This window comes from Streptomyces sp. NPDC093568 (genome assembly GCF_044764945.1).
Classification (GTDB): domain Bacteria; phylum Actinomycetota; class Actinomycetes; order Streptomycetales; family Streptomycetaceae; genus Streptomyces.
The window spans coordinates 57672-113636 of the sequence record NZ_JBIWJD010000015.1 but is presented as its reverse complement, the minus strand read 5'-3'; the positions used below and the strand labels follow the sequence as shown (position 1 = coordinate 113636).

Annotated in this window: 53 protein-coding genes, 1 pseudogene and 1 riboswitch (2 of these 55 running past the window's edge); of the genes and pseudogenes, 39 read left to right on the top strand and 15 right to left on the bottom strand. The window is 71.3% G+C overall.

Features of this window, described 5'->3' with window-relative positions; genetic code table 11:
• Window positions 1-155, bottom strand: the 5' portion of a protein-coding gene (locus tag ACIRD7_RS38340; protein WP_403460597.1) for a hypothetical protein. It extends 388 nt beyond the left edge of the window; 155 of the gene's 543 nt are visible here — the first part of the coding sequence; the start codon lies at window positions 153-155; its stop codon lies off the left edge, out of view.
• A 286-nt stretch (window positions 156-441) separates the two neighbouring features.
• Between ACIRD7_RS38340 and fmt the strand changes: the two genes are divergently transcribed.
• The 3 genes and pseudogenes from fmt to ACIRD7_RS38325 all read left to right on the top strand — a co-directional run.
• Window positions 442-1374 carry a methionyl-tRNA formyltransferase gene (fmt, locus tag ACIRD7_RS38335; RefSeq protein WP_403460596.1) on the top strand — a complete coding sequence of 311 codons (933 nt, stop codon included), beginning with the start codon at window positions 442-444 and terminating at the stop codon, window positions 1372-1374.
• A 74-nt stretch (window positions 1375-1448) separates the two neighbouring features.
• Entirely contained in the window at window positions 1449-2867 is a 1419-nt protein-coding gene (locus ACIRD7_RS38330; RefSeq protein WP_403460595.1) for an RsmB/NOP family class I SAM-dependent RNA methyltransferase, read from the top strand.
• Window positions 2851-3047: pseudogene (locus ACIRD7_RS38325) on the top strand (hypothetical protein); the annotation flags it as partial. The gene ACIRD7_RS38330 and the pseudogene ACIRD7_RS38325, both read left to right, overlap by 17 nt.
• On the opposite strand, the gene ACIRD7_RS38320 reads toward ACIRD7_RS38325, so the two are convergent.
• A complete protein-coding gene (locus ACIRD7_RS38320; RefSeq protein WP_403460593.1) occupies window positions 3029-5185 on the bottom strand; it encodes an MMPL family transporter in 2157 nt (718 codons plus the stop codon). The pseudogene ACIRD7_RS38325 and the gene ACIRD7_RS38320 overlap by 19 nt on opposite strands.
• Before the next feature lie 134 nt (window positions 5186-5319).
• On the opposite strand from ACIRD7_RS38320, the gene rpe reads away from it, so the two are divergent.
• The 7 genes from rpe (at window position 5320) to ACIRD7_RS38285 (ending at window position 11871) form a co-directional block, all read left to right on the top strand.
• The gene (gene rpe / locus ACIRD7_RS38315; protein ID WP_403460592.1) at window positions 5320-6006 is read left to right on the top strand and encodes a ribulose-phosphate 3-epimerase; all 687 of its coding nucleotides are present in this window, start codon (window positions 5320-5322) and stop codon (window positions 6004-6006) included.
• A gap of 78 nt (window positions 6007-6084) precedes the next feature.
• A complete protein-coding gene (locus ACIRD7_RS38310; protein WP_403460590.1) occupies window positions 6085-7128 on the top strand; it encodes a sugar-binding transcriptional regulator in 1044 nt (347 codons plus the stop codon).
• A gap of 77 nt (window positions 7129-7205) precedes the next feature.
• On the top strand, window positions 7206-7544 hold the full coding sequence (locus ACIRD7_RS38305) for a barstar family protein (protein WP_403460588.1): 339 nt from the start codon (window positions 7206-7208) through the stop codon (window positions 7542-7544).
• A gap of 98 nt (window positions 7545-7642) precedes the next feature.
• Window positions 7643-9094, top strand: coding sequence for a GuaB1 family IMP dehydrogenase-related protein (locus tag ACIRD7_RS38300; RefSeq protein WP_403460586.1), 1452 nt, complete (start codon window positions 7643-7645; stop codon window positions 9092-9094).
• Window positions 9095-9188: 94 nt separating this feature from the next.
• Complete coding sequence (locus ACIRD7_RS38295; protein ID WP_403460585.1) at window positions 9189-9686, top strand: GNAT family N-acetyltransferase; 498 nt, start codon at window positions 9189-9191, stop codon at window positions 9684-9686.
• A 231-nt stretch (window positions 9687-9917) separates the two neighbouring features.
• Window positions 9918-11408 carry an amino acid permease gene (locus ACIRD7_RS38290; RefSeq protein WP_403460584.1) on the top strand — a complete coding sequence of 497 codons (1491 nt, stop codon included), beginning with the start codon at window positions 9918-9920 and terminating at the stop codon, window positions 11406-11408.
• Window positions 11409-11418: 10 nt separating this feature from the next.
• On the top strand, window positions 11419-11871 hold the full coding sequence (locus ACIRD7_RS38285; RefSeq protein ID WP_062713983.1) for an Lrp/AsnC family transcriptional regulator: 453 nt from the start codon (window positions 11419-11421) through the stop codon (window positions 11869-11871).
• A 74-nt stretch (window positions 11872-11945) separates the two neighbouring features.
• Here the strand turns inward: ACIRD7_RS38285 and ACIRD7_RS38280 are convergent, their stop codons facing one another.
• Together ACIRD7_RS38280 and ACIRD7_RS38275 are read right to left on the bottom strand one after the other, a co-directional pair.
• Window positions 11946-12308, bottom strand: a complete 363-nt coding sequence (locus tag ACIRD7_RS38280) for a hypothetical protein (protein WP_403460583.1) — start codon at window positions 12306-12308, stop codon at window positions 11946-11948.
• A gap of 76 nt (window positions 12309-12384) precedes the next feature.
• Window positions 12385-13125, bottom strand: a complete 741-nt coding sequence (locus ACIRD7_RS38275; protein WP_403460582.1) for a GntR family transcriptional regulator — start codon at window positions 13123-13125, stop codon at window positions 12385-12387.
• 226 nt (window positions 13126-13351) lie between these two features.
• Here ACIRD7_RS38275 and ACIRD7_RS38270 point away from each other — a divergent pair, with 226 nt between their 5' ends.
• The 6 genes from ACIRD7_RS38270 to ACIRD7_RS38245 all read left to right on the top strand — a co-directional run bounded on the left by ACIRD7_RS38270 (window position 13352) and on the right by ACIRD7_RS38245 (window position 20130).
• Window positions 13352-14524 carry an ABC transporter substrate-binding protein gene (locus tag ACIRD7_RS38270; protein ID WP_403460581.1) on the top strand — a complete coding sequence of 391 codons (1173 nt, stop codon included), beginning with the start codon at window positions 13352-13354 and terminating at the stop codon, window positions 14522-14524.
• Complete coding sequence (locus tag ACIRD7_RS38265) at window positions 14521-15420, top strand: ABC transporter permease (RefSeq protein WP_403460579.1); 900 nt, start codon at window positions 14521-14523, stop codon at window positions 15418-15420. The genes ACIRD7_RS38270 and ACIRD7_RS38265 overlap by 4 nt, the downstream gene beginning before the upstream one ends.
• Entirely contained in the window at window positions 15408-16220 is an 813-nt protein-coding gene (locus ACIRD7_RS38260) for an ABC transporter permease (RefSeq protein WP_403460578.1), read from the top strand. Before ACIRD7_RS38265 ends, ACIRD7_RS38260 begins: the two co-directional genes overlap by 13 nt.
• A gap of 2 nt (window positions 16221-16222) precedes the next feature.
• Window positions 16223-17302, top strand: coding sequence for an ABC transporter ATP-binding protein (locus ACIRD7_RS38255; protein ID WP_403460577.1), 1080 nt, complete (start codon window positions 16223-16225; stop codon window positions 17300-17302).
• Window positions 17303-17349: 47 nt separating this feature from the next.
• Window positions 17350-18813 carry an HAD-IA family hydrolase gene (locus tag ACIRD7_RS38250; RefSeq protein WP_403460576.1) on the top strand — a complete coding sequence of 488 codons (1464 nt, stop codon included), beginning with the start codon at window positions 17350-17352 and terminating at the stop codon, window positions 18811-18813.
• Window positions 18814-18933: 120 nt separating this feature from the next.
• Window positions 18934-20130, top strand: coding sequence for an MFS transporter (locus tag ACIRD7_RS38245; protein ID WP_403460575.1), 1197 nt, complete (start codon window positions 18934-18936; stop codon window positions 20128-20130).
• Here ACIRD7_RS38245 and ACIRD7_RS38240 read toward each other — a convergent pair.
• Window positions 20099-20638 (bottom strand): Repetin, encoded by a 540-nt coding sequence (locus tag ACIRD7_RS38240; protein ID WP_403460574.1) that lies wholly within the window; start codon window positions 20636-20638, stop codon window positions 20099-20101. The genes ACIRD7_RS38245 and ACIRD7_RS38240 overlap by 32 nt on opposite strands.
• A 298-nt stretch (window positions 20639-20936) precedes the next feature.
• On the opposite strand from ACIRD7_RS38240, the gene ACIRD7_RS38235 reads away from it, so the two are divergent.
• Complete coding sequence (locus tag ACIRD7_RS38235; protein WP_403460572.1) at window positions 20937-21725, top strand: carbon-nitrogen hydrolase family protein; 789 nt, start codon at window positions 20937-20939, stop codon at window positions 21723-21725.
• A 46-nt stretch (window positions 21726-21771) separates the two neighbouring features.
• A complete protein-coding gene (locus ACIRD7_RS38230; RefSeq protein WP_403460571.1) occupies window positions 21772-23490 on the top strand; it encodes a flavin monoamine oxidase family protein in 1719 nt (572 codons plus the stop codon).
• Here ACIRD7_RS38230 and ACIRD7_RS38225 read toward each other — a convergent pair.
• Together ACIRD7_RS38225 and ACIRD7_RS38220 are read right to left on the bottom strand one after the other, a co-directional pair.
• The gene (locus tag ACIRD7_RS38225) at window positions 23487-24416 is read right to left on the bottom strand and encodes an LLM class F420-dependent oxidoreductase (RefSeq protein ID WP_403460570.1); all 930 of its coding nucleotides are present in this window, start codon (window positions 24414-24416) and stop codon (window positions 23487-23489) included. The genes ACIRD7_RS38230 and ACIRD7_RS38225 overlap by 4 nt on opposite strands.
• Before the next feature lie 81 nt (window positions 24417-24497).
• Window positions 24498-25181 (bottom strand): DUF5995 family protein, encoded by a 684-nt coding sequence (locus ACIRD7_RS38220; protein ID WP_403460568.1) that lies wholly within the window; start codon window positions 25179-25181, stop codon window positions 24498-24500.
• A 173-nt stretch (window positions 25182-25354) separates the two neighbouring features.
• Here ACIRD7_RS38220 and ACIRD7_RS38215 point away from each other — a divergent pair, with 173 nt between their 5' ends.
• Entirely contained in the window at window positions 25355-26494 is a 1140-nt protein-coding gene (locus ACIRD7_RS38215) for a glycoside hydrolase family 6 protein (protein ID WP_403460618.1), read from the top strand.
• On the opposite strand, the gene ACIRD7_RS38210 is transcribed toward ACIRD7_RS38215, so the two are convergent.
• On the bottom strand, window positions 26476-27867 hold the full coding sequence (locus ACIRD7_RS38210; protein WP_403460567.1) for a uracil-xanthine permease family protein: 1392 nt from the start codon (window positions 27865-27867) through the stop codon (window positions 26476-26478). The genes ACIRD7_RS38215 and ACIRD7_RS38210 overlap by 19 nt on opposite strands.
• A gap of 144 nt (window positions 27868-28011) precedes the next feature.
• Between ACIRD7_RS38210 and ACIRD7_RS38205 the strand changes: the two genes are divergently transcribed.
• Window positions 28012-28470, top strand: coding sequence for an acyl-CoA thioesterase (locus tag ACIRD7_RS38205; RefSeq protein WP_403460565.1), 459 nt, complete (start codon window positions 28012-28014; stop codon window positions 28468-28470).
• Here the strand turns inward: ACIRD7_RS38205 and ACIRD7_RS38200 are convergent.
• Entirely contained in the window at window positions 28430-29641 is a 1212-nt protein-coding gene (locus ACIRD7_RS38200) for an MFS transporter (RefSeq protein WP_403460564.1), read from the bottom strand. The genes ACIRD7_RS38205 and ACIRD7_RS38200 overlap by 41 nt on opposite strands.
• Before the next feature lie 138 nt (window positions 29642-29779).
• On the opposite strand from ACIRD7_RS38200, the gene ACIRD7_RS38195 reads away from it, so the two are divergent.
• On the top strand, window positions 29780-31018 hold the full coding sequence (locus ACIRD7_RS38195) for an ROK family transcriptional regulator (protein ID WP_403460563.1): 1239 nt from the start codon (window positions 29780-29782) through the stop codon (window positions 31016-31018).
• Window positions 31019-31311: 293 nt separating this feature from the next.
• Here ACIRD7_RS38195 and ACIRD7_RS38190 read toward each other — a convergent pair whose 3' ends face one another.
• Together ACIRD7_RS38190 and ACIRD7_RS38185 are read right to left on the bottom strand one after the other, a co-directional pair.
• The gene (locus tag ACIRD7_RS38190) at window positions 31312-32049 is read right to left on the bottom strand and encodes an SDR family oxidoreductase (protein WP_403460561.1); all 738 of its coding nucleotides are present in this window, start codon (window positions 32047-32049) and stop codon (window positions 31312-31314) included.
• Window positions 32050-32140: 91 nt separating this feature from the next.
• Window positions 32141-33028: an RNA polymerase sigma-70 factor gene (locus tag ACIRD7_RS38185; protein WP_403460560.1), complete on the bottom strand. Its 888-nt coding sequence runs from the start codon at window positions 33026-33028 to the stop codon at window positions 32141-32143.
• A 342-nt stretch (window positions 33029-33370) separates the two neighbouring features.
• A riboswitch (FMN riboswitch) is annotated at window positions 33371-33501 on the top strand.
• A gap of 147 nt (window positions 33502-33648) precedes the next feature.
• Here ACIRD7_RS38185 and ACIRD7_RS38180 point away from each other — a divergent pair.
• The 9 genes from ACIRD7_RS38180 to ACIRD7_RS38140 all read left to right on the top strand — a co-directional run bounded on the left by ACIRD7_RS38180 (window position 33649) and on the right by ACIRD7_RS38140 (window position 41069).
• On the top strand, window positions 33649-34266 hold the full coding sequence (locus ACIRD7_RS38180; protein ID WP_393515590.1) for a riboflavin synthase: 618 nt from the start codon (window positions 33649-33651) through the stop codon (window positions 34264-34266).
• On the top strand, window positions 34263-34904 hold the full coding sequence (locus ACIRD7_RS38175; RefSeq protein ID WP_403460558.1) for a nicotinamide riboside transporter PnuC: 642 nt from the start codon (window positions 34263-34265) through the stop codon (window positions 34902-34904). Before ACIRD7_RS38180 ends, ACIRD7_RS38175 begins: the two co-directional genes overlap by 4 nt.
• Window positions 34901-36268, top strand: coding sequence for a bifunctional 3,4-dihydroxy-2-butanone-4-phosphate synthase/GTP cyclohydrolase II (locus ACIRD7_RS38170; RefSeq protein WP_403460557.1), 1368 nt, complete (start codon window positions 34901-34903; stop codon window positions 36266-36268). Before ACIRD7_RS38175 ends, ACIRD7_RS38170 begins: the two co-directional genes overlap by 4 nt.
• A gap of 25 nt (window positions 36269-36293) precedes the next feature.
• On the top strand, window positions 36294-36779 hold the full coding sequence (ribH, locus tag ACIRD7_RS38165; RefSeq protein WP_003988915.1) for a 6,7-dimethyl-8-ribityllumazine synthase: 486 nt from the start codon (window positions 36294-36296) through the stop codon (window positions 36777-36779).
• Window positions 36780-36813: 34 nt separating this feature from the next.
• On the top strand, window positions 36814-37086 hold the full coding sequence (locus ACIRD7_RS38160; protein ID WP_004990764.1) for a phosphoribosyl-ATP diphosphatase: 273 nt from the start codon (window positions 36814-36816) through the stop codon (window positions 37084-37086).
• Between the two features lie 50 nt (window positions 37087-37136).
• The gene (gene hisG, locus ACIRD7_RS38155) at window positions 37137-37988 is read left to right on the top strand and encodes an ATP phosphoribosyltransferase (protein ID WP_403460556.1); all 852 of its coding nucleotides are present in this window, start codon (window positions 37137-37139) and stop codon (window positions 37986-37988) included.
• 11 nt (window positions 37989-37999) lie between these two features.
• Window positions 38000-38455, top strand: coding sequence for a PH domain-containing protein (locus tag ACIRD7_RS38150; RefSeq protein WP_403460555.1), 456 nt, complete (start codon window positions 38000-38002; stop codon window positions 38453-38455).
• Between the two features lie 203 nt (window positions 38456-38658).
• Window positions 38659-39984, top strand: coding sequence for a hemolysin family protein (locus ACIRD7_RS38145; RefSeq protein ID WP_403460554.1), 1326 nt, complete (start codon window positions 38659-38661; stop codon window positions 39982-39984).
• Window positions 39981-41069, top strand: coding sequence for a hemolysin family protein (locus ACIRD7_RS38140; RefSeq protein WP_403460553.1), 1089 nt, complete (start codon window positions 39981-39983; stop codon window positions 41067-41069). The genes ACIRD7_RS38145 and ACIRD7_RS38140 overlap by 4 nt, the downstream gene beginning before the upstream one ends.
• A 25-nt stretch (window positions 41070-41094) precedes the next feature.
• Here ACIRD7_RS38140 and ACIRD7_RS38135 read toward each other — a convergent pair whose 3' ends face one another.
• Both ACIRD7_RS38135 and ACIRD7_RS38130 read right to left on the bottom strand, forming a co-directional pair.
• A complete protein-coding gene (locus ACIRD7_RS38135; RefSeq protein WP_403460616.1) occupies window positions 41095-42960 on the bottom strand; it encodes an AAA family ATPase in 1866 nt (621 codons plus the stop codon).
• A gap of 438 nt (window positions 42961-43398) precedes the next feature.
• The gene (locus ACIRD7_RS38130) at window positions 43399-44019 is read right to left on the bottom strand and encodes a uridine kinase (RefSeq protein WP_403460615.1); all 621 of its coding nucleotides are present in this window, start codon (window positions 44017-44019) and stop codon (window positions 43399-43401) included.
• Window positions 44020-44283: 264 nt separating this feature from the next.
• On the opposite strand from ACIRD7_RS38130, the gene ACIRD7_RS38125 reads away from it, so the two are divergent.
• The 5 genes from ACIRD7_RS38125 (at window position 44284) to ACIRD7_RS38105 (ending at window position 49625) form a co-directional block, all read left to right on the top strand.
• Window positions 44284-45237, top strand: a complete 954-nt coding sequence (locus ACIRD7_RS38125; RefSeq protein WP_403460552.1) for a hypothetical protein — start codon at window positions 44284-44286, stop codon at window positions 45235-45237.
• 124 nt (window positions 45238-45361) lie between these two features.
• On the top strand, window positions 45362-46816 hold the full coding sequence (locus tag ACIRD7_RS38120) for an amino acid permease (RefSeq protein ID WP_403460551.1): 1455 nt from the start codon (window positions 45362-45364) through the stop codon (window positions 46814-46816).
• A 440-nt stretch (window positions 46817-47256) separates the two neighbouring features.
• The gene (locus tag ACIRD7_RS38115; protein WP_403460550.1) at window positions 47257-48618 is read left to right on the top strand and encodes a peptidase C39 family protein; all 1362 of its coding nucleotides are present in this window, start codon (window positions 47257-47259) and stop codon (window positions 48616-48618) included.
• A 60-nt stretch (window positions 48619-48678) separates the two neighbouring features.
• On the top strand, window positions 48679-48819 hold the full coding sequence (locus ACIRD7_RS38110) for an SCO1431 family membrane protein (RefSeq protein WP_403460549.1): 141 nt from the start codon (window positions 48679-48681) through the stop codon (window positions 48817-48819).
• Window positions 48820-48965: 146 nt separating this feature from the next.
• A complete protein-coding gene (locus tag ACIRD7_RS38105; RefSeq protein ID WP_403460548.1) occupies window positions 48966-49625 on the top strand; it encodes a TetR/AcrR family transcriptional regulator in 660 nt (219 codons plus the stop codon).
• 65 nt (window positions 49626-49690) lie between these two features.
• Here the strand turns inward: ACIRD7_RS38105 and ACIRD7_RS38100 are convergent, their stop codons facing one another.
• Window positions 49691-50929 carry a glycoside hydrolase family 18 protein gene (locus ACIRD7_RS38100; protein WP_403460547.1) on the bottom strand — a complete coding sequence of 413 codons (1239 nt, stop codon included), beginning with the start codon at window positions 50927-50929 and terminating at the stop codon, window positions 49691-49693.
• 335 nt (window positions 50930-51264) lie between these two features.
• Here ACIRD7_RS38100 and ACIRD7_RS38095 point away from each other — a divergent pair, with 335 nt between their 5' ends.
• The 3 genes from ACIRD7_RS38095 (at window position 51265) to ACIRD7_RS38085 (ending at window position 55004) form a co-directional block, all read left to right on the top strand.
• Window positions 51265-52437 carry an acyl-CoA dehydrogenase family protein gene (locus ACIRD7_RS38095; RefSeq protein WP_403460546.1) on the top strand — a complete coding sequence of 391 codons (1173 nt, stop codon included), beginning with the start codon at window positions 51265-51267 and terminating at the stop codon, window positions 52435-52437.
• 416 nt (window positions 52438-52853) lie between these two features.
• Window positions 52854-53894, top strand: coding sequence for a hypothetical protein (locus ACIRD7_RS38090; RefSeq protein WP_403460614.1), 1041 nt, complete (start codon window positions 52854-52856; stop codon window positions 53892-53894).
• A 12-nt stretch (window positions 53895-53906) separates the two neighbouring features.
• Window positions 53907-55004 carry a phosphotransferase family protein gene (locus ACIRD7_RS38085; protein ID WP_403460545.1) on the top strand — a complete coding sequence of 366 codons (1098 nt, stop codon included), beginning with the start codon at window positions 53907-53909 and terminating at the stop codon, window positions 55002-55004.
• 10 nt (window positions 55005-55014) lie between these two features.
• Here ACIRD7_RS38085 and ACIRD7_RS38080 read toward each other — a convergent pair whose 3' ends face one another.
• Complete coding sequence (locus tag ACIRD7_RS38080) at window positions 55015-55455, bottom strand: hypothetical protein (RefSeq protein WP_403460544.1); 441 nt, start codon at window positions 55453-55455, stop codon at window positions 55015-55017.
• A 268-nt stretch (window positions 55456-55723) separates the two neighbouring features.
• Here ACIRD7_RS38080 and ACIRD7_RS38075 point away from each other — a divergent pair, with 268 nt between their 5' ends.
• Window positions 55724-55965 carry the 5' portion of an Lrp/AsnC family transcriptional regulator gene (locus ACIRD7_RS38075; RefSeq protein ID WP_403460543.1) on the top strand. 199 nt of this gene lie beyond the right edge of the window, so the window shows 242 of its 441 coding nt (coding positions 1-242); the start codon lies at window positions 55724-55726; its stop codon lies beyond the right edge, outside the window.

Below are 55965 nucleotides of genomic sequence, written 5' to 3'. Positions count from 1 at the left end.
GTGGAGGGACCGGAGCGGCGCGGGCGGTAGACGTTGCCCAGTTGCGCGGTGAGCGTGCGCAGTGCGTCCACCTGCCGGCGGACCCGCTCGATGTCCCGCACCAGCAAGTGCAGGCTGGCCCGAGCCTGGGCGTCGTGGGTTGCGTGGTCGGCCATGAACAAGCCTCTCGAACCGGCGTTGAAGGAGTGGACCGCGGATACGGATGCGGCGTATGCGGCCCTTGGTGGTCAACTCTTTCTTGACCAACGCGGGAGTGCTCCGCGGGTCACGCAGTGGGGGCGTGTGGGCATATGCCTACGCCCCCGATGGGTGTCCAAACTTCGGCCGCGGGCCGGGCAGGAGCGCGCGAGTTTGTTCTGGTGCCCGCGTGAGCGCCCCGGGCGTGCACCCATAGACTTGTGCGTTGCCCAGTCAAACCGCCCGAGAGGCCCGTGCCCACCCATGAAGCTTGTCTTCGCCGGTACCCCCGAGGTCGCCGTTCCCGCTCTGGACGCCCTGATCGCCTCCGGGCGGCACGACGTGGCCGCCGTCGTCACGCGGCCGGACGCGCCGGCCGGGCGCGGGCGCAGGCTGGTGGCGAGCCCGGTGGCCGAGCGGGCCGAGGAGGCCGGGATCGAGGTGCTGAAGCCCGTCAAGCCGCGCGACCCGGAGTTCCTGGAGCGGCTCAGGGAGATCGCGCCGGACTGCTGCCCCGTCGTCGCCTACGGCGCCCTGCTGCCGCGCGTCGCCCTCGACGTGCCGGCGCACGGCTGGGTGAACCTGCACTTCTCGCTGCTGCCCGCCTGGCGCGGTGCCGCGCCCGTGCAGCACTCCATCATGGCGGGCGACGAGATCACCGGGGCCTCCACCTTCCTCATCGAGGAAGGGCTCGACTCCGGGCCGGTCTACGGCACGGTGACGGAGGAGATCCGGCCCACCGACACCAGCGGTGACCTGCTGACCCGGCTCGCCTTCGCGGGCGCCGGGCTGCTCGCCGCGACCATGGACGGGATCGCGGACGGCACGCTGAAGGCCGTACCGCAGCCGGCCGACGGGATCACCCTCGCCCCCAAGGTCAACGTCGAGGACGCCCACATCGACTGGCACGCCCCCTCCCTGCGCGTCGACCGGGTCGTGCGCGGGTGCACCCCCGCGCCGGGTGCCTGGACGACGTTCCGCGGTGAGCGGCTCAAGCTGATCCAGGTGCAACCGGTGCCCGGGCGGGACGATCTCGCGCCCGGTGAGCTGTCCGTCGGCAAGAACAACGTGTACGTCGGCACCGGGTCGTACGCCGTCGAGTTGCTGTGGGTGCAGGCGCAGGGCAAGAAGCCGATGCGGGCCGCTGACTGGGCGCGGGGTGTGCGGATCGGCGACGGGGAGAGCGTCGGGGCGTAACCGGCCGTACGCCGGGCCGGCCGTGCGACGTACGCTGGTCGTACATCTCATCCAGTAATCCGGAGCACCTTTTCGTGAGCGACACCTCCCGTCGGCCCCGCAGAACCGGCAAGCCCTACCGGCGGCCCCAGAAGGACCCCGTCCGCATCCTCGCCTTCGACGCGTTGCGCGCCGTGGACGAGCGGGACGCCTACGCCAATCTCGTGCTGCCGCCGTTGCTGCGGAAGGCGCGGGAGAAGGGCGACTTCGACGGGCGGGACGCCGCGCTCGCCACGGAGCTCGTGTACGGGACGCTGCGGCGGCAGGGGACGTACGACGCGATCATCTCCGCGTGTGTGGACCGGCCGCTGCGTGAGGTGGACCCGCCGGTGCTCGATGTGCTGAGTCTGGGTGTGCACCAGCTGCTCGGGACGCGGATTCCCACGCATGCCGCGGTGTCGGCGTCCGTCGAGCTCGCCCGGGTCGTGCTGGGGGACGGGCGGGCCAAGTTCGTCAACGCCGTGCTGCGGAAGGTCGCCCAGGACGATCTCGACGGCTGGCTCCAGCGGGTCGCGCCGCCGTACGAGGAGGACGCGGAGGACCATCTGGCCGTCGTGCACTCGCATCCGCGGTGGGTCGTCTCCGCGCTGTGGGACTCGCTCGGAGGCGGGCGCGCCGGGATCGAGGCGTTGCTGGAGGCCGACAACGAGCGGCCCGAGGTGACCCTGGTCGCGCGGCCGGGGCGGGCCACGACCGAGGAGCTGCTCGGTGAGGAGGCCGCGGTGGCGGGGCGTTGGTCGCCGTACGCCGTGCGGCTTGCCGAAGGCGGGGAGCCGGGGGCGATCGAGGCCGTGCGGGAAGGGCGGGCGGGGGTGCAGGACGAGGGGAGTCAGCTGGTTGCCCTCGCGCTGGCCAACGCTCCCGTCGACGGGCCCGATGCGCGGTGGCTCGACGGGTGTGCGGGGCCTGGGGGGAAGGCGGCGCTGCTCGGTGCGCTGGCCGCCGAGCGGGGGGCTGTGTTGCTCGCCTCCGAGAAGCAGCCGCATCGGGCGGGGCTGGTGGCGAAGGCGTTGGCCGGCAATCCCGGGCCGTATCAGGTCATCGCCGCGGACGGGACTCGTCCGCCTTGGCGGGCCGGGATTTTTGACCGGGTGCTGATGGACGTGCCTTGTACTGGGCTTGGGGCGTTGCGGCGGCGGCCTGAGGCGCGGTGGCGGCGGCGGCCGGAGGACCTGGACGGGTTCGCTCCGCTCCAGCGGGGGTTGTTGCGCAGTGCGATCGACTCCGTGCGGGTGGGGGGCGTCGTCGGGTACGCCACGTGTTCGCCGCATCTTGCCGAGACGCGGGCGGTCGTGGACGACGTGTTGAAGCAGCGGCCGGATGTCGAGCTGATCGATGCGCGTCCGATGCTGCCGGGGGTGCCGGAGTTGGGGGAGGGGCCTGATGTGCAGTTGTGGCCTCATGTGCATGGGACGGATGCGATGTATTTGGCGTTGATGCGGCGGGTGGGCTAACGGGGTAGTGAGGGTGCGGGGGGTGGGTGTTTCGCCCCCGCCGCCCCTACCCGTCCCATCCCCAGGGGCGCTGCCCCTTCGACCCCGCCGGGGACGCTGCCCCTGGACCCCGCTGGGGCTGCCGCCCCAGGCCCCGCTACGGCCCTGAACGGGCCTCGTCCTCAAACGCCGGACGGGCTGGTGTGCGGCGCACCCCCGTCCTCCCGCGCCAGCCGATGCGGCCACCACACCTTCGGGCCCACGTCCAGGAACAGGGACGTCACCAGGACCGAGCGGACGATGAACGTGTCCAGCAGGACCCCCAGTGCCACCGCGAAGCCGATTTCGGCGAAGGCGACCATGGGGAGGGTGCCGAGGGCGGCGAAGGTGCCGGCCAGGACCAGGCCCGCAGAGGTGATGACCGCTCCCGTCGCGGCGAGGCCGGTGATGACGCCGGGGCGGGTGCCCTGGTGGGTGGCCTCCTCGCGGATGCGGGTGGTGAGGAAGATGTTGTAGTCGATGCCCAGGGCGACCAGGAAGACGAAGACGAACAGCGGGAAGTCGGTCGACTCGCCCGCGTAGTCGAAGACGTGGCGGAAGGCGAGCGCGCTGATGCCGAGTGCCGCCGTGAAGGACAGGATCACCGTTCCGATCAGCAGCAGTGGCGCCACCAGGGCCCGCAGAAGGATCGCGAGGATCAGCAGCACCACGACCAGGACCAGCGGGATGATCAGGATGTTGTCGTGCGTGGTTGCCTTGTCCATGTCCAACAGAGCAGCCGTACCGCCGCCCACCTGGGCGTCCGCGTTCGGCACCGCGTGCACGGCGTCCCGTACCCGCTCCACCGTCTGTTTCGCCGCCTCGCTGTCCGCCGGAGCGGTCATCGTCGCCTCGAACAGCACCTTGCCGTCGTAGAAGGGCTTCGTGCCCGGCGGCAGGCCCAGGGATTCCGGCACGACGCCCCTGGTCTCGGCGACCGCGCGGCCCACGTCCCGCGCCTGGGCCTGGTTGCTGACGATGACCAGGGGATCGCCGCTGCCCGCCGGGAAGTACCGCTCGGAGATCTCCTGGCCGGTGATGGAGTCCGGCTTGTCGGTGAAGGCGTCGGCGTTGCTCAGCCCCTCGGCGCGCAGTTGGATCAGGCCCAGGGAGCAGATCGCGAGGACCGCGGCCGTGATGGCCCAGGTCATGCGGGGGCGGTGGGCGATGTTGCGGCCCATGCGTGCCCAGACGCCTCGCTCGTGCGGGTTCTCCGCGCCGACGTGCGGGATCACCGGCCAGAAGATCCAGCGGCCGAAGATGACGAGGAGCGCGGGGAACAGGGTCACCATCGCCAGCAGGCCGACCGCCACGCCGATCGCGGCCACCGGGCCGAGGCCCCTGGTCGAGTTCATCTCCGCCGCCAGCAGGACGAGCATGCTCAGCACGACCGTCGCACCGGAGGCGAGCACCGCCGGGCCCGCGCGGTGCAGGGCCAGGGCCATCGCCTCGTGGCGGTCCTCGTGATGGCGCAGTTCTTCCCGGTAGCGGGCGACCAGGAGCAGGGCGTAGTCCGTTCCCGCGCCGAAGACCAGCACGGTGAGGATGCCCGCGCTCTGGCCGTTCACGGTGAGGCCCGCGTGTTCCGCCAGGAGGTAGATGAGGGCCTGCGCGGTGAACAGGGCGACGATCACGGCGACCAGCGGGATCAGGAGCAGGGTCGGACTGCGGTAGGTGATCAGCAGCATGACGACGACGACCGCCATCGCCGAGAGCAGGAGGGTGGAGTCGATGCCCTCGAAGGCCTCGGCGAAGTCCGCCGAGGTGCCGCCCGGGCCCGTGATGTACACGGTCATCCCGCCGTCGCCCTCGCCCACGATGTCCCGGATCGAGTCGACCGCGGGTGCGATGCGGTCCCAGCCCTGCTCGTCCATCGTGATCGGGACCTGGACCTGGGCGGCGCGCGGGTCCACCTCGCGGTCGAAGACCGGACCCCGCGTCTCGGCGCCGCGGATGCCGTGGTCGGTCAGCTGCTTGAGCCGGTCCACGTCCTCGGTGATCGCGGCCCGGTCCTGTGCCGTGAGACCGTCGTCGCGGGCGTAGACGACGACCGCGGGGATCTGCTCCGGCCTGAAGTTCTCGGAGATTTCCAGGACTTGGGTGGATTCGGCGGACCCGGGCAGCCAGGAGGCCGCGTCGTTGTCCTGCGCGTCGCTCAGCTTCTGCGCGAGCGGCGCCGTCACGAACAGCACCACCAGCCACAGGGCGAGCACCACCCACTTGGCGCGCCGCCCGCAGACCAGATGGGCGATGCCCCGCTGTTCCGACTCCGACGGCCGCCTCTCCCGGACCTCCGTCATGGCCACCCCCGTAGCCGCGCAATGTCCCTTTCGGCCGCCCAGCATGGCATGCGAGACCCGGACACAACATCCGATGAACGGCTTAGGTCTGGACCGGCGCGAACATTCGTGCCCGGACATGGCAGGCTTGGGTCATGGCCGCGCAGATCAACCCCAGCATCCTGTCCGCCGACTTCGCCCGCCTCGCGGACGAGGCGAAGGCGGTCGAGGGAGCCGACTGGCTCCATGTCGACGTGATGGACAACCATTTCGTCCCGAACCTCACGCTCGGCGTGCCGGTCGTAGAGTCTCTGGCCCGTGCGACGGACACTCCGCTGGACTGCCATCTGATGATCGAGGCCCCCGATCGGTGGGCGCCCCAGTACGTGGAAGCGGGGGCCTCCTCCGTCACCTTCCATGTCGAGGCGGCCGCCGCCCCGGTGCGGCTGGCCCGGGAGATCAGGGCCAAGGGCGCTCGTGCCTCCATGGCGCTCAAGCCCGCGACGCCCATCGAGCCGTACGAGGATCTGCTGCCCGAGCTCGACATGCTGCTGATCATGACGGTCGAGCCGGGCTTCGGTGGTCAGGCGTTTCTCGACATCATGCTTCCGAAGATTCGCCGCACCCGCGAGTTGATCAGCAAGCACGGCCTCGACCTGTGGCTCCAGGTCGACGGCGGTGTCTCGGCCTCGACGATCGAGCGGTGCGCGGAGGCGGGCGCGGACGTCTTCGTCGCCGGTTCTGCGGTGTACGGGGCCGACGACCCGGCCGAGGCGGTCCGCGCGCTGCGTGCTCAGGCGGACGGCGTGACGAAGTCGGCGGCCTGGGCATGCGACCACTGAGCCAAGGGAACGTGAACGCCGCCCATCAGGGCGGATCAAGAGCGCCGGATCTGCAAGGATGAACGGCGAATCCAGAGTGTGAACAGCAGTGAGGAGATCGCCGTGTCGGGTATGTCGGCGGGCCGGTCAGCCATGCGGATGGGACCCGCTGAGCTGGTGCAGGCGGCGGCCATGGCCCGCCGCTTCTACCTCGAGGGCAAATCCAAGATCCAGATCGCGGAGGAGTTCGGCGTCAGCCGCTTCAAGGTCGCCCGGGTCCTGGAGACCGCTCTCGAACGGGATCTGGTGCGCATCGAGATCCGTGTGCCGGCCGAGCTGGACGCCGAGCGCTCCGACGCGCTGCGCGCCCGCTACGGCCTCAGGCACGCCGTCGTGGTCGAGGCTCCGGCCGAGGCCGATGAGTCGCCCGACCCGGAGAACCTGGGAGAAGTGGCCGCCGACCTGCTCGGCGAGCTGGTGAACGAAGGGGATGTGCTGGGTCTGGCGTGGGGCCGGTCCACCATCAACATGGCGGCCGCCCTGGACCGGCTGCCGCCCTGCACCGTGGTGCAGCTGACGGGCGTGTACGACGCCGGGACCGCCGAGCGCGGCTCCGTCGAGGCCGTCCGCCGGGCCGCGCAGGTCTCCGGCGGCGACGCGCACCCCATCTACGCGCCGATGCTGCTGCCGGACGCGGCCACCGCGGCGGCACTGCGCCACCAGACCGGAATCGCGCGGGCCTTCGAGTACTTCGACAAGGTCACCGTCGCCTGTGTCTCCATCGGCTCCTGGGAGCCGGGCATCTCCACGGTGCACGACATGCTCAGCGACGAGGAGCGGGCCCACTACGCCTCGCTCGGCGTCGCCGCCGAGATGTCCGCGCACCTCTTCGACGCCGAGGGACGCCGGGTCGGCCGGGATCTGCAGGAGCGGTGCATCACGGTCAAGGCCGACCAGCTCCGCCGTATCCCCGAGGTCGTCGCCATCGCCGGCGGACAGCGCAAGGCGGCCGCGATCGACGCGGTGCTGCGGTCCGGGCTGGTCACCTCGCTGGTGACGGACACCTCGGCGGCCGACTATCTGATGACGGCCGGCCCGACGCCGAAGAACACCCTCAACAGGGCCGATCCGGACGGCAACTGACGAGATATCAGGAGGGGACGGTCACGCGGCCGTCCCCTCGTTCGCGGACGATCACTACCACCGGGGCGGTACCTGGGATGACGGAGCTCGTGGTCACGCTGGACCTCGACGGGGTCACGGACAAGGCGGGCCTGATGGACCGCTGCGCCCGCGACCTGCGGCTGCCAGACTGGTTCGGGCGCAACTGGGACGCGCTGGCCGACTCCCTCACCGACCACACCGTCTGGCCGGCCGCCGCCGTGGAGCGGGGGATGCGGATCGTCGTACGGAACTGGCGGCCGTACGCGAAGGCGCGGCCCGGCGAGTGGGAGACCGCTCAGGACGTGTTCGCCGAGGCGGTCGAGCGCACGCCGTCACTCTCCGTGCTGCTTGCTCTCGGAGGATCCTCCAAGGGGGCCTCTGACCTGCTTGGATGATGTGACCGTGCATCGCATTCCGGTCAGCGTGGGACAATGAAGTACGTGCTCTTCCCCCTGGCTGACCTGTCCGGGGGCCACCTCTGATCGACTGGGATGTGCAGCACGTGCGTTTCCTCAACGACATTCAGCCCCCGTACGACCTGACGTACGACGACGTCTTCATGGTCCCGAGCCGCAGCTCCGTCGGCTCGCGGCAGGGCGTGGACCTCAGCTCCCCGGACGGCACGGGCACCACGATCCCGCTGGTCGTCGCCAACATGACCGCCATCGCCGGCCGCCGGATGGCCGAGACGATGGCCCGGCGCGGCGGCCTCGTCGTCATCCCGCAGGACATCCCGATCGATGTCGTCACCGAGGTCGTCTCCTGGGTGAAGAGCCGCCACCACGTCCTCGACACGCCGATCGTGCTGGCCCCGCACCAGACCGTCGCCGACGCGCTGGCCCTGCTGCCCAAGCGCGCGCACAACGCCGGCGTCGTCGTCGACGAGGACGGCAAGCCCATCGGCGTGGTCACGGACTCCGACCTGTCCGGCGTGGACCGCTTCACCCAGCTCGAAGTGGTCATGTCGCGCGACCTGCTGCTTCTCGACGCCGACATCGACCCGATCGAGGCCTTCAACACCCTCGACCACCACAACCGGCGTTACGCCCCCGCCGTGGACGCCGACGGCCGTCTCGCGGGCATCCTGACCCGCAAGGGCGCCCTGCGCGCCACGCTGTACACGCCGGCCGTCGACGCGAACGGCAGGCTGCGCATAGCGGCCGCCGTCGGCATCAACGGCGACGTGGCCGGCAAGGCCAAGCAGTTGCTCGACGCGGGCGTCGACACCCTCGTCATCGACACCGCGCACGGCCACCAGGAGTCGATGATCTCCGCGATCCGGACCGTGCGTGCGCTCGACCCGCAGGTGCCGATCGTCGCGGGCAACATCGTCGCCGCCGAGGGGGTCCGCGACCTCGTCGAGGCCGGTGCCGACATCATCAAGGTCGGTGTCGGACCGGGCGCGATGTGCACCACCCGCATGATGACCGGCGTCGGCCGCCCGCAGTTCTCGGCGGTGCTGGAGTGCGCGGCCGAGGCGAAGAAGTACGGCAAGCACGTCTGGGCCGACGGCGGTGTCCGGCACCCGCGTGACGTCGCCATGGCGCTGGCCGCCGGCGCGTCCAACGTGATGGTCGGGTCCTGGTTCGCGGGCACCTACGAGTCGCCGGGCGATCTGCAGCAGGACTCCAGCGGGCGGCTGTACAAGGAGTCGTTCGGCATGGCGTCCGCGCGGGCCGTGGCCAACCGTACGTCGGAGGAGTCGGCGTACGACCGTGCCCGCAAGGCGCTGTTCGAGGAGGGCATCTCCACCTCCCGCATGTTCCTCGACCCGGCCCGGCCCGGCGTGGAGGACCTGATCGACTCGATCATCGCGGGCGTGCGGTCGTCCTGCACCTACGCGGGCGCCGGCTCCCTGGAGGAGTTCGCCGACAAGGCGGTCGTCGGCATCCAGAGCGCGGCGGGCTACGCCGAGGGCAAGCCGCTGCACGCCAGCTGGAGCTGACGGCTCGTCAACCCCATTCGGAACGGCCCCCGTTGTCCCGCTCGCCGGGAAATTCGGGGGCCGTTCCCATGCTCAGGGAAGTAGCTTCGGCGACATGGAGATCACCGTTTGCGGGCCGGCCGACGTGGCGCTGCTCGACCGGCACATCGCTTCGCCGGGCACTTTGTCGTTCCACGCGCGAAGGTTCGCACGCCGGCAGCGGGGTGAAAGCACCTTTCTGGTCGCCTGGTTGGAGGGGCGGCCCGTCGGGCACGTGGAGATGCGCTGGACCGGCTGTGACGCCCCCGCCGTGCGCACCGCGCGGCCCGGCTGCCAGGAGATCAACGGACTGGGCGTCTCGCCGGAGGAACTGCGCTCGCGTGGCATCGGCACCGCACTCGTCCGGGCCGCCGAGGATGTGGCCCGCGAACGCGGCGTCACGGTCGTCGGTCTCGGCGTCGCGAAGGACGAACCCCGTGCTGTCGCGCTCTATGCGCGGCTCGGCTGTCAACCCCTGATCGACCACCACGACCGCTGGTCGTACGAGGACGCCGACGGGGTGCTGCGCGAGTGGGTCGACGCGTGCACGTTCCTCGTCAAAGACCTGCTCTGACCAGCCCCGCGCAACGGTCGAAAGCCCCGCCGCAACGAACATCCACCCAGCCACCAGACACGCAATGATCATGCGGGCACACGCAAGGTTGCTGCATTTCACCAGCAACGTCACTCCTCATAGGCTGTCGCCTCGTACGTGGCGTGGCAGGGACCCCGCTCGGTGGGTCCCTGCTGCACGGGATGCCGCCGGTCCCTGCCGGCCTGACCGGCAGCGATAAGGAGCCAGCGCGTGCTCGACCAAGGCGCACCCCCGCAATCCCCAGGCCAGACAGCCGCCCCCGCGCCCCTCGGCGTCGGCGCGCGTCTGATGCGTCGCAAGCCCGTGGAACACCTGGTCGCGGAGGGTGGCCAGGGTGAGGGAGGGTCCCTGCGGCGCTCCCTCGGCCTGTGGCAGCTCACCATGATCAGCATCGGTGCCACCCTCGGCACCGGCATCTTCGTCGTCCTCGGCGACGCCGTCCCGGAGGCCGGTCCCGCGGTCACCCTGGCCTTCGTGATCGCCGGCCTCACGGCGCTCTTCTCGGCCCTGTCGTACGCCGAGCTGGCCGGCAGCATCCCGGTCGCCGGCTCCTCCTACTCGTATGCGTACGCAACGATGGGCGAGCTGGTCGCCTGGGTCTGCGGCTGGTGTCTGGTGCTGGAGTACGGCGTCTCCGTGGCCGCCGTCGCCGTCGGCTGGGGCGAGTACCTCAACGAGCTGCTCGACGGGACCATAGGCGTCACGATCCCGTCCGTGCTGTCCTCCGCGCCCGGCGAGGGCGGGATCATCAACCTGCCCGCGCTGATCGTCGTCCTGCTGGCGATGGTGTTCCTGCTCGGCGGCGTCCGCGAGTCCGCCCGCGCAAACACGATCATGGTGGCCGTCAAGATCGCCGCTCTGGTGCTGTTCTGCGCGGTCGGCTTCATGGGCTTCAAGTCCGGCAACTACGAGGACTTCATGCCGCTCGGCATGGCCGGCGTGAGCGCCGCGGGTGCGACGCTGTTCTTCTCCTACATCGGCTTCGATGCCGCCTCCACCGCCGGTGAGGAGGCCAAGGACCCCAAGAAGGACCTGCCGCGGGCGATCATGCTCTCGCTGATCATCGTGACCGCGCTGTACGTCCTCGTCGCGGCTGTCGCCGTCGGCGCCTGGAACTGGACCAAGTTCGAGGGCTCCGAGGCCTCCCTCGCCGCGATCATGAACGACGTCAGCGGCCAGAGCTTCTACGGCACCCTGCTCGCCCTCGGCGCCGTCATCTCCATCGCGAGCGTGGTCCTCACTGTGCTCTACGGCCAGACCCGCATCCTCTTCGCGATGTCCCGGGACGGCCTGGTGCCCAAGGCGCTCGGCAAGGTCCACGCGAAGACCGGCGCGCCCCGCCTCAACACGGTCATCGTGTCCGTGTTCTGCGGCGCGCTCGCGGCCCTCATCCCGCTGGGCAAGCTCGTCGACGCCACCAGCATCGGCACGCTGTTCGCCTTCGCGCTGGTCAACATCGCGGTGATCGTCCTGCGCGTGAAGCGTCCGGAGCTCGAGCGCACGTTCAGGGTGCCGTTCGGGCCGGTGCTGCCGGTGCTGGGCTTCCTGTTCTGCGGGTACAACATGTTCAGCCTCGACACCGTCACCTGGGTCGTCTTCGGGTTCTGGATGGCGGCCGGTCTCGTGTTCTACTTCCTGTACGGCTATCGCCGTTCCCGTCTCGCGACGGACGCAGCTCTCGCAACGCCAGAAGTGAAGTGAACGACCCGCAGTGCTGAACGATCTCGACGAACGCATCGTGCACGCCCTCGCCGAGGACGCCCGCCGCTCCTACGCGGACATCGGGCAGCTCGTCGGCCTGTCCGCGCCCGCCGTGAAGCGGCGCGTGGACCGGCTGCGTGCCACCGGAGCCATCACCGGGTTCACCGTACGGGTGGACCCCTCCGCCCTCGGTTGGGAGACCGAGGGGTTCGTCGAGATCTACTGCCGGCACAACACCTCGCCGGAGACGATCCGGCGAGGTCTTGAGCGGTATCAGGAGGTCGTGGCCGCGTCGACCGTGACCGGGGACGCGGATGCCGTGGTTCAGGTCTTCGCCTCTGACATGCGGCATTTCGAGCGGGTTCTCGAGCGGATCGCCGGGGAGCCGTTCGTGGAGCGGACCAAGTCGGTGCTGGTGTTGTCGCCGTTGTTGCGGCGGTTTTCTTCCGGGTCGCCTACGTAGTTCGTCATCTGCGGCGCGGTGGGGGCTGGTCGCGCCCACGCGGCGGAGCCGCAAATCGATACAGCCCCGCGCCCCTACGGGGCGCGTTTGCCGATCCTTCTCAGCATGTGCCGTACGACCAGTGCGTGGGCGCCCGTGCCGATGACGAGCCCTCGGTAGACGGTGCCCGCCCGGCCCGGGAACCTCGCCCGGGTCTCCGCCCGCAGGCGCGTGTGGCCCCGGGGCGTCTCGTCCAGGTGGAAGAGCAGGGCGTACGTCGAGAAGGGGTGGTGGCCCACGTAGGCCAGCTCCTTGCCCGGGACCGACACCGCCACCCGGAAGCCCCGGGAGCCGCTCATCAGGGCGTCCAGCTCGCGCCAGACGGCGTCGGTGGCGGCCTCGACCACCGTCGTGTGTTCGTCGACGAACGGCAGGGCGGGGATCTCGGTGGCGTCCATGAGGGAAGTCTCGCCCGCGTGCCCGCGTCGCCGCCTCCTCCGGCGGGTGGAGCCGGGTAGCCGTTCGGGGGAGGCGTCAGTCCGCCGTCTTGCGGGCCAGCGCGTTGTTGTCGATCGAGTTGTGCACGCTGAAGCTCACCGCGTCCGAGCGGTAGCGGTCGTCCGACCACTCCACCGGGCGGCCCTCGCGGGTCGTCGTCACGCGTCGTACCCGCAGGAGCGGGCTCGTGCGGCGGATGCCCAGAAGTTCCGCGTCCTGCGCGCCCGCTGACACCGCGTCGATGACGTGCTCGCCGTAGGCGAAGACCAACCCCGTGTCGTCGTACAGACGTTGGGTGACCGACGCGCAGTCGGGCTCTATGGACTCGACGGCGGAGGAGATCCAGTCCGCGTACACCGTGCGCTCCAGGAGCACCGGTTCGCCGTCCAGGCCGCGCACCCGCAGGACGTGCAACACCGGGGTTCCGGCGCTCAGTTGGAGCCGGACCGCGTCCTCCTTCGTCGCCGGGCGGTACTCCTGGGAGACCACATGGCCGGTCGCCTCCCGGCCCATGGCATTCGCCCACTGGGCGAAGCTGCGCAGCTCCGCGAAGCTCTGGCTGCGCCGGCTGGCCAGGACCACCCGGCGGGCACCCTGGCGCGAGCCGATGAGGCCCTCGGCGGTCAGTGCCGCGACGGCCTGGCGGACCGTGCCGCGCGAGACGCCGTACTGGGCCGCGAGGTCCGTCTCGGCGGGCAGCAGTGAGCCGACCGTGTACTCCTCGCGGTCGATCGCCCGACGCAGCTCGTCGGCGATCTCCTCGTGTCGCGCCGTCATGCTTCCCCTCTGAGTCCGTCGCTGTGCACAGCGTGACCAGCGTAATCGAGATCGTCCGGCACTCGGTTTCTGAGGGGAGTGTGCACAAATTCAGGGCAGAGGCTTTCGCCAGTGTTTACGAACGTGTCACCATCGGCGGGCCTACTGGGGCCAACTTGTTCAGACAAGTTCGAGATCTTTCCTGGGCAAGATCCTCCTGCACCCTCGCGCGTCCCCTGGAGAAACCGTGTCCACGTCCCTTTCGAGTACAGCCCTGCCGAGAAACGCCGCCTTCGGCGGTGCCCTCGCCGTCGTCGCCGCGCTCGCCCTGAGCGCCTGTGGCGCTGCCCCCGACAACGCGTCCACCGCCGCCGACGGCAAGAGCGCCGCCAGCGCCACCTCCGCCGCCGACCTCGGCGGGATGGACAAGCTGGTCGAGGCGGCGAAGAAGGAGGGCACGCTGCACGCCATGGCGCTGCCCCGCGACTGGGCCAACTACGGTGCCCTCATCGACGGCTTCCGGAAGAAGTACGGCATCAAGATCGAGGTCGAGAACCCGGACGGGTCCAGCCAGGACGAGATCAATGCCGTGACCTCGCGCAAGGGGCAGGACCGCGCCCCCGACGTGCTCGACCTCGGCAGCTCCTTCGCGATCAGCGCCGCCCAGCAGGGGCTGCTCGCGCCGTACAAGGTCGAGACCTTCGCCGACATCCCCGAGGGCCAGAAGGACGCGCAGGCCCGCTGGTACAACGACTACGGCGGCTACATCTCCATCGGCTGCGACGCCAAGCGGGTCAAGGAGTGCCCGAAGACCTTCGCCGACCTGCTGAAGCCGCAGTACAAGGGCCAGGTCGCCCTCAACGGCAACCCCACCAAGTCCGGCTCCGCCTTCGGCGGCGTGTACGCGGCGGCGCTCGCGAGCGGCGGCTCCTTCGACGACATCCAGCCCGGCCTGGACTTCTTCGCCAAGCTGAAGAAGAACGGCAACTACACGCCCGTCGAGTCGACCCCGGCCACCGTCGAGAAGGGTGAGACGCCCATCAGCATCGACTGGGACTACCTCAACGCCGGCTACGCCGAGGAGTTCAAGTCCAAGGGCGTCGACTGGCAGGTGTCGGTCCCGAGCGACGGCAAGTTCTCGCAGTACTACTCCCAGGCCATCAACAAGGACGCCCCGCATCCCGCGGCCGCCCGCCTGTGGCAGGAGTACCTCTACAGCGCCGAGGGCCAGAACCTGTGGCTCAAGGGCTTCGCCCGTCCGGTGCTGATGACCGCCATGGACAAGGCCGGCACCCTCGACAAGACGGCCGCGGCCAAGCTGCCCGAGGTCTCCGGGACGCCCGCCTTCCCGACCGAGGACCAGCAGAACAAGGCCAAGACGGTTCTCGGCCAGGGCTGGGCGAAGGCCGTCTCCGGATGACGACCACCCTCACCCGGGTCGACACGGCGACCGCCGCTCCGCACAAGCGGCGGCGCCGTGCCGCCGGCGGCTGGCTCGCCGTCCTCCCGCTCCTCGTCTTCACCGCGCTGGCCTTCGGGCTGCCCGCCCTGGCCATGCTCAACGGCGCCTTCACGGTCAAGGACCCGGCAACCGGCGCGACTTCGTACGCCGCCGACAACCTGACGAACTCGCTCCAGGGCGCCTACCTCACGGCCCTGCTCGGCAGCGTCAAGCTGTCCGCGGTCTCCGCCGCGCTCGGCGCCCTGTTCGGGCTGCCGCTCGCACAGGCCGTGGTGACCTCCCGCTTCCGCGCGCTGCGCGAGGCCGTGCTCACCGCCTCCGGCGTGCTCGCCAACTTCGGCGGAGTCCCGCTGGCCTTCGCCTTCGTCGCAACGCTCGGCAACGCCGGTGTGCTGACCCGGCACCTGGGCCTGAGCGACAAGGGCTGGGACCTGTACAGCTTCTGGGGCCTGGTCCTGGTCTACCTGTACTTCCTGATCCCGCTGATGGTCCTCACCATCACCCCCGCTCTGGAGGGCCTGCGCTCCCAGTGGCGCGAGGCGGCGCAGAACAACGGCGCGACGACCGCGCAGTACTGGCGGCACGTGGCACTGCCCGTCCTGCTGCCCACGCTCCTCGGCGGATTCGTCCTGCTCTTCGGCAGCGCCTTCGCCGCCTACGCCACGGCCGCCGCCATGGTGGGCAGCTCGATCCCGCTGGTCACCCTCCAGATCGCCGACGCGCTCTCCGGGAACGTCCTGGTCGGGCAGGAGAACGTGGCGCTCGCCCTCAGCCTCGACATGGTCCTGGTCGCCGGCCTGGTGATGGCCGTGTATCTGCCCCTGCAACGACGGAGCGCCCGATGGCTCGCCTGAACCTGTGGCGGTGGGGCGTGCTCGGCCTCGCCGGCCTGTACTTCCTGGTGCCGCTGGCCGCGTCCGTCGTCTTCACCGTCGACGTGCCGGGGCAGGGCGTCACCTTCGACGCCTACACGCAGATCTTCTCCACCGAGGGATTCGCCTCCAGCCTGTTGCTCTCGCTGGAGCTGGCCGTCGCCACCATCGTCGTCGTCCTGCTGCTGATGGTGCCCGCCATGGTCGCCCTGCGGCTCGGCGCGCCCCGGCTGCGGCCGGTCGTCGAGGTGGTCTGCTCGCTGCCGCTGGTCGTGCCGCCGATCGCGTTCGTCGCCGGCATCGGGACGGTGTTGAAGTGGGGGCCCGAGCACCTCTCGCGCACGCCGCTGTTCCAGACGTTCGTCGCGATCCAGAACCCCGACTTCCCCGTGGTGCTGGTCCTGGCCTACGTCGTGATGGCGCTGCCGTTCGTGTACCGGGCCCTGGACGCCGGGCTGCGCGCCATCGACGTACGCACTCTCGTGGAGGCCGCCCGCAGCTGTGGCGCCGGCTGGCCGCAGGCGCTGGTCCGGGCCGTGCTGCCCAACCTGCGCGGCGCCCTGCTCAACGCCTCCTTCCTCACCCTCGCCCTCGTGCTCGGCGAGTTCACGGTCGCGCAGCTGCTGGGCTTCCAGCCCTTCGCCGTGTGGATCGTGAACGTCAGCGGCTCGCAGGCCCAGCTGTCGGTCGCCGTGTCCGTGCTGAGCCTGCTCGTGACCTGGGTGCTCCTTCTCGTGATGGCCGGCTTCGGCGGCCGTACCCGTACCGACTCCCGGGGATGATCATGACCGTGCTCGACAAGACACCCGAAGCGACGACCGTGCAGGCCGCCACCGTCGAATTCCGCGGCCTGCGCCGCGAGTTCGGGTCCACCATCGCCCTCGACGGACTCGACCTGACCGTCCGGCCCGGCGAGCTCCTCGCCCTGCTCGGCCCGTCCGGCTGCGGCAAGACCACCGCCCTGCGCATGCTCGCCGGGTTCGAACACCCCGACTCCGGCCAGGTGCTGGTGGACGGCGAGGACGTCACCGCCATCCCCGCGCACCGCCGGGACGCCGGCATGGTCTTCCAGTCGTACAGCCTCTTCCCGCATCTGAGCGCACTCGACAACGTGGCCTTCGGGCTGCGCATGCGCAAGGTGCGCACCGCCGAACGACGTGCCCGCGCCGCCGAGTTGCTGGAGCTGGTCGGTCTCGCCGACAAGGGCCAGCGCTATCCGCACGAGCTCTCCGGCGGCCAGCAGCAGCGCATCGCCCTGGCGCGGGCGCTCGCGCTGCGCCCGCGCGTCCTCCTCCTCGACGAGCCGCTCTCCGCACTGGACGCCAAGGTGCGCCTGACGCTGCGCGAGGAGATCCGGCGGCTCCAGCGGGAGCTCGGCATCACCACCCTGTTCGTCACCCACGACCAGGAGGAGGCCCTGTCCATGGCCGACCGGGTCGCGGTCATGCGGTCCGGCAGGCTCGAACAGTGCGCCGAGCCCGCCGAGTTGTACGGCCGGCCCGCCACCGCGTTCGTCGCCGAGTTCGTCGGCACCATGAGCCGGATCCCGGGCACGCTCGTGGACGGCGGTGTCCAGGTGCTGGGCCGGCGGCTGCCCGTCGACGGCGACGCACCCTCGGTGTCCGAGGTCGACGTGCTGGTGCGGCCGGAGGCCGTGGCCGTGCGCGCCGACGACGCCTCCGAGGCGCGCGTGGTCGCCACCGCGTTCCTCGGGGCCACCACCCGGCTGACCGTACGGCTCGCCGACGGCACCGAGGTGAAGGCCGACCTGCCCGCCCACGAGACGGCCGCGCTCAGCGCGGGCGCCGCGGTGAGCGTGTCGCTGCCGGAGCGCCCCGTGCTGGTGGCCGAACGCAGCCGCTGACCCCGTACCACCCACCTGATCCCCCCCCACGCAAGAAAGAGACAACCGTGACTCGACTCCCGCTCCAGGCCGTCCTGTTCGACATGGACGGCACGCTCGTCGACACCGAGCGCCTGTGGTGGGAGGCGGTGGAGCTGGTCGCCGGCCGGGCCCTGACCGAGGCGGACGAGCCGGAGGTGCTGGGCCGGCCCGTCGAGCACACCGCCGGCTGGCTCGCCGCGGCCTCCGGCGCCCCGGCCGCCGACCTGGCCGACGCGCTCCACCGCGAGTTCGCCGACCGGGTCCGCGCCGGCATCGTCCCGCGCCCCGGCGCCCTCGACCTGCTCGACGCCCTGGCCCGCGAGGGCATCCCCACGGCCCTGGTCACGGCGTCGCCCCGGGCCGTCGCCGACACCGTCCTCGAAGCCCTCGGCGCGAGCCGCTTCGCGGTCTCCGTCACCGCCGACGACACCGACCGCACCAAGCCCGCGCCCGACCCCTACCTCGCCGCCTGCCGCGCCCTCGGCGTCGACCCGCGGGCCTGTGTCGCCGTCGAGGACACCGCGACCGGCGTCAGCTCCGCCGAGGCGGCCGGCTGCACCGTCCTCGCGGTGCCCTCGCTCGCCCCGATCGAGCCCGCCCCCGGCCGGACCGTCCTCGCCAGCCTGGCGGACGTCACCCCCGAGCGCCTGCGGACCCTGCCGAGGCACACCCCGCCTGCGGCCGGACTGCGCGTCATGAGCTGGAACCTCTGGTACGGCGGCACGAAGGTCCACGACCACCGGGCCAAGCAGCTCAAGGTCATCGCCGAGACCGGCGCGGACGTGGTCGGCCTGCAGGAGACGTACGGCACCGCGGCCCGGGAACTCGCCGACGCCCTCGGCTGGTACCACCACCGCGCCGGCGAGAACCTCGGCATCATCAGCCGCCACCCGATCACGGCCCGCTTCGGCGACCCCGACGTCGGCTTCTACGGGGCCGCCGGGGTCCGCGTCCAAGCCGGGGACCGGCAGGTCGACGTCTGGACGGCCCACCTCGACTACACGCCCTACGGCCCCTACGAGTCCGCCTTCGACGGGCTCCCCGCCGCCGAGCTGATCGTCCACGAGCGGGTGCGCCTGGAGCAGATGCGGGACGCCCTGCGCCGGATCGAGGAGGCGGCCGACGCCGACGTGCCCGTCGTCCTCGTCGGCGACTTCAACAGCCCCTCCCACCTCGACCGGCCGGACGTCGAGTGGCCGGTGACGAGGGCCGCCGAGGAGGCGGGCCTGCGCGACTCCTACCGCGAGGCCCACCCGGACCCGGTCACCCACCCCGGCCACACCTGGTCGCCGGTCCACGTCCTGCACGAGGACGGCAGCGGGCGCCCGGAGCCGCAGGACCGGATCGACTTCGTGCTCCACCGGGGCCTGCGCGTCCTCGACTCCGAGACGTACGTCAGCGGCCACCCGCGCCCCTGGCCGGACGTGGCGGACAACGACTGGCCCTCCGACCACGCCGCCGTGATCACCACATTCTCCCTGCGCGAGTGAGCCGGACCGGCCTACCATCGGTGCCATGACCTGGCGACATTGATCCACCAGCCGTGCCTCCCGAGGGCCGCCTCGGACGCCGTACCCCCGGTGTCCGAAACGTCCCTGCGGGAAGGCCTCATGACACTCTCACCCACACGTGTGCCAGCCACCGGTGTCCGGCGGCTGACGACCACGCTGTACGGCTACTCGTTCCTCGACGACTTCGTCCTGCTCTACCCGGTGTACGCGCTGCTGTTCGCCGACACCGGCATGTCGCTCTGGCAGATCTCCTCCCTGTTCGCCCTGTGGTCGATCACCGGTGTGCTCCTTGAGGTCCCCTCCGGCGCCTGCGCCGACGCCGTGTCGCGGCGCCGGCTGCTGTGGATCGGCCCGCTGCTCACCGCCGCCGGCTTCGCCCTGTGGGTGGCCGTCCCGTCGTACTGGGCCTTCGCGGCCGGCTTCGTGCTCTGGGGTGCCGGCGGAGCGCTGGGCTCCGGAGCGCTGGAGGCGCTCGTGTACGACGAGCTGGACCGGTTGGGCGCCGCCGACCGGTACGCGCGGGTCATGGGCCGGTCCCGGGCCGCGCGGCTGCTGGGCACCGTGTCCTCCATCGGCCTCGCCGGGCCCGTCTTCGCCCGCGGGGGCTATGCGGCGGTCGGCGCCGCCAGCTTCGTCGCCTGTGTGCTGACCGCCGCCGTGGCGACCCGGTTCCCCGAGCACCGGGTGCGGGCGGAGACCGACGGCGACGGCTGGGCGACGACCCTGCGGACCGGACTCGCCGACGTCCGCCCGGACCGTTCGGTGCGTGGCGCGCTGCTGCTGGTCCCGGCCGTCGCCGCGGTGTGGGGCGCGCTCGACGAGTACACCCCGCTGCTGGTCCGGGACATCGGCGTCGCAGAGGCGACCGTGCCCTACCTGATCATGCTGATCTGGGCCGGCGTCACCCTCGGCAGCCTCCTGACCGGACCGGCCGAACGCCTCGGCACGACCGGGCTCGCGGCGCTCCTCGCGGGCGCGGCGCTCGCCCTGGCCGTAGGCGCCGCGGCCCGCTCGCTCGCCGGCATCGCGCTCGTGAGCCTGGCCTTCGCCGGGTTCCAGCTGGCCGAGGTGCTCGCCGACGTCCGTCTCCAGCACCGCATCGACGAGTCCCGCCGGGCCACGCTCACCTCGGTGGCGAGCCTGGGCACCGAACTCGCCACCGTCGCCGCCTTCGGCGTGTACGCGCTGCTCGGCACGGACGCGGCACACAGCACGGTCTTCGCGGTGCTCGCGATTCCCTACCTGGTGACGGCCCTGGCGCTGGCTAGAAGCCGGGCCGCCACGGCACGACCGTGAAGTCGCCCGTCCCCTTCCTGACCCTCTCGAAGGGGGCGGAGCTCACGCACTTGGGCAGCTCCTTCATCTCCACGGGGTCGCCCGTGGAGGCCCAGCTGTAGCCGAGGCGGTCGCGGCGGCCGACGTCGTGGACGGTGATGCCGACCCGCTTGCCCTCGGCGCCCGGCAGGTCGGAGTCGGTGATCACGCCGGAGACGACGGCCACCTTCCCGCCGGTCACCAGGCAGTCGACCTTGGCCTTCGCCCGGGCGCCCGCGCCGTTCAGGTAGTGGCTCCACTCGAAGGTGCCGGTCGCCCTCGTCGGGTCGGCGTTGTCCTTCGCCGCCAGATGGGCGTCGAAGGAGAACGTGATGTCGTCCCCGGCCGAGCGGTACAGCTTGGCGGTTCCGGTGAGCGCGGCCGCCTCCCGCTGCCGCGGCGATTCGTCCGACGCGGTGGCGGCGGAGGCGGCCGTGGCGGTGAGCAGCAGCGCGGAGCCGAGCACGACGATCTTCGTACGGTGGTTCATCGTGGTCCTTTCCCCAGGTCAAGCGGACGCTCACCACTGTCCCGGCGCCTCGACCGCCGCACATCGCGCCGCGGTCGGGACCCCGTCTCCGCCGCCCGGCGGGGACTCCGCCGCGCCCTGCGCCCCGGGCACGACCGGAACTACGCCCGAGGTCGCGCAACGAATCGCCGCCGACCCCACGGCGCACGCAACAAACCGCTCACCGGCGCGCAACGGCTCCTTCTTGTCCGGCCTGGTCGGCCGCCCGTACCGTCTACGTGGCCCCCACAACCACCCTTCCGCCCCGGTGAGGACACGCATGCGCACCGCCCTGCTCCAGAGCTCCGGCCGGCCCGGCTCCACCGTCGAGAACCTCAAGGTCCTCGACGAGGCCGCGGGCCGCGCCGCCGCCGCGGGCGCCGGGCTGCTGGTCGCGCCGGAGATGTTCCTGACCGGGTACGCGATCGGCGACGACATCGCCCGCCTCGCCGAGCCCGCCGACGCCGACTGCGCGGACGCGATCGCCGAGATCGCCACCGAACACGGCCTGGCGATCGTCTACGGCTACCCGGAGCGCGAGGGCGACGTCGTCTTCAACTCCGCCCAGCTGATATCCGCCGACGGCACCCGGTCGGCGAACTACCGCAAGACCCACCTCTTCGGCTGCTTCGAACGCGACCACTTCACGCCGGGCGAGCAGCAGGTCGTCCAGGCCGAGCTCGACGGCGTCCGGGTCGGCCTTCTGATCTGCTACGACGTCGAGTTCCCGGAGAACGTCCGGGCCCACGCCCTCGCCGGCACCGACCTGCTCGTCGTCCCGACGGCGCAGATGCACCCGTTCCAGTTCGTCGCCGAGTCGATGATCCCGGTGCGGGCCTTCGAGAACCAGATGTACGTCGCCTACGTCAACCGGGTCGGCCAGGAAGGGGAGTTCGAGTTCGTCGGCCTCTCCACCCTCGCCGGTCCCGACGGGGTCGCCCGCACCCGGGCCGGCCGCGAGGAGGAGCTCGTCCTCGCCGACGTCGACCCCGCCTTCGTCGCCGCCTCCCGCGAGGCGAACCCGTATCTGACGGACCGCCGCCCCGGCCTCTACGGGTCGCTCGTCTGAACACCCCCCGCCTTCACCAGCAGCTTCCGCAAGGAGTCCGTACCCCATGACGTCCATGGTGCCCAACGCCGTCGAGCACACCGACGAGCAGCAGCAGCCGCCGATCACCATGTTCGGCCCGGACTTCCCCTACGCCTACGACGACTTCCTCGCCCACCCGGCGGGGCTCGGCCAGATACCGGCGACCGAGCACGGCACCGAGATCGCGGTCATCGGCGGCGGCCTGTCCGGCATCATCGCCGCCTACGAGCTGATGAAGATGGGCCTCAAGCCCGTCGTGTACGAGGCCGACCGGATCGGCGGCCGGCTGCGCACCGTCGGCTTCGACGGCCCGAGCACCGAGGGCCTGACGGCCGAGATGGGCGCGATGCGCTTCCCGCCGTCCTCCACGGCGCTCCAGCACTACATCGACCTGGTGGGCCTGAAGACCAGCCCGTTCCCCAACCCCCTCGCCGAGGCGACGCCCTCGACCGTCGTCGACCTCAAGGGCGAGTCGCACTACGCCGAGACGATCGACGACCTGCCGCAGGTCTACCGCGACGTCGCCGAGGCCTGGAACAAGTGCCTCGAAGAGGGCGCCGACTTCTCCGACATGAACCGCGCCATGCGCGAGCGGGACGTGCCGCGCATCCGCGAGATCTGGGCGAAGCTCGTCGAGAAGCTCGACAACCAGACCTTCTACGGCTTCCTCTGCGACTCCGAGGCCTTCAAGTCCTTCCGCCACCGCGAGATCTTCGGCCAGGTCGGCTTCGGCACCGGCGGCTGGGACACCGACTTCCCGAACTCCATCCTGGAGATCCTGCGCGTCGTCTACACCGAGGCCGACGACCACCACCGCGGCATCGTCGGCGGCTCCCAGCAGCTGCCGGTGCGCCTGTGGGAGCGCGAGCCGGAGAAGATCGTCCACTGGTCCTACGGCACCTCGCTGGCGTCGCTGCACGAGAACGGCGAGCCCCGCCCGGCGGTGACCCGGCTGAACCGCGCCGCCGGCAACCGGATCACCGTGACCGACGCGAACGGCGACATCCGCACCTACCCGGCGGCGATCTTCACCGCCCAGTCCTGGATGCTGCTGTCGAAGATCGCCTGCGACGACTCGCTCTTCCCGATCGACCACTGGACGGCGATCGAGCGCACCCACTACATGGAGTCCTCGAAGCTCTTCGTGCCCGTGGACCGTCCGTTCTGGCTGGACAAGGCCGTCGACGACAGGGGAAATCCGACCGGCCGGGACGTCATGTCGATGACGCTCACCGACCGGATGACCCGCGGTACCTACCTCCTGGACGACGGCCCTGACAAGCCCGCCGTCATCTGCCTGTCGTACACCTGGTGCGACGACAGCCTGAAGTGGCTGCCGCTGTCGGCGAACGAGCGGATGGAGGTCATGCTGAAGTCGCTCGGCGAGATCTATCCGAAGGTCGACATCAGGAAGCACATCATCGGCAACCCGGTGACCGTCTCCTGGGAGAACGAGCCCTACTTCATGGGCGCGTTCAAGGCCAACCTGCCCGGCCACTACCGCTACCAGCGCCGCCTGTTCACGCACTTCATGCAGGACCGGCTGCCCGAGGACAAGCGGGGCATCTTCCTGGCGGGCGACGACATCTCCTGGACGGCCGGCTGGGCCGAGGGCGCTGTCCAGACCGCGCTGAACGCGGTCTGGGGCGTGATGCACCACCTGGGCGGATCGACGGACGCGAGCAACCCGGGCCCGGGTGACGTCTACGACGAGATCGCGCCGGTCGAGCTGCCGGAGGACTAGAGCCCGGCCGCCCGTACCTTCTCGTACACCTCCGCCGCGACGTCCTTGAGCTCCTGGGCGTCGCGCGGGGTGGTCTGCAGATCCAGGAGTACCTCCTCCACGCCGACCTCGGCGTACTCCGCGAGGTCCGCCACGATCTGCTCGACACTGCCCTGGAAGGGCTGGCGGTCGTCGCCGTCGTAGGCCTTCGCCGAGTACAGCGCGTTCACCCGGGGCACCCGCTCGACCGGCCGTGTGCGGCCGCGCTCGGCGGCGATGTCCTGGATCTGCTGCCATGCGGCGGCGTACCCCCGCACGTCCATGGCGACCGGGATCCAGCCGTCGCCGCGGTCCACGACCCGCGTCAGGGCCTTCCCGCCTCCCGCGGCCACCAGGATCGGGATCGGCCGTGCCGGCTTGGGCCCCACCACGGCCGCGTCGATCTTCGTGATCCGGCCCTCGTAGGACACCGGGTCCGGGCCCCACACCGCGCGGCAGACGTCGATCACCTCGTCCAGCGCCTCGCCGCGCTCCTCGATCGGCCGTACGGACGCGGCGGCGAACTCGTCGGTCGACCAGCCCGTGCCCAGCCCCGCGACCACCCGGCCGCCGCTGGCCGCGTCCAGCGTGGCCAGGGCCTTGGCGAGCTGGAACGGCCCGTGCAGCGGGCCGACCACGATGCCGGTGCCGAGCCGCGCCCGCTCGGTGACCGCCGCGGCCAGCGTCAGCGTGACCAGCGGATGCGCCATCCCGCGGTAGAAGTCCGGCCACGGCAGGCCCGGGACGCCGTACAGCCCCTGGGTCGGGGACTCGGGGACCAGCAGCCGCTCGTACACCCACAGGCTGTCGTAGCCGACCTGCTCGGCCGTGCGGGCCACGTCCGTCACGTCCTTGGCGAGGTCGTACTGCCGGAGCTGGGGAAGACCGAGTCCGAGACGGATGGCCATGACGGGGTGCTCCTTCACGATCGGTGGGCCCTCACCGGCCAACGTACTGCGAGCACGGGGAAGTGCCACTCGACGTGCGGGTCAGTCCGGCAGCGGTGTGAGCAGCATGCGGCCCGCGAACCCCACCGCCGCGTCCAACCGCTCGGTGAACTCCTCGGCGAGCTCCGGGAGTCGGCGCAGCGCCCACAGCGCACGCGCCGCCGACCAGGTGGCGTCCCGGGCGCGCTCCAGGCTCCAGGAGCCGAGCAGATGGGTGAGCGGGTCGGCGATCTGGAGCAGGTCGGGACCCGGCATCAGATCTTCGCGGATGCGCTCCTCCAGCGAGACGAGGAGATCACCCACGCGATCGAACTCGTCCTCCAGATCGACGGGTTCGCAGCCGAGGCTACGACAGGCGTCCACCACGGCCAGCGCGAGGTCGTGCCCGATGTGCGCGTTGATACCCGCCAGCGCGAACTGCAACGGTCGTACGCCGGGGTGCCGGCGCATCTGGAACAGGGGCCGCCAGCACGCGGGCGGACGGCGCTCCTCCGCGGCCGCCACCGCCGCGAGATAGCGCTCGGCGAACCGCACGTCCAGCGTGATCGCCGCCCGCGCGTCCGGGAACCGGCCGCCGTCGATGTGCCGGTCGACCGCCTCCGTCACGGCGAGGTAGACGCGGTTGAAGACGGCGACGCCGTCGCGTTCGGGCAGGGTCGCGTCGAGGGCGCGCATACGGGAGACGACCCCGTCCACGGCTGTGGTGAATTGTTCGCATTGCGCCATGGGGGCAATGTCCCAGCTTTAGGCTGGCGGAGTTGTCGGCGGGCCCGGCGCTTCCCCAGAACGGGGGAACGCGCTCGCTGTGGGGGAGGGAGAGCAGGACCGTGCCAGGCTTACGTGCCCAGCGACTGGCCGCACGCAGGGCCGAGCGCAGGAGGACCGCACGGCGAGGTGCCATGGTCGCGGCGGCCTCCGTCGTGGTCACCGTCGGCGCACTGACCGGGATGCTGTCCGCGCTGGACGACGGACGGGGCACCGACGAGGCCCGCCCGCCCGAGGTGACGCGCTCGCCGAGCCTGCGGTACGTGCCGCTCCAGCCGTCCGCCTTCCCGTCGGTCACGAAGTCCGCCCCGCCGACGTCCGCGTCGCCGACCCCGAAGCGGAAGGCCGCTCCCACGCCCTCGCCGACCAGGACCGAGACCGAGCAGAAGCGGCAGCAGGCACCCGCGGTGTCGCCCCGCCTCTACCGCCACCCCGACTCGCAGGTGCTGGAGTGGGTCCGCGACAACCCCGCCGACCCGCGCCACGCCGTGATCCAGTCCCGGATCGGCGCCCAGCCGGCCGCGGTCTGGTTCGCCGACTTCACGCCGGCCACCATCACCGCCCGGGTCCGCGCGGTGACCTCGGGCGGGTCGGCGCTGGGGCGGGTGCCGGTGGTGGTGCCGTACGCCATACCGGACCGGGACTGCGGCGGGTACTCCGAGGGCGGGGCGCCGAGCCTCGACGCCTACGACGACTGGATCGACCGGTTCGCCGCCGGGCTCGGCTCCGGCGACGTCATCGTCATCCTGGAGCCCGACTCCGTCGCCCAGTCCGAGTGCCTGTCTGCCGGTGCGCGCGCCGACCGCTTCGCCTCGCTCGCCCGCGCGGGCCGCGCCTTCAAGCAGGCCAACCCCAAGGCGCGCGTCTACTACGACGCCGGGCACTCGGGCTGGAACGCGCCCGGCAAGCAGGCGCGGTGGCTGAAGCAGGCCGGCGCCGGCTCGGCCGCGTCCTCCGACGGGGTCTTCAGCAACGTCTCCAACTTCCACGCCACCGCCGACGAGATCGCCTACGACCGGCAGGTCCTCGACGCCCTGGGCGGGCCCGAGGGCCTCGGCGCCGTCATCGACACCAGCCGCAACGGGGCCGGGCCCCCGGCCGACGGGGAGTGGTGCGATCCGGCGGGCCGCAAGCTGGGCCGGGCGCCGACGCTCGCCACCGGCGAGGCCCGCGTCGACGCCTACCTGTGGGTGAAGCTGCCGGGGGAGTCGGACGGGTGCAAGGGCCGGCCGGGGACCTTCACGGCGTCCTACGCCTACGACTTGGCGCGCTGAGCGTCGTCGTCGTAGGTGGACGTCCCCTCGTCGAGGAGCGGCTCCTGGGTCTTGAGGTGGGCCGGGGCGAACGCCCGCAGCGCGTGGTAGCCGGTGATGACGACGAGGGTGCCCAGCGCGATGCCGCTCAGCTCGAAGGTGTCGGTGAACTCCATGGTGACGTTGCCGACGCCGATGATGATGCCCGCCGCGGCCGGCACCAGGTTGAGCGGATTGCGCAGGTCCACCTTGGCGTTGATCCAGATCTGCGCGCCGAGCAGGCCGATCATGCCGTACAGGATCACGGTGATGCCGCCGAGCACGCCGCCCGGGATCGCGGCCACGATCGCGCCGAACTTCGGGCAGACGCCGAAGAGCAGCGCGAAGCCGGCGGCGGCCCAGTAGGCGGCGGTGGAGTAGACGCGGGTCGCGGCCATCACGCCGATGTTCTCGGAGTACGTGGTGTTGGGCGGTCCGCCCACCGCCGTGGAGAGCACCGAGGCGGCGCCGTCGGCGGAGATCGCGGTGCCCAGCTTGCTGTCCAGGTTGTCGCCGGTCATCTCGCCGACCGCCTTGACGTGCCCGGCGTTCTCGGCGACCAGGGCGATCACGACGGGCAGCGCGACGAGGATCGCCGACCACTGGAAGGACGGTCCGTGCAGGTCGGGCAGGCCGATCCAGTCGGCCTTCGAGACACCGGAGAGGTCGAGCCGCCAGTGGTCGGTGACCTTGCCGCTCGCGTCGACCGAGTGGATCCTGCCGAAGATCCGGTCGAAGGCCCAGGAGATGCCGTAGCCGAAGACCAGGCCCAGGAAGATCGCGATCCGGGACCAGAAGCCGCGCAGGCAGACCACCGCCAGACCGGTGAACAGCATCACCAGCAGCGCGGTCCACTGGTCCTGCGGCCAGTACGTCGAGGCCGTCACCGGCGCGAGGTTGAAGCCGATCAGCATCACCACCGCGCCCGTGACGATCGGCGGCATCGTGGCGTGGATGATCCGCGCCCCGAAGCGCTGAACGGCGAGACCCACGAGGAACAGCACGGCGCCGACGACCAGGACCGCGCCGGTCACGACCGCGCTCGAACCGCCGTCGGCCCGGATGACCGCGGCGACGCCGACGAAGGAGAGCGAGCAGCCGAGGTAGCTGGGCACCCGCCCGCGAGTGGCGAGCAGGAAGATGACGGTCGCGACGCCCGACATCATGATCGCCAGGTTGGGGTCGAGGCCCATCAGGACCGGCGCCACGAAGGACGCGCCGAACATGGCCACCACGTGCTGGGCGCCGAGCCCGACGGTGCGGGGCCAGGAGAGCCGTTCGTCGGGGCGGACGACCGCTCCGGGCGTCGGGGTGCGTCCGTCGCCGTGCAGTTTCCAGCGGACGCCGAGATCCATGGTGCGGTTTCGCTTTCGTCGTGCGGTGGGTGTCCGGACCATTGTCAGGTACGTCGCAGGCGGCGCCGACCCACCCCGCTCAGGCATACTGAGCGCCCGCTTAGGATGGTCGGCGTCCACTCGTACGTCCCAGGAGTCCCGCCCGTGACCGCCGAAGCCCCGATCGCACCCGCTCTGCCCTACGGCCGACTCGTCCCCGTCACCGTCCACTTCGACGACCTCGACGCGCTCGGGCTGCTGCACAACGCCCGCTACCCGCTGATGGTCGAGCGGGCCTGGGCCGAGCTGTGGCAGGAGCACGGCTTCCGGTTCGAGGGCGACTGGGTGGCGGCCGGCGACGCCTGCAACGCGGTGAAGGAACTGCGCATCGGCTACGAGGCCCCGGTCACCAGTCCCGGCGTCTACGCCGTCCACCTCTGGCTGGAGCGGCTCGGCACCACCGGCCTGACCTACGGCTTCCGCTTCTGCTCTGCGGACGGTGCCGTCACCTACGCCCACGGCACCCGGGTGCTGGTCCGGCTGGACGCCGGGACGCTGCGGCCGGCGCCGTGGAGCGAGGGCTTCAGGGCCGCGGGTCGGGAACTGCTGCGTCCGGCCGGCTGACCTGCGAGGGCTCACGGTCACCGACTCGCAGGACGCGCGCGAACAGGACGAGTCCGAAGGACAGCACGGTGACCAGGCAGAAGGACACCATCAGGCTGGTGGCCTGGGCGATCCCGCCGATCGCGCTCGGGGCGATGAGCCCCGACGTGTAGGTGATCGTCGCGACGCCCGCGATGGCCAGCGAGGGGTTGGGGCCGCTGCGGCCGGCCGCGGCGAAGCACAGCGGCACGACCACCGCGATGCCGAGCCCCAGCAGCGCGAACCCGGTCATGGCCAGGGCCGGCCGGTCCGACAGGACGATGAGCAGTCCGCCGACCGTGGCGAGGGCGCCGCTGAACCGGACCGTGCGCACCGAGCCGTAGCGGTCCACCACCTTGTCGCCGACGAGCCGGGCGACGGCCATGGTGAGGGTGAACCCGGTCGTGCAGGCGGCGGCGAGGCCGGCCGAGGTGTCCAGCTGGTCCCGCAGGTACACCGCCGACCAGTCCAGGCTCGCGCCCTCCGCGAACACCGCGCAGAACCCGACCGCGCCGATGAGCAGCGCCGACTTGGGCGGCAGGGCGAACCGGGGCGGCGGCTCCTCGTCCTCGGCCGGCTGGAGGTCGAGCACCCACTGGCAGGCGGCCACACCGAGCAGCGTGAGCGTCGCCGCAGCGAGCGCGTGGTGCAGCCGGGCGTCCGAGCCGAGGTGGGCCGCGAGCGTGCCGGCCGCCGAGCCGATCAGGGCGCCCGCGCTCCACATGCCGTGCAGGCCCGACATGATCGACCGGTTGAGCCTGCTCTCGACCTCGACGCCGAGCGCGTTCATCGCCACGTCCGCCATGCCTGCCGTGGCGCCGTAGACGAACAGCGCCAGACACAGCGTCAGCAGGTTGGGGGCGAGCGAGGGCAGGATCAGTGCCAGCGTCCACAGGGCGATCAGTCCGCGCAGGGCGTTCCGGGCGCCGAAGCGATGGGTGATGCTGCCCGCCAGCGGCATCGCGAGGGAGGCGCCGAGCGCGGGGAAGGCGAGCGCGATGCCCAGCTGGCCCGCGCTGACCCCGGCGTGGTCCTGGATCCACGGCACGCGCGTCGCGAAGGAGCCGGTGACGGCCCCGTGCACGGCGAACACGGCGGCCACGGCATACCGGGCACGCCTCACTTCGCGCAGGTCGTAGACCATCCCACCCATTGTGCGACCCCTCCCGGTCCTCGCTCCGTGCACGGTTCGGCCGTAAACTATCAGGAACCCTGCCTGATAGATAGAGTGCTGTTACGTCCGCCGCGGCCGCCCGCCTCACCGGACCCGCCGATCTGGAAGGATCCCGGCATGCCCGCATCCCCGAGCACCGCCCGGGCCATCAACGACCGGCTCGCCCTGCGTCTGCTCCAGCAGGAGGGCCCGTTGACAGCAGGGCAGTTGAAGCAGCTGACCGGACTGTCCCGGCCCACCGTCGCCGACCTCGTCGAGCGCCTCACCGACGCCGGGCTGATCACGGTCGTCGGCGAGGCGGGCGAACAGCGCCGCGGCCCGAACGCCAAGCTGTACGGCATCGTCGCCGGCCGCGCCCATCTGGCGGCCCTGGACGTCCGCACCGAGGGCATCTCGGTGGTCGTGTCCGACCTGGTCGGGACGGTGCTCGCCGAGGCGTCGGCGCCGATCGGCGGGGAAACCGGGACTGGCCCCGCGGTGGAGCAGGCGGTGGCGCTGGTGGAACGGGTCGTCAAGGAGGCCGGGGCGGACCGGCTCCATACGGTGGGGATCGGCGCCCCGGGTCTCATCGACCCGGCGAGCGGCGAACTGCGCGACTCCAGCGGTCTGCCCGAATGGCACCGCAGCCTGGTCGCGGCCCTTCAGGAACGGCTTCCCGAGGCCCGCGTCAGCGTAGAGAACGAGACCAACCTCGCCGCCCTCGCGGAACAGCGCGACGGAGTGGCCGCCGACCGTGACACCTTCGTCCTGCTGTGGCTCGGCCACGGCACCGGCGCGGCGGTGGTCCTCGACGGCGCGCTGCGCCGCGGCGCCTCCGGGGGTACGGGCGAGATCGGCTTCCTGCCGGTGCCCGGGACGAGGGGGCTGCCGTCCGCGGTGGACTGCGAGGGCGGGTTCCACTCGCTGGCGGGGTCGGCGGCGATCGTGGACCTGGCGGGGTCCTTCGGCCTGCCGGTCGAGGACGCGTCCGCGCCCGAGCCGCTCGCCGCGGGGGTGGTGGGCAACGCCGTCGCGCTGGTGGCCGGGGCGGCGGACGGCCGGCCGCGGCGCGGCGGACCCTCGGACGAGGCCGCCGCGGCCGACCGGTTCCTCGACACCCTCGCCGACCGCCTGGCCGTCGGTGTCGCCTCCGTCGTCGCCGTCCTCGACCCCGGCTGTGTGGTCCTCGGCGGTGAGGTCGGGCAGGCCGGGGGAGAGGTGCTCGCCTCGCGGGTGGAGGAGCGGATCCGGCGGATGTCGCCCCTCCCGACCGTGGTGCGGGCAGGCGGCCTCGGCGGCGGCGCCGTCCTGCGCGGCGCGCTCCTCACGGCCCGCGACGCGGCACAGAACGAGCTGTTCGCGCCTCCGGAGCGCTGACCGGAGGGAGGGGTTCGGGCCGTCCGCCGCGTCCGACCCTGGTCAGATGACCCGCACCAGATACTCCTCCCGTTGTCCGGAGGGAGGGGTTCGGGCCGTCCGCCGCGTCCGACCCCGGTCATACGATCCGCCCGAGATACTCCTCCCGCGGCCGGAGCGCTGACCGGCGGGAGGCGTCGGGCCGTCCGCCGCGCCCGACCCCGGTCAGACGACCCGCACCAGATACTCCTCCCGCGCCCGGAGCGCGCTGACCGGCGGGAGGGAATCGGGCCATCCGCCGCGTCCGACCCCGCTCAGACCACCCGCCCCAGATACTCCTCGAACGTCCCCTTGCCCACCGCCCGCTCTGGCGCCAGCAGCCCGCCCGAGCGCATGCCCCGGTACGCCTTCCCCCACAGCGGCACGTTCACGACGAGCCGCCTGCGGCCCGTGGCCCGGAGATACGTGCGGGCCAGCGAGTCGAACGTCCGCACCTCGGGGCCGCCCATGTCCTCGACCCGCCCGGCGGGAGCCGCCTGGGCCAGCTCGGCCAGCCGGTCGGCGACCTCCGCGACCTCGACGGGCTGGTCCCGAACGCCGGCCGGGACGAGCATCACCGGCACCTTGGACAAGCCCCCGAGCACCCGCGCCACCAGGTCGTGGAACTGGGTCGCACGCAGCACGGTCCAGCCGATCCCCGACTCCTCGACCATCCGCTCCACGGCGAGCTTGGCCTTGTAGTAGCCGAGCGGCACCAGGTCCACGCCGACGATCGAGATGTAGACCAGATGCCGTACCCCGGCCTTCCGTGCGGCCGCGATCAGATGCTCCGCCGCCTCCTCGTCGCCGCCGTTCTGCGAGCTCGCGCAGTGCACGACCGTGTCCACGCCCGCCATCGCCGTGTCCAGCCCGGGACCGCCTTTGCGCAGGTCGACGGCGTACGGCCGGGCGCTCCGGCTGAGCACCCGCACCTCGTGCCCGTCCGCGCGCAGCCGCTCGGCGACGAGCCGGCCGAGTGTTCCGGTACCGCCGGTCACCAGCATCGTGGTCATTGTGTTCAGCCCTCTCGGACGGCGGGCGCTCCCGGGCGGAGCGCCCCTCGGCAGCTGGGACCGAGTACACCCCGCGAAATGTGACAGCCGGCTAGGCCCGCGCCAGCTGACGGCGTACGAAGTCCAGCTTGTCCGGGTTCACCACGGCCCACGCATGGCCGATCAGACCGTCGCGCAGGTCGAGCGCCACCACCGACATCAGCGTGTCGCCCGCCCACGCGGCCAGCGCGGGCGAGCCGTTGATCTCGACCGCCGTGAGCTCCACGCCGGCCATGAAGGTCCGCGTCGCACCCGCCAGGAACCGGAACACCTTCTCCCGGCCCTCGATCGGCCGCAGGGCCGCCGTGACCTTGCCGCCCCCGTCGCTCTCCCAGACGACGTCGGCCGCCAGCAGCTTCTCCAGTCCGCCGAGGTCACCCTCGCGGGCCGCCCTGAGGAACGACGCGACCAGCTCCTCCTGCCGCTCGGGAGTCGACTCGAACCGCGACCGCCGCTCGTCCACCCGCCGCACCGCCCGTCGGTAGAGCTGACGGCAGTTGGCCTCGGTCAGCTCCAGCGCCTCGGCGATCTCCCGGTGGCCGTACGCGAAGGCCTCCCGCAGCACATAGACCGCCCGCTCGGTCGGGCTGAGCCGCTCCAGGAGCACCAGCATCGCCAGCGACACGGCGTCGCGCTGCTCGGCGGACTCCAGCGGCCCCAGCGTGCCGTCGGAGGTCACCACGGGTTCCGGCAGCCAGGGCCCGACGTACCGCTCGCGCCGGGCCCGCGCCGAAGTCAGCCGGGTGAGACAGAGATTGGTGACGACCTTGGCGAGCCAGGCCGCCGGATGCTCGATCGCGCCGCGGTCGGCGCCGCTGAAGCGCAGATACGCGTCCTGGACGGAGTCCTCGGCCTCGTCGGCGGAGCCGAGGATGCGGTACGCCAGGCCGAACAGCCGGGGACGGTGGGTCTCGAACTCGTCGGCGGTCGCGGTCGTCACGGCCTCACCCTGCCACGGCCGTACGGGGCCGGCGCTGGGAGGCCCGGCGGCGGGCAAGGGCCGTCGTCACCGCCGCCGGGCCGGCTGAGGGGGGCTCCTCCGGGGCATGGGAGCTGCGCGCAGGAAAAGAGGGATCCGAGGACGGGGAGGTTCCCGCACCCTAGAGAGGACTAGACCATAGCGTCAATAGGTATGGACCAATCTCAAGGGTGTCCTGGTGCAAGGGAGTTGGGGGCCGGATCGGTCGCTGTGAGAGTCCAGTGAAGGAGCCTGTGAGCCACCCCACACCCTTCGCCCGTATGGACACCGATCAGGCGTGGCACACTGGCCGTGTACCAGAAGCAGCGCACTCCGGGGTCGGTGAAAGTCCGAACCGGCGGTTACAGTCCGCGACCCGGCCGCCTCCAGCGGCCGGTTGACCAGGTGAAATTCCTGGACCGACGGTTAAAGTCCGGATGGGAGGCAGTGCGCGGCGGGCGGGCATTCGTGCGCGCCGCCGTACCGGTTCGTCCATGAGGCGAGCCCTGTCCGGCGTCGCCCCCGGTGTCCCTGCTCGTACATTCTGTCGTCATCGACAGGCCCCGGAGTCCGTGCCCCGATGTGGCAGGAGGACCCGGGAAGTGTTCACCGGAATCGTCGAAGAGCTGGGCGAGATCACCGCCGTCGAGACCCTCGACGACGCCTGTCGCTTCCGAGTGCGCGGGCCCGTCGTCACCGACGGCGCGAAGCACGGCGACTCCATCGCGGTCAACGGCGTCTGCCTCACGGTCGTCGACCACGAGGGCGACGAGTTCACCGCCGACGTGATGGCCGAGACCCTGAACCGCTCCAGCCTGGGCGTCCTCTCGGTGGGCTCCCGCGTCAACCTGGAGCGCCCCACCGCCGTGGGCGACCGCCTCGGCGGGCACATCGTGCAGGGCCACGTCGACGGCACCGCCGAGGTCCTGGAGCGCAAGCCCTCCGACAACTGGGAGATCGTGAAGGTCTCCCTCCCCGCGGACCTGTCCCGGTACGTCGTCGAGAAGGGCTCCATCACGGTCGACGGCATCAGCCTCACCGTCGTCGACGCGGGCCCCGACTACTTCACCGTCAGCCTGATCCCCACCACCCTCGACCTGACCACGCTCGGCCTGAAGCAGCCCGGCGACCCGGTCAACCTCGAAGTCGACGTCATCGCCAAGTACGTCGAGCGGATGCTGGGCGACCGGCTCTCCTCCGAAGGAGCGACGGACCGGTGAACTCGCTGAACTCCGAGGCCTTCGCCCTGTTCGGCCAGCACATCCTCTGGTCGGACATGATCGGCAACCTCTTCGGCCTCGCCGCCCTCGCCCTCGGCTGGCGGCGCTCCATATGGACCTGGCCCGTGCAGTTCCTGGCCGGCCTGATCCTCTTCGGCGCCTTCTTCGGCCATCTGACCGGCAGCGCGGGCAAGCAGGCGGTCGTCATGGCCGTCGCGCTGTACGGCTGGTGGCAGTGGCAGCGCGGCAAGGACCAGGGCGAGGACGGCCACATCGCCGTACGGTTCGCCACCTGGCGCGAGCGCGGGGTGATGGTCGCGGCGGCCGCCGCCGGCACCGTCGCGGTGGCGCTGCTCTTCAAGGCGTACCCGACGCTGTCCTGGGACCCCTGGCCCGACGCGTACATCTTCGTCGGCACCGTCGTCGCCATGTACGCCCAGGCCCGCGGCATGGTCGAGTTCTGGTTCGCCTGGCTGCTCGTCGACCTGGTCGGCGTCCCCCTCAACTTCGCCAACGGCTACGCCTTCTCCGGCTTCGTCTACGTCATCTACGGCGCACTCGTCCTGTGGGGCATGCGCGACTGGTGGCTGCGCTCCCGCAACAGCGCGCGGCCCGTCATGGAAGGAGCGCCGGCATGACGACGGCACCGACCCTGTACCGCACCGAGGACATCGAGGACCTGACCCTCGACCCGATCGAGCGGGCCATCGCCGACATCGCGGCCGGCCGCCCGGTCGTGGTCGTCGACGACGAGGACCGCGAGAACGAGGGCGACCTCGTCATCGCCGCCGAGCACGCGACCCCCGAGATCGTCGCCTTCATGATGAGCGAGTGCCGCGGCCTGATCTGCGCCCCCATGGAGCCGGACGAGCTGGAACGGCTGGAGCTCCCGCAGATGGTCCAGGACAACACCGAGTCGATGAAGACCGCGTTCACGGTCTCCGTCGACGCCTCCGCCGAGCACGGCGTGACCACCGGCATCTCGGCCTCCGACCGCTCGACCACGCTCCAGCTCCTCGCGAGCGGCAAGGCCGAGCCGTCGGACCTCGTCCGCCCCGGCCACATCTTCCCGCTGCGCGCCCGCCCCGGCGGCGTCCTCGTGCGCAACGGCCACACCGAGGCCGCCGTCGACCTGGCCAAGCTCGCGGGCCTGCGTCCGGCCGGCGCCATCGTCGAGATCGCCGGCGAGGACGGCGAGATGCTGCGCCTGCCCGAGCTGATCCCGTTCGCCCGCAAGCACGGCCTGACGATCATCTCCATCGAGGACCTGATCACCTACCTGCGCGACGCCGAGCACCCCAAGCCCGTGGAGCGGACCACGGCGGGGCAGGAACGCCTCGGTGCCGAGTCCACCATCCGGCGCGAGGCCGAGGTCCACCTGCCCACCGCCCACGGCACCTTCACCGCCTACGGGTACCGCTCCACCGTCGACGGCGTCGAGCACGTCGCCCTGGTCCACGGCGAGATCGGCGACGGCGAGGACGTCGTCGTCCGCGTCCACTCCGAATGCCTCACCGGCGACGTCTTCCACTCCCTGCGCTGCGACTGCGGCCCCCAGCTGGGGGCGGCCCTGGAGCGCATCCAGGACGAGGGCCGCGGAGTCGTCGTCTACCTGCGCGGACACGAGGGCCGGGGCATCGGTCTGATGTCCAAGCTGCGCGCCTACGAACTCCAGGAGCGCGGCCGCGACACCCTCGACGCCAACCTCGAACTCGGGCTGCCCGCCGACGCCCGCGACTACGGCGCCGGCGCGCGGATCCTCGCCGACCTGGGCGTGCGCAGCGTGCGCCTGCTGACCAACAACCCCGACAAGTCCGACGCGCTGCGCACCCACGGCATCGACGTCACCGAGCGCGAGCCGATGCCCGTACCGGCGGGCGAGCACAATCTGACCTATCTGCGCACCAAGCGGGACCGGATGGGCCACGACCTGCCCTGGCTGGACACGGTCCCCGTGGCGCCGGCCACCCCGGCCTCACTGTCCACCTGCACCAACCAGTAACAGCACACCGAGGAGACTCAAGAACGTGAGCGGCAAGGGCGCACCGGAGCTGTCCGTACGCAATGTGGGCGACCTGCGGGTCGCGGTCATCGCGGCACAGTGGCACGAGAAGGTGATGGACGGACTGGTGGACGGCGCGCTGCGCGCCCTGCACGACCTGGGGATCGACGAGCCGACCCTGCTGCGGGTCCCCGGCAGCTGGGAGCTCCCGGTCGTCGCCAAGGTCCTCGCGGGCCGTGGCTACGACGCGATCGTGGCCCTCGGGGTCGTCATCCGCGGCGGCACCCCCCACTTCGAGTACGTGTGCCAGGGCGTGACCCAGGGCCTCACCCAGGTCTCCGTCGAGACCGGCGTCCCCGTCGGCTTCGGCGTGCTGACCTGCGACACCGAGGAGCAGGCCCTGGACCGCGCGGGCATCGAGGGCTCCAACGAGGACAAGGGGCACGAGGCGGTGACCGCGGCCGTGGCGACGGCGGCGACCCTCCGCTCAGTATCTGAACCCTGGCGCTGACGAAAGCCGTATGTGGCATAGGCTGAGCGTCACCATGTCCAAGAAGACGTTCGAGGAGCTCTTCACCGAGCTCCAGCACAAGGCCGCCCACGGCGATCCCGCCACCTCCCGCACCGCCGAACTCGTCGACAAGGGCGTCCATGCCATCGGCAAGAAGGTCGTCGAGGAGGCCGCCGAGGTCTGGATGGCCGCCGAGTACGAGGGCAAGGAAGCGGCCGCCGAGGAGATCTCGCAGCTGCTGTACCACGTCCAGGTGATGATGGTCGCCCGCGGCATCTCCCTGGACGACGTGTACGCCCACCTCTGAGCACCAGCAACCCAGCACACCCATCAGAGCGAACGAAGGAAGCCGACCTCATGCTGCGCATCGCTGTCCCCAACAAGGGTTCACTCTCCGGCCCTGCGGCGGACATGCTGCATGAGGCCGGCTACCAGCAGCGGCGCGAGTCCAAGGAACTGCGGATCGTCGACCCGGAGAACGACGTCGAGTTCTTCTACCTCCGCCCCCGCGACATCGCCATCTACGTCGCCTCCGGCCAGCTCGACATCGGCATCACCGGCCGTGACCTGCTGATCGACTCCGACGCCGACGCCGAGGAGATCCTGCCGCTCGGCTTCGCCCGCTCCACCTTCCGCTTCGCCACCAAGCCCGGCACCGTCGGCGACGACCTGGCGGACCTGAAGGGAAAGACGGTCGCCACCTCCTACGAGGGCATCGTCGCCAAGTACCTGTCCGACAACGGCATCGACGCCTCCGTCGTCCACCTCGACGGCGCCGTCGAGACCGCCATCCAGCTCGGTGTCGCCCAGGTCATCGCGGACGTCGTCGAGACCGGCACCTCGCTGCGCAACGCCGGTCTGGAGGTCGTCGGCGAGCCGATCATGAAGTCCGAGGCCGTCGTCATCCGCCGCACCGGCGCGGACGGCGAGGACCCCAAGGTCCAGCAGTTCCTGCGCCGCCTCCAGGGCGTCCTGGTCGCCCGGACGTACGTGATGATGGACTACGACTGCCGCGTCGAGCAGCTGGAGAAGGCCGTCGCCCTCACGCCGGGCCTCGAGTCCCCGACCGTCTCCCCGCTGCACAACGAGGGCTGGGTCGCCGTCCGTGCCATGGTCCCGGCCAAGGAGGCCCAGCGGATCATGGACGACCTGTACGACATCGGCGCCCGGGCCATCCTGACCACGGCCATCCACGCCTGCCGCCTGTAGAGAGCACGGAGATGTCCGAACTGCCCGCTCTTCCCGTCACGTTCCGTCCGGGCCGCACCCGGGCCGTCCTGCTCACCGCCGGCGTCGCGATCTTCGTCGTCATCACGGCCGTCGCGCTGCTGCTGGAGAAGCTCGGCCCGGGGGAGCGCCTCAGCTTCATCCTCACCGGCGCCCTCATGTTCGGCGTGCTGGCCACGCTGGCCCGCGTGAAGGTCGTCGCCGACGAGTCCGGCGTCACCGTGGTGAACATCGCCACCAAGCGACGGCTGGACTGGGCCGAGATCGTTCAGGTGAACCTCCGACCGGGCGATCCCTGGGTGTTCCTCAACCTCAGCGACGGCACCAGCCTGCCCGCCCTCGGCATCCAGCCGGGCATCGCCAGACAGCGGGCCGTCGCCGACGCGCGCGCCCTGCGGGCGCTCGCCGAGGCGCGTGCCGTCAAGGAGCCCGAGGGCCATGAGAGCTGACTCGGCTCCGTCCACCCTGCCGTAAATCGCCATGTCTTGATTAATCTGTTGGCGGAGGCGTTTTCGTGACGCCTCCGCCTCTGATGTTCCCCACGGTCTTCAGAGGCCCCCCTGCTACCCGAGGAGTGATTCCCTCCAGCGATGGACGGATCGTCCTGTAGTACCTGCGCCGCCCCCTCCCGACATACCGGGGCGGCCGCATCATGAGCATCCCCTTGCTGCTCCTCGCAGCCGCGTTCCTCCTGATTCTCGCCAACGGCTTCTTCGTGGCCGCCGAGTTCGGCCTGGTCACGGTCGAGGCGACGGACGCCGAGAAGGCGGCCGCGGAGGGCGACCGAAGGGCCCACCGGGTCGTCGAGTCGCTCAAGGAACTGTCCTTCCAGCTCTCCGGCACCCAGCTCGGCATCACCATCACCTCCCTGGTGGTGGGCATGCTCGCCGAGCCGGCGCTCGCCGAGCTGCTGGGCGGCCCCTTCACCGCGATCGGCATCCCCGAGGGCGCGGTGTCCGGCGTGGCCGTCGTCGTCGGCATGCTGCTGGCCTCGGCCGTGCAGATGGTGATCGGCGAACTCGTGCCCAAGAACTGGGCGGTGTCCCGGCCGATGCAGGTCGCGCGCTTCGTCGCGGGCCCGCAGCACGCCTTCGCACGGCTGTTCCGCCCGGTCATCGCCGGTCTGAACTCCGTCGCCAACCGTCTCGTGCGCGCGCTCGGCATCGAGCCCGCCGAGGAGCTGGCCTCCGCCCGCACCCCCGGCGAACTCGTCTCCCTGGCCCGGCACTCCGCCCAGGCCGGCGCCCTGGAACAGGACACCGCGGACCTCTTCGTACGCACCCTGTCGCTCGCCGAGCTGACCGCCCAGCACGTCATGACCCCGCGCGTGAAGGTGAGCGCGCTCCAGTCCTCGGCGACGGCCGAGGACGTGGTCAACCTCACCCGTGCGACCGGTCTGTCCCGTTTCCCGGTCTACCGGGAGCGGATCGACGAGATCGTCGGCATGGTCCATCTGAAGGACGCGCTGGCGATCCGTTCGAGTGACCGGCTGCGCACCCCCGTCGGTCAGATCGCCCGCCCGGCGCTGCTCGTCCCCGAGACCCTGCCGGTCCAGCCGCTCCTCGCCCAGCTGCGCAGCGAGCAGCCCATCGCCGTCGTCGTCGACGAGTACGGCGGCACGGCCGGCGTGGTCACGCTGGAGGACATCGTCGAGGAGATCGTCGGCGAGGTCCGCGACGAGCACGACGGGCAGGACCTGCCCGAACTCGCCGCCGCACCGCCGGAGGACGGCCGCCCCGCCTGGGACGCCGACGGCAGCTGCCGGGTCGACATCCTCCAGCGGATAGGCCTCGACGTGCCCGAGGGGCCGTACGAGACCGTCGCCGGACTCGTCGCCGATCTGCTCGGGCGCATCCCGGCCGTCGGTGACAAGGCGGAACTGCCGGGCTGGCGGCTGTCGGTGCGCCGGGTCGGCCACTACCGCGCCGAGCGCGTCCGCCTGGTGCGGACCGGGGCCGTGGTGGAGGTCGCACGATGAGCGTGCTTCAACTCGTCTTCGCTGCGCTGCTCGTGCTGGCCAACGGTTTCTTCGTCGGCGCCGAGTTCGCCCTGGTCTCGGTCCGCCGCAGCCAGATCGAACCGCTCGGCACCGCCCGCGCCCGCCAGGTCCTGTACGGCCTGGAGCGGCTGCCGCAGATGATGGCGGCGGCCCAGTTCGGCATCACCGTGTGCTCGCTGACGCTCGGCGCGGTCGCCGAGCCGACGGTGGCGCATCTGCTGGAGCCGGTGTTCGAGTGGATCCATCTGCCGCACGGCATGATCCATCCGCTCACCTATGTCATCGCGCTCGCCGCCGTGGTCTTCTTCCACCTGGTCGTCGGCGAGATGCTGCCGAAGAACCTGGCCATGGCGGCCCCGGAGAAGGTCGCGCTGTGGCTCAGCCCCGGGCTGGTCTACTTCGCGCGCTTCTGCCGGCCGATCACCGTGGCGCTCGGCGCCGTCGCCCATGCCATCCTGCGGCTGTTCCGCGTCGAGCCGAAGGACGAGGTCGAGGCGGTGTTCACCAGCGAGCAGCTCAACCGGCTGGTGGAGGACTCCGGCCAGGCGGGCCTGCTCGACCCCGAGGAGCAGGAGCGTCTGGAGGACGCCCTGGAGCTGGGCTCGCGCCCGGTGACGGACGTACTCCTGACCCGCGAGTCCCTCGTCACCGTCAGCCCCTCGGTCACCCCCGGCCAGATCGTCGCGCTCACCGCGCGCACCGGGTACTCCCGCTTCCCGGTCGCCGCGGAGACCGGCGCCTTCATGGGCTACCTGCACGTGAAGGACGTACTGGATCTGGAGGAGTCCGAGCGCGCGGTCCCGCAGCAGGTGTGGCATCCCATGACGACCCTGCGCTCGGACCTGCCGCTGGACGACGCCCTGACGGTGATGCGCCGCGCCGCGACCCATCTGGCCCAGGTCGCCGACGCGTCCGGCAAGGTCCTGGGCCTGGTCGCGCTGGAGGACGTACTGGAGCTCCTGGTGGGCGAGGTGCGGGATCCGGCGCACCGGGAGCTGCCGGAGGTGCGGGTGACCGCCCCGCGGGTGAGCACCGGGGAGCCGGAAGAGGCCCTGGCCGGCTGAATGGGGCCGGGGCCCGCGGGATCCGTCACATCGTCGACGGGTCCTGCGGGCCCCTTCCCGACAGCACTTCCCCGTACGCCTGCATCAGATCCGGCAGCCGCAGCGTCGACAGGTCGTCCCGGGTCAGCGCGCCCGGGTAGGTCGTCAGCCGCAGATCCCGGTACGCACAGCTCTTCTCGTACAGCGTCCGCAGGAACCGCCCGTTGCCCAGCTCGTCGATCCATCCCTGGTCGACCACGTGCCCGGCGATCGAACGCAGCTCCTCCAGGGCCTCCTCGTCCCACACGTCGCCGTTCTCCGCGGCGAGGACCTCGCCGATCGAGGTGAGTTCGAGGGGGCGGTAGGAGGGGAAGTCGACGCGGGTCGTGAAGCGGGAGGACAGACCGGGGTTCGCGGCCAGCAGCCGGTCCATGCCCTCGGGGTAGCCGGCGAGGATCACCACCAGGTGGTCCCGGTTGTCCTCCGCCCGCTTCAGCAGCACTTGCAGGGCCTCGTCGCCGTAGGCGTCGCCCTTGCCGTAGCCGGAGTTGGAGAGGGAGTAGGCCTCGTCCACGAACAGGACCCCGCCGAGCGCGGAGTCGATCAGTTCGTTGGCCTTGACGGCCGTCTGGCCCAGGTACTCGCCGACCAGGTCGGCCCGCTGGGCCTCCACCAGGTGGTCGCCGCCGAGCAGGCCGAGGGCGTAGAAGACGCGGCCCAGGATGCGGGCGACGGTGGTCTTGCCGGTGCCGGAGGGGCCGGAGAAGACGAAGTGGCGTTTCGGCGGCTGCACCGGCAGCCCCTGCCCGGCGCGCAGCCGGGCCATGTTCAACTGCGCGGACAACGCCTTGACCTGCCGTTTGACCGGCTCCAGCCCCACCATGCGCTCGAGCTCGGCGAGCGCCTCCTCGAGTAACCCGGGATCCGTCGGTCCGGCGGGCAGCGGCTGCGACGACACGGACGTCTTCTCGCGCACCGCCGGATCCACCACCGAGGGCAGCGGACCGGTCGGCGGCAGGTCGGGGTCGGACAGCTTCAGGTCCCGGCCCTCGGTGCCGAACAGCGGGTCGAGCCCGTCGGGGCCGTCGGCCATGTCCTGGCCGAACCCGGTGAGCGTGATCGCCGCGAGGTCGGTCGGGTCGTCGTAGCCGTCTCCCTCGGCGATGGCCGCGAGCCGGGCCGAGGTGTCCATGAAGGCGGGGTCGACGCGGTGCACCGCGCGGTAGAGCGGGAGGGCGGCGGCCGAGCGGCCCGTGCCCTCGTGCGCGCGGGCCAGCCAGTACCGCAGCTCCTTGCGCTGCGGCTGCTCGCTGCGGCACCGCATCAGCGCGGCCGACAGCAGTGGCTCGGCCTGCCCGTACATCTCCAGCCGGACCCGGGCCATGCCGCCGAACAGGCCGGCCTCGATACCGAGCAGCGCGTCGTCGAGCAGCGGGTCGGTGTGCCGGACGAGCTGCTCCCAGTCCTTCACCAGATAGGCGCGGCACGAGTGCAGGAAGCGGACCTGGTGGTCGGTGTCCACGGGCGGGAGACCGGCGAGCGCGCGGTCCAGCTCCGGCACGTGCCGGCCGTCCAGCCAGTGCGAGGCGTGGGCGAGGAGCAGATCGCGCGGGCTCTCCAGCACCGGCTGCACCCACCAGCCCAGCCAGTACCAGGAGTTGAGCGTCCGCCGGTGCCGGGCCCGCTGCTCCCCGAAGCGGTCCCGGTGCCGGAACATCCGCAGCAGGGCGGTCGTCGTGTCCACGCGCAGCGCGTGCAGTCCGAGCCAGCCGTCGGCCATGCCCGGATCGATCCGCACCGCGGTGCGGAACTCCTCCTCCGCCTGCGGATACGCCCCCATGGTGTAGGCATCCACACCTCGCAGCCAGGCGAGGTCGGCCGGGGCCTCGGGGCCCTGCGTGCCGAAGTCCATCACGTCCCCCACAAACCGTGCCCCCGTCGGTTGGCCGGCCGCTCGGCCGTCGGCCGCCTTGATCGGTTCGAGCGAACCGCCGTACCGCGGACCGGAGTTGCGATGGTGCGCTGAGCAGCCGTGCGTAGGTCGCACCGAGGGCATCGTACCTGCGAGGGCATGGCCCGCCCCAGGGTGCCGCATAGGCCGTTTGGCGAGGTGGGGGCAGAGCGGGGGGAGTACGATCGGTGACCGAGCGTGAGCAAATCACGCCTCTCGGCGCCCGAATTGAGAAGTCAGGGCAGAACGAAGCCCCCGATCACGGGGGAACAACCGGGGGCTTCGCGACTTCGGGCGGCTTCGAATGACCGCACATTGAGAACGTAAGACCTGTACGGCCCCCGGGTCAAGCCGAGTTGAAGCACTCCGGGAACTTGTCCGGGAGGGGCCTTCACAAGTTCAGCACATTGCCGATGGGTCGTCACCGTGTGTGATGGACTGGTTCGGTCCAACTGTCCCGGCAGGCCCGGGAATCACCTCATATCCCTTGCCGCACTGCTGAACCAGGAGGTCGGCGAAGGGCCGGGAAGGGTCGTCGGCGAAGTGTCTCTCCTCCGCCCGGACCCACCCGTCCCAGAACTCCCGCTGCTCCTCGCCGTCCCGTGCACGTCCCCGGGACCAGGACGCCTCGCGCGGCAGCTCCAGCCAGAGCAGCCGGGCGAGATACGGCCGCAGCGCGCGGCGGCCGGCGCCGACGCCCTCGACCAGGATCACCGGGGCTGGCGGCAGGGGGAGGGCCGGTCCGAAGCGCCGGGCCCGCCAGTCGTAGGGCGTGTAGTGGGCGGTGCCGCCGTGCGCGAGCGGGGTGATCACCTGGGTCAGCAGGCGCTCGGTCCACCCGAACAGCTCGTCGTGGCTGGCGATGTCGTCGAGGTGGAGCACCGGGGCGTCGTCCAGCGCGCGGGCCAACTGCGCGGCGAACGTGGACTTTCCGGAGCCGGCGTGCCCGTCGACGCCGACGAGGCGGACCGGGCCGCAGGACGGCGGGAGGCGGCGGAGCCGGGAGGCGAGGTCGTGAATCGTTTTTCCTGAAGTGAAGCGGGGCGGTGGGCATATTTCGTTGGAACATTCTAGTAGTGGGCGAAAGCGGGTGGCGCGGCGGGATGAGAGGGGGTGAGGGCCCGATGAGAAAAGGTGTCGCTTTGAACTAGCCGGCGGTTGTCCGCAATGCCGCCGAAAAACTCCGGCCACCACAGTGAAATCAACGTTCCGGTTGGGGCCCACGCTGAGTAAGGTGCCTGGTGCGCAACTGTGAGGTGACGTAACGGGGATGGGCTGGGACACATGGCCGCGGGGTTATTCGAAGGGCAGTATCTCTGGCATCCGGCGGCCGACGACCGTGTGCTCGGATCGGTCTGCGTCGATGTCCGGGCCGGCCGTTGGCTGAGCGCCCGGGACGCCTTGGCCGAAACCCGCGGTGACTTCGGCCTGAGGGCCCACCGCTCCCTCGTGCTGGCCTCGGAGGCCGCCGGCTCCGACCTCGTCGAGCGCTGGCTGGTCGAGGATCCCGGCCCCGAGGCGGCCCTGATGTGGGCGCGGGTGGCCGTGCTGCGGGCGCTGCGGGCGGCCGACGCGCGCGACCCGCGGACCGACGCGCTGGAGCGGATAGCGCTGGCCGCCTGCGACCGGGCCGCGACAGCGGACCCCGGCGACCCCACGCCCTGGGTGGCGAAGCTGGCCATGGCCCGGCTGCACCGGCTGCGCGACCAGGCGCCGCGCGGGCTGCTCACCGCACCGGCCGGGCCCTGGCGCCTGTTCGCCCACGTCCTCTCCCTCGACCCCTGGCACCGCGAGGCCCACCACCGCTTCCTGGCCTGCTTCTTCCCCCGGTACGGCGGCTCGGTGACCGCCGCCTGGGACGTCGCCGCCTTCCTCGGCCAGCGCGCCCCCGCCGACTCGCCGGTGCGGCTGCTCCCGCTGGTCGCCCTGGTGGAGTGCTACGACCGCAGCCAACTGCTCGCCGACCGGGTCTGGGAGCAGCCGCAATGGCGCTCGACGGCCCTGTCGATCCACCAGGACTGGTTGCCCGCGGCGGCCGGCTACCCCTTCACTCCGGTCCTCGACCTGGCCTACCTCGCACACGCCCTGGTCATGGCCGGGTGCGAGGCGCAGGCGCTCACCGCCTTCACGGCGATGGGGCCCTACGCCTCGCGCATGCCCTGGTCCGCCTTCGGCGACCCGGCCGAGCAGCTGTCCCGGGCGCGCCGCGCCTGCGGGCTGCGCGTGCCGGCCGCCTGACGGGCCACCACCCCCCACCGAGAGAAAGGTCCGGCCCGTGTCACAACGGATATCCGCCCGGCGTGCCCGAGCACGCGGGGGAACGGATCCGAGCGCCCTCGACGACGACGCCACGCTGCATGCGATGGGTTATCCGAGAAAACTCACGAGGCGCTTTCAGGCCTTCGACAATTTCGCCATCTCGTTCACCATCATCAACATCATCTCGGGAATCTTCTCCGGTTTCGGGTTCGGCCTGAACGCGGGCGGCCCGAGCATTCTCGTCCTCGGCTGGATCGGCGTGTCCGTCATGGTGCTCTTCGTGGGAGCAGCGATGGCGGAAGTCGCCTCGGCCTATCCGACGAGCGGCGCGCTGTATTTCTCCGCCGGGAAACTCGCCAAACGGCACAAGGGCGCCTGGTCCTGGTACACCGGCTGGCTGAATTTCGTGGGCCAGGTCGGCGGCACGGCCGCCACCGGGTACGCCGCCGCCACCTTCATCCAGGCGTTCATCGCCCTGCAGTGGCCCTCGTACGAGGCGAGCGGCCACCGTACGGTGCTGATCACGGTGCTGGTCATCGTGGTGCAGGGACTGGCCAACACCTACACCGTTCAGCTGGTCGCCGTACTGAACCGGATCTCCGTGTGGTGGCTGCTCAGCGGACTCGTGGTGATCGTGAGCGCGCTGATCGTGATTCCCGATCACCACCAGCCGGCTTCGTACGTCACGCATTTCGCGAACAACACCGGTTTCACGAGCGCCCTTTACGGCGGGATGCTCGGTCTGCTGGTGACCAGCTGGACCTTCACCGGCTTCGACGGCAGCTTCCACATGTCCGAGGAAACGGTCCGGGCGACGGTCAACGCGCCGCGCGGGATCACCAGGGCGATCGGATACTCGGCAATCGCGGGACTGCTGCTGATGCTCGCATTGGTCTACAGCATTCGCGACTACGACCGGGTGGCGAGCGCCGACGCACCGCCCGTGCAGATCCTGATCGACGGGCTCGGCGTGGGCACCGCGAAGGTGCTGCTGCTGATCGTGATCGGCGCGATGCTCTTCTGCGGCCTCGCCAACCTCACCAGCAACACCCGGCAGATCTTCGCCTTCTCCCGGGACGGCGCGATGCCCGGTTCGCGCTGGTGGCACTCGGTCTCGCCGCGCACCCGCACCCCCGTGAAGGCGGTCTGGCTGGCGGTCGGCTGCTCGCTGACGCTCGTGGTGCCGGGCTGGTGGTCGCACACGGCGTTCACCGCCATCGTCAGCGTCAACGTCGTCGGGCTGTTCCTCGCGTACGCCGTCCCGATCCTGCTCAGGCTGCGGCTCGGCGACGAGTTCCAGCCGGGCCCCTGGCACCTGGGCCGCTGGGGCAGGCCGGTCGGGGTGGTCGCGGTGACCTGGATCCTGCTCAGCAGCGCGCTGTTCATGCTGCCGCAGGCCTCACCGGTGACCGTGGACTCCTTCAATTACGCCCCGGTCGCCCTGGCCGTCGTCCTGGCCGTGGCCACGGTGTGGTGGGTCACCACCGCCCGGCGCCGCTTCCACGGCCCGGTCAGCTACGGCCGTCCGGACGAGGTCGCGGCGATGGACCTGGTCTGACGCCCCGTCACCGGCCCCGGTGCACGCCGTCACGACGGGGTGCACCGGGGCCACGGCGGATTTCGGCCGTCCGGAGCCGTCTGCCCCGCGGCGCCTGTCGGTCGCCACGCCTGCCATGGCGAGGGGCGCGTCAGGCGCGGTACGCCGCCGTCGTGGAGGTCCTGCACGTATCCCGGCGTGATCGACTGGGCGACGTGCCGCACGCCGGTGGTGGCGTTGCCGGTCAGCGGACCGGCCGAGTCCCGGACCGTCCTGGTCAGCTCGTCAGCGAAGGGCGTGACCTCGCCCGCGACGCGCCCTCGGGTTGCCAGTGGTGGACACCAATATTCGTTGGCGCGCCAGGGGCCGAAGTGCTGGCCGACGGTGACACCCGGGGCCATAGTTGGCGGACAGCCGTGCACAGGATCCGCCCGACTCGGACACCTGGGGGTCTTCCGCCCATGAGCAGAGCCGAACAACCGTCCCGGAGAACCGTCCTCGCCGCGGCGGTCGCCACCGCCGTGGCCGGCGGCGCGAGCCCGGCCCTCGCCGCCGGCGCCGCCGAGCCCGCGCCCCCCGCCGACGGCCCGGCCCGGACCGTCGACAACCACGCCTGGATCACCTGCGCCGACTGGCGCTGCGGCACCGCCGACGGCGTCCGCGTCGTCGCGGGCTCCCGCCCCGGCATCGTGATCGGCGCGCCGGCCGGCACCACCGAATACACGGACCCGCACACGGGCCGCACCGCCCCCTGGGAGTACGCGACCTGGACCTCGCCCGTCCACCGGCTCCGCGTCCCCGCCACCGAGGCGATCGCCTCCTGGAACGCCCACACCCCCGACGGCACCTGGCTCCAGGTGGAACTGGAGGGCACGTATTCGGACGGCACCGCCACCCCCTGGTACGTGCTGGGCCGCTGGGCGGCCGGCGACCAGGACATCCGGCGGACCTCGGTGGACGACCAGAGCGACGGCAGGAGCAGCGTCTGGACGGACACGCTCGCCGTCGACGACCCGGCGACCGGCCTGCGCCTGACCGCGTACCGGCTGCGGCTGACCCTGTACCGCCGGCCCGGCACGAGGCTCACCCCCAAGGTCTGGCGGGTCGGCGCGATGGGCTCCGACGTCCCCGACCGCTTCACCGTCCCGGCGTCCGCCCCCGGCCTCGCCCACGAGCTGAACGTCCCGCGCTACTCGCAGGAGATCCACGTCGGCCAGTACCCGGAGTACGACAACGGCGGCGAGGCCTGGTGCAGCCCCACCTCCTCGCAGATGATCGTCGAGTACTGGGGCGGCCGCCTCACCCCGGAGCAGCTGGCCTGGGTCGACCCGTCGTTCGCCGATCCGCAGGTCTGCCACGCGGCCCGGTTCACCTTCGACTACCAGTACGACGGCTGCGGGAACTGGCCGTTCAACGCCGCCTACGCGGCCACCTTCGACGGCCTCCAGGGCGTCGTCACCCGGCTCGGCTCGCTCACCGACCTGGAGACGCTGATCGCGGCCGGCATCCCGGCCATAACGTCCCAGTCGTTCCTGAAGGAGGAGCTGACCGGGGCGGGGTACGGCACCGCCGGGCACCTGATGACGGTCATAGGGTTCACCGCCGACGGCGACGTGATCGCCAACGACCCGAACTCACCGAGCAACGCGGCGGTGCGGCGCGTCTACAAGCGGCGCGAGTGGGAGAACATCTGGTTGCGGACCAAGCGGTACAACGCGAGCGGCAAGGTCGTCTCGGGCACCGGCGGCGTCTGCTACCTCTACTTCCCGGCGCGTCCGACCCGCCGCCAGCGGGCCGCCCTCGCGGCCGTCGGGGTGCGCTGAGCCGGCGGGCGTGAGGAACGTCTCTGCCGCGGAAACCCCTCCCGGTGGCAAGGTGGGCATATGACCACGCACTCCACCGCAGCCGCCCGTGTCCGCACGGGCGGCCCCAGGGAAGACGGCCCGAAGATCGTCGAGCACCTCATGGGCTGGACCCTCGTCGTAGTCGTCGCCATGCTCGTGACGCAGCTCGGCCTGCTGTGAGCTGACACACACGGGGCGCTTTGATCGGACATGTGCCGACCTGATGGTGAGCGGACGCATCGGAGTCGATCACACTCGAACGAGCAGTAGGTGAAGGTCTGCCATACTGCGGATGTCCCGCCGCCCGTTGAACAACAGGGTCGAAATTGAATATCAGTCAACAGCGCGACGCGGCCCGTCCCCGGGCCCGCGGCACCGAGCGTTCCGTGGCGCGCCGGGCCGAACTCATCGCCATCGGGCGGAAGTTGTTCGCGGACACGTCGTACGACGCCCTCTCCATGGATGACATCGCCCGGCAGGCGCATGTCGCCAAGGGCCTCATCTACTACTACTTCCAGTCCAAGCGCGGCTACTACCTGGCGATCATCCAGGACTCCGTCGCCGACCTGGTGACGTACGCGGCGAGCGGCGTCGAACTGCAGCCGGTGGACCGGGTCCACCGCACCATCGACAGCTATCTGCGCTACGCCGAGCACAACCAGGCCTCGTACCGCACCATCGTCAGCGGCGGCGTCGGCTTCGACGCCGAGGTGCACGCCATCCGGGACGGCGTGCGCGAGGCGATCGTCGCGACCATCGCCGAGGGCGCGTACGGCCGTACCGACATCGCCCCGCTGGCCCGGATGGGCCTGCTCGCCTGGGTGTGCAGCGTCGAGGGCGCCACCCTGGACTGGATAGACCGCCCCGAACTGCCCCGGGACACCATGCGCGAGCTGCTGGTGAAGATGCTCGGCGGCACCATGCGGTCCATCGAGGAGCTCGACCCCTCCTACCTGACCCCGGACCCGGCCCGCCGGGACTCCTGACACCGGGGCGCGCGGATGGGGCGGAGGCCTCGTGGTCCCCCGCCCCAAGCCCCCCGTGGGACCCGCTAGTTGATGGCCTTGATCAGCTCACCGTTCGCCGTGTCCCCGCTCAGCTCCCAGAAGAACGTCCCGCCCAGCCCCTGCTGGTTCTTGTACGACATCTTGGTCCCGATGGTCGCGGGGGTGTCGTAACTCCACCACTGACTCCCGCACTTGGCGTACGCGGTGCCGCCCACCGTCCCGGTCGCCGGGCACCTGGACTTGAGCACCTTGTAGTCCTCGATGCCCGCCTCGTAGGTGCCGGGGGCCGCCCCGGTCGCGGTGCCGCCGGGTGCCGACTGGGTCACGCCGGTCCAGCCGCGGCCGTAGAAGCCGATGCCGAGCAGCAGCTTGGACGCCGGGATGCCGAGGCCCTTGAGCTTGGCGATGGTCGCCGAGGTGTGGAAGCCGGCCTTCGGGATGCCGGAGTAGGAGTTCAGCGCCGAGTGCGGAGCCGTCGGACCGGTCGCGTCCCAGGCGCCGAAGAAGTCGTACGTCATCGGGTTGTACCAGTTGACGTACTGCGCCGCGCCCGCGTAGTTCGCCGCGTCGATCTTGCCGCCGCTGGTGGCGTCGGCCGTGATCGCCGCGGTGACCAGGTTGCCGGAGCCGAACTTGGCGCGCACCGCTGACATCAGGTTCTTGAAGGCCTCCCGGCCGCTGGTGTCACAGGTGGCGCCGCAGGCGTTCGGGTACTCCCAGTCGATGTCGATGCCGTCGAAGACGTCGGCCCACTTGGAGTTCTCGACCAGGTCGTAGCAGGACTGGGCGAACGCGGCGGGGTTGCGGGCGGCCTCGCCGAAGCCGGTCGACCAGGTCCAGCCGCCGAAGGACCACAGGACCTTCAGGCCCGGGTGCTTCTTCTTCAGCTCGCGCAGTTGGTTGAAGGTGCCGCGCAGCGGCTGGTCCCAGGTGTCGGCGACGCCGTCCACCGACTCGGCCGCGGTGTAGGTGCGTTCGGTCGCGGCGTAGGAGTCACCGATCGCGCACTTGCCGCCGGTGACGTTGCCGAAGGCGTAGTTGATGTGGGTGAGTCTGGCCGCCGAGCCCGAGGTCTCGACGTTCTTGACGTAGTACTTGCGGTCGTAGGTGCCCCATTCCGTGAAGTAGCCGACGACCTTGGAGCCGGCGGCCAGTTTCGGCGAGGAGGCGGGTTCGGCGGTCGCGGTGCCCGCGCCGGCGAGCAGTCCGGCGCCGAGGACGGCCGCACAGGCGGCGGACACGAGCGCACGGAAAGGCGTGCGCGGGCGGTGCGAGAGGTGCATCGGGTGTCTCCTCGTGGGGGAGAGGGGAGCAGAAGCCCATTGGCATGGACGCGATGATGCGTTGGTCCGAAACGGTAAGGAGGACTAGACCAGTACGTCAATGGTTCGGACCAATTTCGCTACCGCTGATAACTTGCTGGACACTTCTTGGAGTGAGCGGTCGTTAACTGGTGACTCGATGCCTCCGATCGGGCATACTCACAGCGCACAGCCGCTGGTCAGCAGCTTCCGAGACCCGGGAATGCGAGCATCGGCCCGGCACCAGTGAGACCCGGCGGAGCCGCCCCACCCAAGGCGTACGTCCGCCGACGTGCCCGACAGGGAGGATCGTCGCCATGCCCGACCGCGCCCCGCAGCCGGTGGACCGTCAACTGCCCACGGACGAGGCCCGGGATCTGCTCTCGCTCGTCCGCGACATCGCGCAGCGCGAGATCGCCCCGAAGGCGGCCGAGGAGGAGGACGCCGGCCGCTTCCCCCGTGAGGTCTTCACCCTCCTCTCCGAATCCGGACTGCTCGGCCTGCCGTACGACTCCGAGTACGGCGGCGGCGACCAGCCGTACGAGGTCTACCTCCAGGTCCTCGAAGAGCTCGCCGCGGCCCGCCTCACCGTCGGCCTCGGCGTCAGCGTGCACACCCTCGCCTCCTACGCCCTCGCCGCCTACGGCACCAAGCAGCAGCAGGTCGAGCACCTGCCCGCGATGCTCGGCGGCGGGCTGCTCGGCGCGTACTGCCTCTCCGAGCCTGCGTCGGGATCGGACGCGGCCTCCCTGCGCACCAAGGCGGTGCGGGACGGGGACAGCTGGGTGATCACCGGCACCAAGGCCTGGATCACCCACGGCGGCATCGCCGACTTCTACACCGTGATGGCCCGCACCGGCGAGGACGGCCCGCGCGGGATCAGCGCGTTCCTGGTGCCCGGCGACGCGGCCGGTCTGAGCGCGGCGATGCCCGAGAAGAAGATGGGCATGAAGGGGTCGCCCACGGCCCAGGTCCACCTCGACGGCGTCCGGGTCGGCGACGAGCGGCGCATCGGCGACGAGGGCCAGGGTTTCGCGATCGCCCTGTCCGCGCTGGACTCCGGGCGGCTCGGCATCGCGGCCTGCGCGATCGGCGTGGCGCAGGCCGCGCTGGACGAGGCGGTGGCGTACGCGACCGAGCGCCGGCAGTTCGGCAAGCCGATCGCCGACTTCCAGGGCCTGCGCTTCATGCTCGCCGACATGGCGACCCAGATCGAGGCGGGCCGGGCGCTGTACCTGGCGGCGGCACGGCTGCGGGACGCGGGCCGGCCGTTCGCCAAGCAGGCGGCGATGGCGAAGCTGCACTGCACCGACACGGCGATGAAGGTCACCACCGACGCCGTCCAGGTCCTCGGCGGGTACGGCTACACCGCGGACTTCCCGGCCGAACGCTACATGCGCGAGGCCAAGGTCCTGCAGATCGTCGAGGGCACGAACCAGATCCAGCGGATGGTCATCGCCCGTCACCTAGCGGGTCCTGAGGGACGCTGAACTGACCCCGCTTGACCGTCGGCGCCGCGAGCCGGATCCACTCCGGGTCGTGGTGCCCCGGCAGGGTGCGGCCGCGGTCGGCCCACATGCGCATCAGGGCACGGTAGATGGGCGGATCCGGCTGCTGCGGGGGCGCCGGCGGCTGAAGCGTTCCTGCGGGACGCGGGACGAAGACGCGGTGGTGGGGGCCGGTCGCCGAAAAGGTGGGGGGCATACCAGGGCAACGCGGAGGTGGGTGGACAAGTCACCGCCAGTCGGATTCGGGCGTGAGTTCGTCGGCGTCCGTTCGCTCTCTGGCCACCTGTCGCTGTCTGACGTACCGTCAGCCCAGCCCGCCTCCAGGGAGGTTTGCCGTGGCCGACGACGACCGCCCGGTACCGCTCGACGAGTACCCGGTGCACCAGGTTCCGCTCTCCATGAAGCACGTCGCGACCAGCGACCGCAACGCCTACGACCGCTGCATCTTCCACGTCCTCGACCACCATGGACGTGCCCTGCTGATCCTCGGCCTCGGGGTGTACCCGAACGTCGGGGTCATCGACGCCTACGCGACCCTGCGCGTGGGGGACACCCTGCACGCGGTGCGCGCCTCGGACGCGCTCGGCGAGGACCGGATGCGGCTCGCCGTCGGTCCGCTGCGGATCGAGGTCGACGAGCCGCTGCGCCGGCTGCGCCTGGTGTGCGACGACGACTCGCTGTCGTACGACCTCTCCTGGACCGCCGATTTTCCGCCCCTGTGGGAACCCCATCACCTCCAGCGCCGCGGTGACCGGCTCACCCTCGAAGGGCGCCGCTTCGTGCAGGCGGGGAGCGTGGCGGGGGTGATCCGCGCCGGGGGCGAGGAGTTCCGGGTCACCGCCGCCGAGTGGACCGGAACCCGGGACCGCAGCTGGGGGGTGCGGCCGATACCGGGGGAGGAGGGCGGGCGTCTCGCCCAGGAGCATCCGACGGAGGGCTTCCACTGGATCTGGTGCCCGGTCCGCTTCGAGGACCGGTTCCTGATGGTGATCGTCCAGGAGGACGCGGACGGCCATCGCACGCTGAACGAGGCGACGCTGGTCCGCGCCGGCCACCGCGACCGCCAACTCGGCTGGCCCCAGGCGGAGATCACCTACCGCCCCGGCACCCGCCTGCCCGAACGCGCCCTCATCCACCTCGGCGACCTCCGCAAGCCGCGGGAACTGGAGGTGGAGATCCTCGCCTCCTCCCCGCTCGCGATCGGCGCCGGCTACCCGCCCGCCGACGACTGGCAGCACGGCACCTGGCAGGGCCGCGGCTGGACCGACCGGCGCACCTACGACCTCACCGAGGCCCACCCCCTGGCCGCCTACGGCGTCACCGACCACGCGGCGCGCTTCCGCCTAGACGGCCGGACGGGCCACGGGATCTTCGAGCACGGCTCGTTCGGGCGGCACGACCCGAGCGGCTTCACGGACTTCAAGTCGGTCGCACCGTAGGGGGTTTGCGCCATGGCCGAGACGGCACCGCGCCCACGCACCACCACCCGGGACCCCGAGGAGATCACCCGCCGCCTCACCGCGTGGCTCGACGCCCGGCTGCCCGGCGCCGAGGCCGTCGGCGTCACCGTCCCCGAGTCCAACGGACTGTCCAGCGAGACCCTGCTCTTCGACATCGAGCACCCCCAACCGCCCGTGCGCGCCTGCGCGTTGCGGCTCGCGGCGGACCCGGCGGCATACACCGTCTTCCCGGTCTACGACATGCCGCGGCAGTACCGCACGATGCGACTGGCCGCCGAGCACTCCGACCTCCCCGTGCCCAGGGTGCTCTGGCTGGAGGAGGACCCGGGCCCGCTCGGGGCGCCCTTCTTCGTGATGGAGCGCGTCGAAGGGCGGGTGCCGCCGGACGTCATGCCCTACACCTACGAGGGCAACTGGCTGCACGCGGCGAGCGACGAGCAGCGCGAGCGGCTGGAGGCGGCCTCGGTCGGACTGCTGGCCCGGCTGCACGACCAGGTCCCGCCGCGCGAGGCCGAGTTCCTCACCCTGCCGGGCGAGGGCGACGCGCTGCGACGACACGTCACGGCCCAACGCGCGTCCTACGAATGGGTGGTTGACGGACTCGCCCGCTCACCGCTGATCGAGTCCGCCTTCGACCGCCTGGAGGAACTCTGGCCCCGCGATCCGGGCGCACCCGTCCTCAACTGGGGTGACGCGCGCATCGGGAACGTCGTCTACGACGGTTTCGAACCCAGGGCCGTCCTGGACTGGGAGATGGCGGCACTGGCCCCGCGCGAGGTCGACCTCGGCTGGACCGTCTATCTGCACCGCTTCTTCCACGACCTGACCGTCGCGTTCGGACAGCGCGGCCTGCCGGACTTCCTGCGCCGCGACCGGGTCGAGGCCCGCTATGCCGACCTCACCGGACACACCCCGCGCGACATGGACTTCTACACGCTGTACGCCGCCCTGCGGCACGGGGTCGTCATGCTGCGGATCGCCTACCGCCAGGCCTACTTCGGCGAAGTCGCCGTCCCGGCGGACCCGGACACACTGATCCTGCACCACGGCAGCCTGCGGGCCATGGTGCAGGGCAGCTACTGGGATTGAGCGAGGCGGTTCAGGCCGCCTGACGGCGCATCTCCGGCACGCGCATGGGGCGCGAACCCGGGCCGCCGACGTGCGAGAAGGGCTGGGTCCGCCAGTCCAGCCCCTGAGGGAGCGTCAACAGGAGGGCCGTGTCCTGCTCCTGGGGCTCCAGCGACTCGTCCGCGGAGCGGGCCTCGCCGGCCCCACGACCGGTGCCGGCGCAGACCGTGAGTCCGAACGGGTTCCACGGCGAGGCGCACAGCGCGTGCTCCGGCAGGACCTCCTCGTCCGCCAGCAGGGCGATGGGCTGCGCGCAGTCCGGGCAGATCACCCGGTACATCTCGTAGGTGTCGTACGCGTCGAGTTCGTCGATCTCCTCCAGGGCGTCGGGTTCGACACCCTCCGGAGCGGGCTCGACGACCGGCTGCGGCCGCTTGGGCGCGGTACGACCAGGGCGCTTAAGACTCTGCATGGGATTCTCCCCCTCGGGCTGGGCCGTGACGGCACTGCGGCCTCGACCACAGCAAGCACTTCCCGCCTCGTCTCGGCATTAATCACGGGCACATCACGGAGCCTGTTCGGGGCCTGTGGCCTTCGTCACATGCCGCTCGCAGGTGCCCGAGGCGGCCGGTTTGTCCCTCAGGCGGCACACAGCCGGCCGGCGGCCACATCACAAACCGGGCATGACCTGGGCCGCTGAGGTATCCGAGGAGATCAGCCGCACTGTAGGTTCTTGCGCCATGGAGGAGCTGGACCGACAAATCGTGCAGCTGCTCGTCAAGGACGGGCGGATGAGCTACACCGACCTGGGCAAGGCCACCGGCCTGTCCACGTCGGCCGTGCACCAGCGGGTGCGCCGGCTGGAGCAGCGAGGCGTCATCCGTGGCTACGCCGCGGTGGTCGACGCCGAAGCGGTCGGGCTGCCGATGACCGCGTTCATCTCGGTGAAGCCGTTCGATCCCAGCGCGCCGGACGACATCGC

Bases quoted from the DNA above. Each gene is read 5' to 3' on its own strand.
- ACIRD7_RS38295 (WP_403460585.1), top strand. From the start codon at position 9,189: ATGGAGATCACCGTTTGCGGGCCGGCCGACGTGGCGCTGCTCGACCGG.
- ACIRD7_RS38245 (WP_403460575.1), top strand. From the start codon at position 18,934: ATGACACTCTCACCCACACGTGTGCCAGCCACCGGTGTCCGGCGGCTG.
- ACIRD7_RS38240 (WP_403460574.1), bottom strand. From the start codon at position 20,638: ATGAACCACCGTACGAAGATCGTCGTGCTCGGCTCCGCGCTGCTGCTC.
- ACIRD7_RS38215 (WP_403460618.1), top strand. From the start codon at position 25,355: ATGGTCGCGGCGGCCTCCGTCGTGGTCACCGTCGGCGCACTGACCGGG.
- hisG (WP_403460556.1), top strand. From the start codon at position 37,137: ATGCTGCGCATCGCTGTCCCCAACAAGGGTTCACTCTCCGGCCCTGCG.
- ACIRD7_RS38210 (WP_403460567.1), bottom strand. From the start codon at position 27,867: ATGGATCTCGGCGTCCGCTGGAAACTGCACGGCGACGGACGCACCCCG.
- ACIRD7_RS38235 (WP_403460572.1), top strand. From the start codon at position 20,937: ATGCGCACCGCCCTGCTCCAGAGCTCCGGCCGGCCCGGCTCCACCGTC.
- ACIRD7_RS38120 (WP_403460551.1), top strand. From the start codon at position 45,362: ATGGGTTATCCGAGAAAACTCACGAGGCGCTTTCAGGCCTTCGACAAT.
- ACIRD7_RS38090 (WP_403460614.1), top strand. From the start codon at position 52,854: ATGAAGCACGTCGCGACCAGCGACCGCAACGCCTACGACCGCTGCATC.
- ACIRD7_RS38115 (WP_403460550.1), top strand. From the start codon at position 47,257: ATGAGCAGAGCCGAACAACCGTCCCGGAGAACCGTCCTCGCCGCGGCG.
- ACIRD7_RS38110 (WP_403460549.1), top strand. From the start codon at position 48,679: ATGACCACGCACTCCACCGCAGCCGCCCGTGTCCGCACGGGCGGCCCC.
- ACIRD7_RS38150 (WP_403460555.1), top strand. From the start codon at position 38,000: ATGTCCGAACTGCCCGCTCTTCCCGTCACGTTCCGTCCGGGCCGCACC.
- ACIRD7_RS38125 (WP_403460552.1), top strand. From the start codon at position 44,284: ATGGCCGCGGGGTTATTCGAAGGGCAGTATCTCTGGCATCCGGCGGCC.
- ACIRD7_RS38095 (WP_403460546.1), top strand. From the start codon at position 51,265: ATGCCCGACCGCGCCCCGCAGCCGGTGGACCGTCAACTGCCCACGGAC.
- rpe (WP_403460592.1), top strand. From the start codon at position 5,320: ATGGCCGCGCAGATCAACCCCAGCATCCTGTCCGCCGACTTCGCCCGC.
- ACIRD7_RS38225 (WP_403460570.1), bottom strand. From the start codon at position 24,416: ATGGCCATCCGTCTCGGACTCGGTCTTCCCCAGCTCCGGCAGTACGAC.
- ACIRD7_RS38230 (WP_403460571.1), top strand. From the start codon at position 21,772: ATGACGTCCATGGTGCCCAACGCCGTCGAGCACACCGACGAGCAGCAG.
- ACIRD7_RS38160 (WP_004990764.1), top strand. From the start codon at position 36,814: ATGTCCAAGAAGACGTTCGAGGAGCTCTTCACCGAGCTCCAGCACAAG.
- ACIRD7_RS38195 (WP_403460563.1), top strand. From the start codon at position 29,780: ATGCCCGCATCCCCGAGCACCGCCCGGGCCATCAACGACCGGCTCGCC.
- ACIRD7_RS38260 (WP_403460578.1), top strand. From the start codon at position 15,408: ATGGCTCGCCTGAACCTGTGGCGGTGGGGCGTGCTCGGCCTCGCCGGC.
- ACIRD7_RS38140 (WP_403460553.1), top strand. From the start codon at position 39,981: ATGAGCGTGCTTCAACTCGTCTTCGCTGCGCTGCTCGTGCTGGCCAAC.
- ACIRD7_RS38085 (WP_403460545.1), top strand. From the start codon at position 53,907: ATGGCCGAGACGGCACCGCGCCCACGCACCACCACCCGGGACCCCGAG.
- ACIRD7_RS38275 (WP_403460582.1), bottom strand. From the start codon at position 13,125: ATGACGGCGCGACACGAGGAGATCGCCGACGAGCTGCGTCGGGCGATC.
- fmt (WP_403460596.1), top strand. From the start codon at position 442: ATGAAGCTTGTCTTCGCCGGTACCCCCGAGGTCGCCGTTCCCGCTCTG.
- ACIRD7_RS38220 (WP_403460568.1), bottom strand. From the start codon at position 25,181: ATGGCGCAATGCGAACAATTCACCACAGCCGTGGACGGGGTCGTCTCC.
- ACIRD7_RS38145 (WP_403460554.1), top strand. From the start codon at position 38,659: ATGAGCATCCCCTTGCTGCTCCTCGCAGCCGCGTTCCTCCTGATTCTC.
- ACIRD7_RS38320 (WP_403460593.1), bottom strand. From the start codon at position 5,185: ATGACGGAGGTCCGGGAGAGGCGGCCGTCGGAGTCGGAACAGCGGGGC.
- ACIRD7_RS38100 (WP_403460547.1), bottom strand. From the start codon at position 50,929: ATGCACCTCTCGCACCGCCCGCGCACGCCTTTCCGTGCGCTCGTGTCC.
- ACIRD7_RS38200 (WP_403460564.1), bottom strand. From the start codon at position 29,641: ATGGGTGGGATGGTCTACGACCTGCGCGAAGTGAGGCGTGCCCGGTAT.
- ACIRD7_RS38190 (WP_403460561.1), bottom strand. From the start codon at position 32,049: ATGACCACGATGCTGGTGACCGGCGGTACCGGAACACTCGGCCGGCTC.
- ACIRD7_RS38280 (WP_403460583.1), bottom strand. From the start codon at position 12,308: ATGGACGCCACCGAGATCCCCGCCCTGCCGTTCGTCGACGAACACACG.
- ACIRD7_RS38305 (WP_403460588.1), top strand. From the start codon at position 7,206: ATGACGGAGCTCGTGGTCACGCTGGACCTCGACGGGGTCACGGACAAG.
- ACIRD7_RS38135 (WP_403460616.1), bottom strand. From the start codon at position 42,960: ATGGACTTCGGCACGCAGGGCCCCGAGGCCCCGGCCGACCTCGCCTGG.
- ACIRD7_RS38170 (WP_403460557.1), top strand. From the start codon at position 34,901: ATGACGACGGCACCGACCCTGTACCGCACCGAGGACATCGAGGACCTG.
- ACIRD7_RS38265 (WP_403460579.1), top strand. From the start codon at position 14,521: ATGACGACCACCCTCACCCGGGTCGACACGGCGACCGCCGCTCCGCAC.
- ACIRD7_RS38080 (WP_403460544.1), bottom strand. From the start codon at position 55,455: ATGCAGAGTCTTAAGCGCCCTGGTCGTACCGCGCCCAAGCGGCCGCAG.
- ACIRD7_RS38255 (WP_403460577.1), top strand. From the start codon at position 16,223: ATGACCGTGCTCGACAAGACACCCGAAGCGACGACCGTGCAGGCCGCC.